The 56,693-nt window shown below is 59.6% G+C and carries 51 protein-coding genes, 1 pseudogene and 2 riboswitches (1 of these 54 running past the window's edge); of the genes and pseudogenes, 34 read left to right on the top strand and 18 right to left on the bottom strand.

The annotated features are described in order from the left end of the window. From A3C3_RS0126015 to A3C3_RS0125995, 4 genes are all read left to right on the top strand, one after another. On the top strand, nt 1–1,353 hold the 3' end of the coding sequence (locus tag A3C3_RS0126015; RefSeq protein ID WP_022717505.1) for a glycoside hydrolase family 94 protein. 7,164 nt of this gene lie to the left of the window's left edge; only the last 1,353 of its 8,517 coding nucleotides appear in the window; its start codon lies beyond the left edge, outside the window; the stop codon is at nt 1,351–1,353. 96 nt (nt 1,354–1,449) lie between these two features. Further along, complete coding sequence (locus A3C3_RS0126010; RefSeq protein ID WP_022717504.1) at nt 1,450–2,679, top strand: OpgC family protein; 1,230 nt, start codon at nt 1,450–1,452, stop codon at nt 2,677–2,679. A gap of 117 nt (nt 2,680–2,796) precedes the next feature. After that, complete coding sequence (locus A3C3_RS0126000) at nt 2,797–4,110, top strand: MFS transporter (RefSeq protein WP_022717502.1); 1,314 nt, start codon at nt 2,797–2,799, stop codon at nt 4,108–4,110. 154 nt (nt 4,111–4,264) lie between these two features. Continuing rightward, nucleotides 4,265–4,588, top strand: a complete 324-nt coding sequence (locus tag A3C3_RS0125995) for a DUF6074 family protein (protein WP_022717501.1) — start codon at nt 4,265–4,267, stop codon at nt 4,586–4,588. 280 nt (nt 4,589–4,868) lie between these two features. On the opposite strand, the gene A3C3_RS0125990 is transcribed toward A3C3_RS0125995, so the two are convergent. Continuing rightward, nucleotides 4,869–6,632, bottom strand: a complete 1,764-nt coding sequence (locus A3C3_RS0125990; RefSeq protein WP_022717500.1) for a glucan ABC transporter ATP-binding protein/ permease — start codon at nt 6,630–6,632, stop codon at nt 4,869–4,871. A 305-nt stretch (nt 6,633–6,937) separates the two neighbouring features. Here A3C3_RS0125990 and A3C3_RS0125985 point away from each other — a divergent pair, with 305 nt between their 5' ends. From A3C3_RS0125985 to A3C3_RS0125975, 3 genes are all read left to right on the top strand, one after another. Further along, nucleotides 6,938–7,678 (top strand): helix-turn-helix transcriptional regulator, encoded by a 741-nt coding sequence (locus A3C3_RS0125985; protein ID WP_022717499.1) that lies wholly within the window; start codon nt 6,938–6,940, stop codon nt 7,676–7,678. Between the two features lie 129 nt (nt 7,679–7,807). Then, a complete protein-coding gene (gene pyc, locus A3C3_RS0125980; RefSeq protein ID WP_022717498.1) occupies nt 7,808–11,272 on the top strand; it encodes a pyruvate carboxylase in 3,465 nt (1,154 codons plus the stop codon). A 67-nt stretch (nt 11,273–11,339) separates the two neighbouring features. Then, nucleotides 11,340–11,900 (top strand): NADPH-dependent FMN reductase, encoded by a 561-nt coding sequence (locus A3C3_RS0125975; RefSeq protein ID WP_022717497.1) that lies wholly within the window; start codon nt 11,340–11,342, stop codon nt 11,898–11,900. Between the two features lie 166 nt (nt 11,901–12,066). Here A3C3_RS0125975 and A3C3_RS41750 read toward each other — a convergent pair. The 3 genes and pseudogenes from A3C3_RS41750 to A3C3_RS0125955 all read right to left on the bottom strand — a co-directional run bounded on the left by A3C3_RS41750 (nt 12,067) and on the right by A3C3_RS0125955 (nt 14,981). Continuing rightward, nucleotides 12,067–12,864, bottom strand: a pseudogene (locus tag A3C3_RS41750) (class I SAM-dependent methyltransferase). 339 nt (nt 12,865–13,203) lie between these two features. After that, nucleotides 13,204–14,550: a GAF domain-containing protein gene (locus A3C3_RS0125960; RefSeq protein WP_022717495.1), complete on the bottom strand. Its 1,347-nt coding sequence runs from the start codon at nt 14,548–14,550 to the stop codon at nt 13,204–13,206. Next, nucleotides 14,547–14,981 carry a hypothetical protein gene (locus A3C3_RS0125955; protein WP_233450664.1) on the bottom strand — a complete coding sequence of 145 codons (435 nt, stop codon included), beginning with the start codon at nt 14,979–14,981 and terminating at the stop codon, nt 14,547–14,549. The genes A3C3_RS0125960 and A3C3_RS0125955 overlap by 4 nt, the downstream gene beginning before the upstream one ends. A gap of 208 nt (nt 14,982–15,189) precedes the next feature. Here A3C3_RS0125955 and A3C3_RS0125950 point away from each other — a divergent pair, with 208 nt between their 5' ends. Then, nucleotides 15,190–15,897 (top strand): hemerythrin domain-containing protein, encoded by a 708-nt coding sequence (locus A3C3_RS0125950; protein ID WP_022717493.1) that lies wholly within the window; start codon nt 15,190–15,192, stop codon nt 15,895–15,897. 406 nt (nt 15,898–16,303) lie between these two features. On the opposite strand, the gene A3C3_RS0125940 is transcribed toward A3C3_RS0125950, so the two are convergent. The 3 genes from A3C3_RS0125940 to A3C3_RS0125930 form a co-directional block, all read right to left on the bottom strand. Further along, nucleotides 16,304–17,065 (bottom strand): amino acid ABC transporter ATP-binding protein, encoded by a 762-nt coding sequence (locus A3C3_RS0125940; protein WP_022717491.1) that lies wholly within the window; start codon nt 17,063–17,065, stop codon nt 16,304–16,306. Beyond that, nucleotides 17,062–17,742 (bottom strand): amino acid ABC transporter permease, encoded by a 681-nt coding sequence (locus A3C3_RS0125935; RefSeq protein WP_022717490.1) that lies wholly within the window; start codon nt 17,740–17,742, stop codon nt 17,062–17,064. The genes A3C3_RS0125940 and A3C3_RS0125935 overlap by 4 nt, the downstream gene beginning before the upstream one ends. 103 nt (nt 17,743–17,845) lie before the next feature. After that, nucleotides 17,846–18,619 (bottom strand): amino acid ABC transporter substrate-binding protein, encoded by a 774-nt coding sequence (locus A3C3_RS0125930; protein WP_028740003.1) that lies wholly within the window; start codon nt 18,617–18,619, stop codon nt 17,846–17,848. Between the two features lie 242 nt (nt 18,620–18,861). Between A3C3_RS0125930 and A3C3_RS0125925 the strand changes: the two genes are divergently transcribed. From A3C3_RS0125925 to ispG, 3 genes are all read left to right on the top strand, one after another. After that, nucleotides 18,862–19,644 carry a DeoR/GlpR family DNA-binding transcription regulator gene (locus A3C3_RS0125925; RefSeq protein WP_022717488.1) on the top strand — a complete coding sequence of 261 codons (783 nt, stop codon included), beginning with the start codon at nt 18,862–18,864 and terminating at the stop codon, nt 19,642–19,644. Between the two features lie 55 nt (nt 19,645–19,699). Continuing rightward, nucleotides 19,700–20,893, top strand: a complete 1,194-nt coding sequence (locus tag A3C3_RS0125920) for an MFS transporter (protein WP_022717487.1) — start codon at nt 19,700–19,702, stop codon at nt 20,891–20,893. Nucleotides 20,894–20,986: 93 nt separating this feature from the next. Beyond that, nucleotides 20,987–22,237 (top strand): flavodoxin-dependent (E)-4-hydroxy-3-methylbut-2-enyl-diphosphate synthase, encoded by a 1,251-nt coding sequence (gene ispG / locus A3C3_RS0125915; protein ID WP_022717486.1) that lies wholly within the window; start codon nt 20,987–20,989, stop codon nt 22,235–22,237. A 46-nt stretch (nt 22,238–22,283) separates the two neighbouring features. On the opposite strand, the gene A3C3_RS0125910 is transcribed toward ispG, so the two are convergent. Beyond that, the gene (locus tag A3C3_RS0125910) at nt 22,284–23,198 is read right to left on the bottom strand and encodes a polyprenyl synthetase family protein (RefSeq protein WP_028740001.1); all 915 of its coding nucleotides are present in this window, start codon (nt 23,196–23,198) and stop codon (nt 22,284–22,286) included. Between the two features lie 136 nt (nt 23,199–23,334). Here A3C3_RS0125910 and mtgA point away from each other — a divergent pair, with 136 nt between their 5' ends. The 4 genes from mtgA to A3C3_RS0125890 all read left to right on the top strand — a co-directional run bounded on the left by mtgA (nt 23,335) and on the right by A3C3_RS0125890 (nt 25,701). Continuing rightward, complete coding sequence (gene mtgA, locus A3C3_RS0125905) at nt 23,335–24,081, top strand: monofunctional biosynthetic peptidoglycan transglycosylase (RefSeq protein WP_028740000.1); 747 nt, start codon at nt 23,335–23,337, stop codon at nt 24,079–24,081. Nucleotides 24,082–24,155: 74 nt separating this feature from the next. Next, nucleotides 24,156–24,803 (top strand): glutathione S-transferase family protein, encoded by a 648-nt coding sequence (locus A3C3_RS0125900; RefSeq protein ID WP_022717484.1) that lies wholly within the window; start codon nt 24,156–24,158, stop codon nt 24,801–24,803. Nucleotides 24,804–24,958: 155 nt separating this feature from the next. Then, the gene (rpmF, locus tag A3C3_RS0125895) at nt 24,959–25,144 is read left to right on the top strand and encodes a 50S ribosomal protein L32 (protein WP_003543812.1); all 186 of its coding nucleotides are present in this window, start codon (nt 24,959–24,961) and stop codon (nt 25,142–25,144) included. A gap of 149 nt (nt 25,145–25,293) precedes the next feature. Continuing rightward, on the top strand, nt 25,294–25,701 hold the full coding sequence (locus tag A3C3_RS0125890; protein ID WP_028739999.1) for a hypothetical protein: 408 nt from the start codon (nt 25,294–25,296) through the stop codon (nt 25,699–25,701). Nucleotides 25,702–25,704: 3 nt separating this feature from the next. On the opposite strand, the gene phaR is transcribed toward A3C3_RS0125890, so the two are convergent. Further along, nucleotides 25,705–26,277: a polyhydroxyalkanoate synthesis repressor PhaR gene (gene phaR, locus A3C3_RS0125885; protein ID WP_022717482.1), complete on the bottom strand. Its 573-nt coding sequence runs from the start codon at nt 26,275–26,277 to the stop codon at nt 25,705–25,707. Nucleotides 26,278–26,515: 238 nt separating this feature from the next. Here phaR and A3C3_RS0125880 point away from each other — a divergent pair, with 238 nt between their 5' ends. Together A3C3_RS0125880 and phbB are read left to right on the top strand one after the other, a co-directional pair. Then, the gene (locus A3C3_RS0125880; RefSeq protein WP_022717481.1) at nt 26,516–27,697 is read left to right on the top strand and encodes an acetyl-CoA C-acetyltransferase; all 1,182 of its coding nucleotides are present in this window, start codon (nt 26,516–26,518) and stop codon (nt 27,695–27,697) included. 65 nt (nt 27,698–27,762) lie between these two features. Beyond that, complete coding sequence (gene phbB / locus A3C3_RS0125875) at nt 27,763–28,488, top strand: acetoacetyl-CoA reductase (protein WP_022717480.1); 726 nt, start codon at nt 27,763–27,765, stop codon at nt 28,486–28,488. On the opposite strand, the gene A3C3_RS46220 is transcribed toward phbB, so the two are convergent. The 3 genes from A3C3_RS46220 to A3C3_RS43985 form a co-directional block, all read right to left on the bottom strand. Then, nucleotides 28,485–28,631, bottom strand: coding sequence for a hypothetical protein (locus tag A3C3_RS46220; RefSeq protein WP_022717479.1), 147 nt, complete (start codon nt 28,629–28,631; stop codon nt 28,485–28,487). The two genes, phbB and A3C3_RS46220, sit on opposite strands and share 4 nt — an antisense overlap. Before the next feature lie 178 nt (nt 28,632–28,809). Further along, the gene (locus A3C3_RS0125865) at nt 28,810–29,076 is read right to left on the bottom strand and encodes a YMGG-like glycine zipper-containing protein (protein WP_028739998.1); all 267 of its coding nucleotides are present in this window, start codon (nt 29,074–29,076) and stop codon (nt 28,810–28,812) included. A gap of 26 nt (nt 29,077–29,102) precedes the next feature. Beyond that, on the bottom strand, nt 29,103–29,258 hold the full coding sequence (locus tag A3C3_RS43985) for a DUF3309 family protein (RefSeq protein WP_022717477.1): 156 nt from the start codon (nt 29,256–29,258) through the stop codon (nt 29,103–29,105). Nucleotides 29,259–30,046: 788 nt separating this feature from the next. On the opposite strand from A3C3_RS43985, the gene A3C3_RS0125855 reads away from it, so the two are divergent. From A3C3_RS0125855 to A3C3_RS0125835, 5 genes are all read left to right on the top strand, one after another. Further along, nucleotides 30,047–33,121: a DEAD/DEAH box helicase gene (locus A3C3_RS0125855; protein ID WP_028739997.1), complete on the top strand. Its 3,075-nt coding sequence runs from the start codon at nt 30,047–30,049 to the stop codon at nt 33,119–33,121. Between the two features lie 3 nt (nt 33,122–33,124). Beyond that, nucleotides 33,125–33,529, top strand: coding sequence for an RNA-binding S4 domain-containing protein (locus A3C3_RS0125850; RefSeq protein ID WP_022717475.1), 405 nt, complete (start codon nt 33,125–33,127; stop codon nt 33,527–33,529). A 194-nt stretch (nt 33,530–33,723) separates the two neighbouring features. Then, nucleotides 33,724–34,062 (top strand): ferredoxin FdxA, encoded by a 339-nt coding sequence (fdxA, locus tag A3C3_RS0125845; protein ID WP_028739996.1) that lies wholly within the window; start codon nt 33,724–33,726, stop codon nt 34,060–34,062. 399 nt (nt 34,063–34,461) lie between these two features. Further along, nucleotides 34,462–35,034: a CarD family transcriptional regulator gene (locus A3C3_RS0125840; RefSeq protein WP_022717473.1), complete on the top strand. Its 573-nt coding sequence runs from the start codon at nt 34,462–34,464 to the stop codon at nt 35,032–35,034. A gap of 373 nt (nt 35,035–35,407) precedes the next feature. Then, nucleotides 35,408–36,271: an RNA polymerase factor sigma-32 gene (locus A3C3_RS0125835; protein ID WP_022717472.1), complete on the top strand. Its 864-nt coding sequence runs from the start codon at nt 35,408–35,410 to the stop codon at nt 36,269–36,271. A 49-nt stretch (nt 36,272–36,320) separates the two neighbouring features. Here A3C3_RS0125835 and A3C3_RS0125830 read toward each other — a convergent pair whose 3' ends face one another. The 4 genes from A3C3_RS0125830 to thiB form a co-directional block, all read right to left on the bottom strand. Next, a complete protein-coding gene (locus A3C3_RS0125830; protein WP_028739995.1) occupies nt 36,321–37,865 on the bottom strand; it encodes a M48 family metalloprotease in 1,545 nt (514 codons plus the stop codon). 252 nt (nt 37,866–38,117) lie between these two features. Next, the gene (locus tag A3C3_RS0125825) at nt 38,118–38,837 is read right to left on the bottom strand and encodes a thiamine ABC transporter ATP-binding protein (protein ID WP_022717470.1); all 720 of its coding nucleotides are present in this window, start codon (nt 38,835–38,837) and stop codon (nt 38,118–38,120) included. Continuing rightward, complete coding sequence (gene thiP, locus A3C3_RS0125820; protein WP_022717469.1) at nt 38,824–40,461, bottom strand: thiamine/thiamine pyrophosphate ABC transporter permease ThiP; 1,638 nt, start codon at nt 40,459–40,461, stop codon at nt 38,824–38,826. Before thiP ends, A3C3_RS0125825 begins: the two co-directional genes overlap by 14 nt. Continuing rightward, a complete protein-coding gene (gene thiB / locus A3C3_RS0125815) occupies nt 40,461–41,483 on the bottom strand; it encodes a thiamine ABC transporter substrate binding subunit (RefSeq protein ID WP_022717468.1) in 1,023 nt (340 codons plus the stop codon). Before thiB ends, thiP begins: the two co-directional genes overlap by 1 nt. A gap of 48 nt (nt 41,484–41,531) precedes the next feature. Further along, nucleotides 41,532–41,645: riboswitch (TPP riboswitch) on the bottom strand. 96 nt (nt 41,646–41,741) lie between these two features. On the opposite strand from thiB, the gene A3C3_RS0125810 reads away from it, so the two are divergent. Further along, nucleotides 41,742–42,392 carry a thiamine diphosphokinase gene (locus A3C3_RS0125810; RefSeq protein ID WP_022717467.1) on the top strand — a complete coding sequence of 217 codons (651 nt, stop codon included), beginning with the start codon at nt 41,742–41,744 and terminating at the stop codon, nt 42,390–42,392. Between the two features lie 3 nt (nt 42,393–42,395). After that, a complete protein-coding gene (locus A3C3_RS0125805; protein ID WP_028739993.1) occupies nt 42,396–44,222 on the top strand; it encodes an ABC-F family ATP-binding cassette domain-containing protein in 1,827 nt (608 codons plus the stop codon). 90 nt (nt 44,223–44,312) lie between these two features. On the opposite strand, the gene A3C3_RS39245 is transcribed toward A3C3_RS0125805, so the two are convergent. Continuing rightward, nucleotides 44,313–46,148 (bottom strand): ABC transporter ATP-binding protein/permease, encoded by a 1,836-nt coding sequence (locus A3C3_RS39245; protein ID WP_022717465.1) that lies wholly within the window; start codon nt 46,146–46,148, stop codon nt 44,313–44,315. Nucleotides 46,149–46,302: 154 nt separating this feature from the next. Next, nucleotides 46,303–46,380: riboswitch (SAM riboswitch) on the top strand. A gap of 62 nt (nt 46,381–46,442) precedes the next feature. Between A3C3_RS39245 and metA the strand changes: the two genes are divergently transcribed. The 6 genes from metA (at nt 46,443) to A3C3_RS0125770 (ending at nt 52,322) form a co-directional block, all read left to right on the top strand. Beyond that, nucleotides 46,443–47,366, top strand: coding sequence for a homoserine O-acetyltransferase MetA (gene metA, locus A3C3_RS0125795; protein WP_022717464.1), 924 nt, complete (start codon nt 46,443–46,445; stop codon nt 47,364–47,366). Between the two features lie 122 nt (nt 47,367–47,488). Further along, nucleotides 47,489–48,514, top strand: coding sequence for an aldose epimerase family protein (locus A3C3_RS0125790; RefSeq protein WP_022717463.1), 1,026 nt, complete (start codon nt 47,489–47,491; stop codon nt 48,512–48,514). Between the two features lie 111 nt (nt 48,515–48,625). Then, nucleotides 48,626–49,399: a GntR family transcriptional regulator gene (locus A3C3_RS0125785; protein ID WP_022717462.1), complete on the top strand. Its 774-nt coding sequence runs from the start codon at nt 48,626–48,628 to the stop codon at nt 49,397–49,399. Continuing rightward, nucleotides 49,396–50,427: an SIS domain-containing protein gene (locus A3C3_RS0125780; protein WP_022717461.1), complete on the top strand. Its 1,032-nt coding sequence runs from the start codon at nt 49,396–49,398 to the stop codon at nt 50,425–50,427. Before A3C3_RS0125785 ends, A3C3_RS0125780 begins: the two co-directional genes overlap by 4 nt. Further along, complete coding sequence (gene nagA, locus A3C3_RS0125775) at nt 50,427–51,578, top strand: N-acetylglucosamine-6-phosphate deacetylase (RefSeq protein ID WP_028739992.1); 1,152 nt, start codon at nt 50,427–50,429, stop codon at nt 51,576–51,578. Before A3C3_RS0125780 ends, nagA begins: the two co-directional genes overlap by 1 nt. 15 nt (nt 51,579–51,593) lie before the next feature. Continuing rightward, nucleotides 51,594–52,322: an SIS domain-containing protein gene (locus tag A3C3_RS0125770; protein WP_022717459.1), complete on the top strand. Its 729-nt coding sequence runs from the start codon at nt 51,594–51,596 to the stop codon at nt 52,320–52,322. Between the two features lie 55 nt (nt 52,323–52,377). Here A3C3_RS0125770 and efp read toward each other — a convergent pair whose 3' ends face one another. Next, nucleotides 52,378–52,947 carry an elongation factor P gene (gene efp, locus A3C3_RS0125765; protein WP_022717458.1) on the bottom strand — a complete coding sequence of 190 codons (570 nt, stop codon included), beginning with the start codon at nt 52,945–52,947 and terminating at the stop codon, nt 52,378–52,380. A 150-nt stretch (nt 52,948–53,097) separates the two neighbouring features. Here efp and epmA point away from each other — a divergent pair, with 150 nt between their 5' ends. From epmA to A3C3_RS0125745, 4 genes are all read left to right on the top strand, one after another. Next, a complete protein-coding gene (epmA, locus tag A3C3_RS0125760; RefSeq protein ID WP_022717457.1) occupies nt 53,098–54,159 on the top strand; it encodes an EF-P lysine aminoacylase EpmA in 1,062 nt (353 codons plus the stop codon). Next, nucleotides 54,159–55,211, top strand: a complete 1,053-nt coding sequence (locus tag A3C3_RS0125755; RefSeq protein ID WP_028739991.1) for a lysine-2,3-aminomutase-like protein — start codon at nt 54,159–54,161, stop codon at nt 55,209–55,211. The genes epmA and A3C3_RS0125755 overlap by 1 nt, the downstream gene beginning before the upstream one ends. A gap of 264 nt (nt 55,212–55,475) precedes the next feature. After that, nucleotides 55,476–55,727 (top strand): acyl carrier protein, encoded by a 252-nt coding sequence (locus A3C3_RS0125750; RefSeq protein WP_022717455.1) that lies wholly within the window; start codon nt 55,476–55,478, stop codon nt 55,725–55,727. Further along, the coding region (locus tag A3C3_RS0125745) for an acyl-CoA dehydrogenase family protein (RefSeq protein ID WP_022717454.1) at nt 55,727–56,693 on the top strand (967 nt) is incomplete at its 3' end. The genes A3C3_RS0125750 and A3C3_RS0125745, both read left to right, overlap by 1 nt.

The raw sequence follows: 56,693 nt of genomic DNA, 5'->3' as shown, positions 1-56,693 counted from the left end.
TTCTATCAGGCCAGTGGCGCCTTTGGCTTCCGCGATCAGTTGCAGGATACGCTGGCTTTCGTGCTTCAGGAGCCATCGCTCGCGCGCAACCAGATCGTCAACGCTGCCTCGAGGCAGTTCCGCGAGGGCGATGTCCAGCATTGGTGGCTGCCGGGAACCGGCGCGGGTGTCCGTACGTTGATTTCGGATGACGTGGTCTGGCTCGCCTATGCGATCCACCACTATTGCAGTGCAACGGGCGACAACAGCGTGCTTGACGAGGAATTGCCGTTCCTCGAGGGCCCGGCGTTGCTCGAAGGCCAGCACGACTCCTTCTATCGCCCGGAAGTCTCTGACGACAAGGCCAGCATCTATGAGCATGCCGCCTTGGCACTTGATCTCGCGATCAAGCGCAAGGGCTCAAACGGCCTGCCGCTGATCATGGGCGGCGACTGGAACGACGGGATGAACCGCGTCGGCATCCAAGGCCAGGGCACAAGCGTCTGGCTTGGCTGGTTCCTGGCAGGCGCGCTGCGGTCCTTCATTCCCTATGCGCAAGAGCGGGGCGATACTGCGCGCGTCGAGCGCTGGACGAAACATCTCGGTGAACTGAAGGCGGCGCTGGAAAGTGAAGGCTGGGATGGCGGCTATTATCGCCGAGGCACATTCGACGATGGCAGCCTGCTCGGTTCGAAGGAAAGCCTGGAATGCCAGATCGATTCGATCGCGCAATCCTGGAGCGTGCTTTCCGGCGAAGGCAATCCGGATCACGCGGTCAAGGCCATGGACGCGGTTTTGAACCGCCTTGTGGACAAAGAAGCGCGAATCATCCGCCTGTTTACCCCGCCTTTTGCCACGTCGGTCAGGGATCCGGGTTATATCAAGGCCTATCCTCCCGGTGTTCGCGAGAATGGCGGCCAGTACACGCATGCGGCCACCTGGGTGGTTATGGCGCTTGCTGAGCTCAACCGAGGCGATGATGCCCTGGCCTGCTTCGAACTCCTGAACCCGATCACCCATGCGCGCGACAAAGCCTCGGCCGAGCACTATCGAGTCGAGCCCTACACGGTGGCTGCCGACGTCTACGGCGAAGGTGCGCTCAAGGGCCGCGGCGGCTGGACGTGGTATACAGGTTCCGCGGGCTGGCTCTATCGTGCGGCAGTCGAAGGGATTCTCGGTATCCGTTTGAAAAACGGACGGATTTTTGTTCGTCCAGCACTGCCGAGCGGTTGGGACGGCTTTTCGGCGGAGATCGAACATTCAGGTGTGAAATATCGCATTTCGGTCTCAAAATCGTCCCATCCGGACGGCTACACTCTGGTCATCAACGGCAGCGAAGTCGCCAATCCCCATGAGGGATATTCGGTCGGATAGCAGCATTCGACGCTCACACTCCGGCGATTCGTTGCAGCCAAAAGGCGAAACTTTTTGGCTGCAACCGCGTTTGCAGATCGAAACAGGAGAAACATCATGGCGGCTACGCCGGAAAACGCCATCGGCGCTGAGCGCTTGCCTCAATCAGCAGTGCGACCGGCGCGCGATACGAGGCTTGATGTTCTGCGTGGCCTTGCTCTCATCACGATTTTCATCAATCACGTTCCCGGCCAGATATTCGAGTATGTGACGACGAAGAATTTCGGCTTCTCCGACGCTGCGGAAGCCTTCGTGCTGATCTCGGGCATTGCGGTCGGATTGGCCTATGGCGCCGGCTTCAAGGTCGGCAGGCGAGTGGACATGGCGAGGAAGGCGATCAAGCGCGCTTTCACGCTCTATCTCGCCCATATGATCACGACCTTCATAACGCTCGCGCTGTTCATTTGCGGCGCCTGGTTGTTCCACCGGCCGGGATTGCTGGTCGAAATCAATATCCTCGCCGTCTTGATGAACTTGACGGAGGGAATACCCGCACTGCTTCTGCTTGGCCACCAGATCGGCTACAACAACATATTGCCGATGTACGGCGCGCTGATGCTCATGGTACCGGTCATCTTGCTTCTTTACTCGGCCCATCCGCTTCTGGCGCTTGGTGTTTCGGGTGCTGTGTGGCTCATCGCGGGCATCTATCAGATCGCGCCGCACAACATGCTCATCGCCGACTACTGGTTCCTCAATCCGCTCTCGTGGCAGTTCTTGTTCACGATCGGCGCGGTCGGCATCATGCATGTCAAGCGTGGCGGCAAGCTGCCGGAGCACCCGATTTTGTTCGTGCTGGCTTCCGGCTACGTAGCGCTGTCCTTTGCTTGGGTTGTAGGTCACCTTTGGGACCTCGGCAATGTACTGGCAGCGTTTGGCTTGCCGCCTGTCCTTACCGGTTTCGACAAGACTTTCCTGTCACTGCCGCGGCTGCTGCACGTGTTGGCGCTCAGCTACCTCGTTATCAATATTCCCGTGTTGTCTCGTATCTTGCGCCGTCCGTCGGATCATCCGCTGACGATCATTGGCCGTCACTCGCTCAATATCTTCGTGGCAGGGACAATCCTTGCGATGGCGGGCCAGGTGCTGCTCTACATTACCAATCACGACCAGATGATCGGTGCGCTCTTTGTGGTCGCAGGCATCTCGGGTCAGTTCGCTTACGCCTACCACCTCGAGCGCAAACGCATCGACGGTACCGCGAAGGCCAGGTCGATGGGGCGTGGTGCTTCCGTTCCCGTCGCCGTCCGCGTCGGTGATGGCCGAAAGCTCTATAGCGACAAATAGCTCTCTCTTTTTGATTGATCGGTCTGGGCCTGCAGTTCGGGCACCGGCCGACAATTGATGATGGCAAGCTTGCCCTTCTGCACCTCGCCCAGATGCAATTGCCCGAAGGAGAAATTCATGGTCGACGAAAAGCAACTGATTGCCAAAATCACGTGGCGGCTCATGCCGTTCCTAGGCATTCTTTATCTCATCGCCTATATCGATCGCCAAAATGTCAGCTTCGCCAAGCTGGAAATGGTCGGCGCGCTTGGCATGAGCGAATATGCCTACGGCCTCGGCGCCTCGCTCTTCTTCATCGGTTATTTCCTGTTTGAAGTCCCCAGCAATCTGCTGCTTGAGCGGTACGGCGCCAGCAAATGGTTTGCGCGTATTTTGCTCTCGTGGGGCGCAGTTACGATCGCCTTGGCCTACACGCAGAATGCGACGATGTTCTACATTCTCCGCTTTCTTCTTGGCGCCTGCGAGGCCGGGTTCTTTCCAGGCGTCCTTTATCTGCTGACACTTTGGTATCCGTCCGCCTATCGCGGCACGATGGTCGGGCTGTTCATGATCTTCAGCGCTCTTGCCAATGCCGTCGGCGCGCCGCTGGGCGGCATGCTGCTCGATCTCGACGGGCTTTATGGCATAGCCGGCTGGCAATGGGTGTTCATCGCGACGGGTATTCCCGCCGTCATAGCAGGCGTGGTCACGTTGTTTTACCTCTCGGATCGCCCAGAGAATGCGAACTTCCTGAGCGATGCGGAGAAGAGCTGGCTCAAACGCAGGATTGAGGCGGAAAATGCAGACATGGACAAGAACGCGGAGAATGGGTTCAAGGCGCTCATCAATCCGAAGGTACTTCTCATGGCATTGTGCTACGTCGGCTTTCCTCTTGCAGCCTATGGTCTCAGCTATTGGCTCCCGACCATTGTCAAGGAATTCGGCGTCAGCAACACGGCCAACGGCTTTTTGAACATCATACCCTGGGTCCTCGTGGCGGTGGCGCTTTACATCGTCCCGTCGATGGCAGACAGGGCAGCTTCGAAGACGCCTTATATCGTCATTCCGGCACTGCTGGGCGCCATATGCCTTGTCCTTTCTGCTGTTATTCCGGACCATGGCGTCCAGTTCGCATTTCTCTGCATCGCTGCTGCGGGCATCTTCGCCGGCCAGCCGGTTTTCTGGAGCCTGCCGTCACGCTTTCTAAGAGGCGCTGGTGCGGCGGCCGGGCTCGCCGCAATCAACTCCGTCGGCAATCTCGGCGGCTTTGTCGCCCAGAACGTCGTGCCCTGGATCAAGGACAGTACCGGAAGCACGATTGCGCCGATGTTCTTTCTTGCCGCGTGCCTGGCTGCCGCCGCGCTGCTGGTGCTCGTGGTCGGACGCGTGATGTCGCGTACACAGATTCCCGCCGAAGAGAGCGGAACTGTGCAACAGCGCGCGCAATCCTAACAATGCCAAGCGCCAAAGTCCCAGCAGAAGTATCGGCTGCTGAGGCTTTGGCTTTAGGTCCATTCAGTCGGTCAGCAACGGCATTATTCCGCGAGAGAAGGTAAACGTTAACCAACACAAGCCTAACAGTCTGATGGAAACATGGATTGATTCGATGGCATCTTCTTTCGACACCCCTCTCGCCGCGCTGACCGCAAGCGAAATCGTGATATTTCCAAGCATCCCCCGGCCCGGCGATATCGAGCGCTGCGCCGCGACGCTTGATGATCTGCACGGAGAACCGGCGGTCGCGTTCTGGAAAGCCGAGTGCCGTTTGCTGGCGGACGAGCTTTCGCGATGTGGCTTGCGCGAGGAGAAGATCCGGGAGCGCGTCTTGTCCTTCCAGGCGGCGGTTCAGGCCGCTCTGGTAGAGCGACATCAGTTGCGCGCTTTATCCGAAAGTCGCGCGAGGCAAGGCAGAAGGCGCCGTCGCCTCTGACGCGATAAAACTGCCCGCTGCCACAGCTGTCACGGCATCAAGGCCTTGAGACCCCTCTGAGGTACTGTGCGTATCGATTTACAGTTCGTCAGCCGTCACTGAACACCCGAAAGCCATAGCGTTATCTGAGCATCGAATTCCACTTTGCGGCGGCTGAAGAAAGGGTGCTAGCGTACATTCCGGCAAAGATCTCACCTGCAGCGCGTACCGAGTTTCTAACCACGATAAAAAAGGCCGGTAGGTTTCCCCTCCGGCCTTTCATTTTCGCTTTCGAACCTGGTTAAGCAGCTTCGGTCGTATGGGCCTTGCGGACTTCCTCGTCCGTCAGGATACCGCTGGCGCGAAGCAGCGCTGCAAAGCGGCCGTTGCTATGGCTGAGTTCATCGAAACTACCCTGTTCGACGATCCGGCCGCTGTCGAGGAAGAGCACCTTGTCTGCTTCACGAACCGTCGAGAGGCGGTGCGCGATGATAAAGGTGGTGCGGTTCTGGCGAAGGTTGTCGATTGCAGCCTTCACGCGGTTCTCGGTCTCTACGTCCAGCGCGCTGGTCGCCTCATCGAGAACCAGGATCGGCGCATCCTTGAGGATGGCGCGGGCGATCGCCACACGCTGGCGCTCCCCGCCCGAGAGCCTGTTGCCCCGCTCGCCGACATGCGTGTCATACTGTTCCTCGCGCGTCTCGATGAAGTCCGCCGCGGCTGCCGCTTCGGCAGCACGGCGCATGTCTTCCTCGCTGGCGCCTTCGCGGCCAAGGCGGATATTGTCGCTGATCGAACGGTTCAGCAGACCCGCATCCTGGAACACGGTGGCGATATAACGGCGCAGCGACCTGCGGGTGACCTTGGTGATGTCGTGGCTATCCACCAGGATCTTGCCGCTGTCTGGATCGTAGACGCGCTGCAGCAGATTGACGAGCGTCGTCTTACCCGCACCTGTCGGGCCTACGATCGCGACTGTCTGGCCAGCCTTCACCGAGAAGGAGACATTGTGCAGGCCCTGCGACGAGTTGCCGAAGCCGAAGGAGACGTCGCGGAATTCGACTTCGCCCTTGACGTCCTTGATGTCGGCATTGCCCGCCGGTTCTTCGCGCTCGCGAACGGAGTCTTCGAGCGTATAGAAGTCTTCAAGCTTCGCGCGGGCTTCGAAAATCTGCGTAGCGAACTGGCGCATCTGGTCGAGGCGCGAGATCAAAAGGTTTGCAAAGCCGATGAAGGCGATGACGTCACCGATCCGCAGTTCGCCGGCCTGCACCAGAAGCGTGCCGATCACAAGGATGATCATCATGGCGATGGTCGACGCCATTCGGTTCAGAGCACCGGCAAGGGCCCACCAGTCGAGGACCGGGTACTGAGCCTGCAGCAGGCGGTCGGCAAAGCCCTTGAGCGCCTTGGTTTCAGCTTCGATGCGGTTGTAGCTGTGCAGCACCGAAACGTTGCTGATCGAGTCGCTCACATGCGAGAAAACGGTGTGATAGTGGTTCTCGACAGACGCCTGTCCGTCCTTCGTGCGGCTCATGACCAGACGGCCGATCAGCCAGTAGGCAAGACCAAGCACGACCAGCACGCCGGACAATCTCAGGTCCATGGCCATGGCGGTCGGCACCAGGAGCGCAATGGCCACGGCAGTCGAGAGGTGATTACGCATGAATTCGAGCCAGAGGCCGAAGAGCGTTTCGCAAGCGCGCAGCAGCGTATGCAACGCGTTCGACGTCCCGCGCTGGTGATGCCAGGAGAGCGGCATCGAGATGATGCGGCCAAATGCTTCCGTCAGCAAAGTCGCGCGCCGGCCATGGGCCAGCCTGTCCGCCTCGCGGGCGACGAGAACGAAGGCGATCGTATTGAAGACGGCAAATCCGGCCCACATGAACAGAATGGGCTTGACCTCGCCATTGCCTGAAATGGCGTCGATGATGCGACCGAACAGAACAGGCTCCGCAATCGTGATCGCAGCCAGAACAATGTTCGCAACGACCACCAGGGATACGCGGAGCTTGTAGGCGCCAAGGTAGCGCAAAGCTCTTGCATAGACCTTGAATAATGACACGGCGGTACCTCTTGTGTGCATCTGCAAAAAACGGGATGGCGCGATGCTATGAAAAAACACCTGAACCGACGATTAACGGCGCATTCAGGTGAGGTGTTTCTGCAGGATTCGACAGAATAATCGCAGCGCAAAGCTGCTCAACCGATCGGGAGTGCAACAATTTCCACTTGTATTTAAACCAAGCTTTAGCAATCCATAAACCTTATATGAAGCCAGCTTGTTAATCGAAGACCGTCGTTGCCACGTTCAGGTGGTCCGACCGACGGACTTCACCGATCGCCCATTGCCGGGCAAGGGGCTTTTTTGTGAATATCCATTCTTTAGTTCAATTGCTCGTCGTCATTGAGGAATGCACGAAGCCCGAAAACGTGGTTGAGGAACTCCGGCGAGCCGTTCATTCCTATGGCTTCGAATATTATGGATTGCTGCGTCACCTGAAGCAGAACCAAGATCCCTGGGGTCTCGTACTTGCCGGGCATTGGCCCGAGAAGTGGCCGCAAACATATGTTGCAAAAAAATACGTCCTCATAGATCCAACAGTGCGGTATCTGGCGCTGGCGCAAAGGCCATTTCGATGGAAGGAAAGCCTTGCCGCCTACCGTCGCGATCCGCATCAGCGGCGAATGGAACAGATGATGGCGGATGCCCATGCCCACGGCCTCCGCGACGGTTACATCTTCCCCATTCACGGCAAGAGCGGCGTGCTCGGAAACTTGAGCATCGGCGGTGGGCCCGTCGAATTGTCGCCGGTCGAGATGTCATTGTTCGAAACGGTTGCGCGCAAAGCGTTCTGGCGGCTGCTTGATCTCAAGGGCGAAGCGAAGGCACTCGAAAGCGCTTCATTGCTCAATATCCCGCTGACGCGCCGCGAGCTCGAAATCCTGCACTATTTGGCCGACGGCCTGACCTCGATGGAGATCAGCAAGGTGCTCAGCATCTCGAACCACACGGTCGATTGGTATATGAATGGGTTGCAGGACAAGCTGAAGGCCAAGAACCGCCAGCAGGCGGTGGCGCTGGCTTTCCGGCACGGGCTCGTTACCTAATTTGGCGCGCGACCTCTCGCATTTGGGAAATTCTATTTCGCAAGGGAAATTGAACTTTCTGTAACGGCGCGTTAAGAATTTTCTTCGCGGGTGCAGCATTGCCCGTTTCGATGCCGTGAGGAGAGCGCATTGCCCATATCCAAGATACTCGTTGCCAATCGTTCCGAAATTGCCATCCGCGTGTTCCGCGCGGCCAATGAGCTGGGGATAAAAACGGTCGCGATATGGGCGGAAGAGGACAAACTGGCGCTGCACCGCTTCAAGGCGGACGAAAGCTATCAGGTCGGCCGCGGGCCGCATCTTGACCGCGATCTCGGGCCGATCGAAAGCTACCTTTCGATCGATGAGGTGATCCGCGTTGCCAAGCTATCCGGCGCCGATGCCATCCATCCAGGTTATGGCCTGCTGTCGGAGAGCCCTGAATTCGTGGATGCCTGCAACAAGGCGGGCATCACCTTTATCGGCCCGAAGGCCGATACGATGCGCCAGCTTGGCAACAAGGTCGCCGCGCGCAATCTGGCGATCTCGGTCGGCGTGCCAGTGGTTCCGGCAACCGATCCGCTCCCGGACGACATGAAGGAAGTCGCCCGCATGGCCGAGGAGATCGGCTATCCGGTCATGCTGAAAGCTTCCTGGGGCGGCGGCGGGCGCGGCATGCGCGCCATTCGCGACCCGAAGGATCTTGCCCGTGAGGTGACTGAAGCCAAGCGCGAGGCGATGGCCGCCTTCGGCAAGGATGAAGTCTATCTCGAAAAGCTCGTCGAGCGCGCCCGCCACGTGGAAAGCCAGGTGCTTGGCGATACGCACGGCAATGTCGTGCACCTCTTCGAGCGCGACTGCTCGATCCAGCGCCGCAACCAGAAGGTCGTCGAGCGTGCGCCGGCACCGTATCTTTCGGAAGCGCAGCGCCAGGAGCTCGCCGCCTATTCGCTGAAGATCGCCAAGGCGACGAACTATATCGGCGCCGGCACCGTCGAATATCTGATGGATTCCGATACCGGAAAATTCTACTTCATCGAAGTCAATCCGCGCATCCAGGTCGAGCACACGGTCACCGAAGTCGTGACCGGCATCGATATCGTCAAGGCACAGATCCATATCCTCGATGGCTACGCGATCGGTACACCGGAATCGGGCGTTCCCAAGCAGCAGGATATCAAGCTCAATGGCCACGCGCTGCAGTGCCGTATCACGACGGAAGATCCGGAACATAACTTCATCCCGGACTACGGCCGCATCACTGCCTATCGCTCGGCCTCGGGTTTCGGCATCCGTCTTGATGGCGGCACGTCCTATTCGGGAGCGATCATTACCCGCTATTACGATCCGCTGCTCGTCAAGGTGACGGCCTGGGCGCCGAATCCGCTCGAGGCGATCTCTCGCATGGACCGGGCGCTGCGTGAATTCCGCATTCGCGGCGTGGCAACCAACCTCACCTTCCTTGAAGCGATCATTGGACACCCGAAGTTCAAGGACAACAGCTATACAACCCGGTTTATCGACTCGACGCCGGAGCTTTTCCAGCAGGTCAAGCGTCAGGACCGCGCGACGAAGCTTTTGACCTATCTTGCCGACGTGACCGTCAATGGCCATCCCGAAGCCAAGGACAGGCCGCGGCCGTTGGAAAACGCTGCAGAACCGGTCGTTCCCTATGCCAACGGCAGCAAGGTTAAGGACGGCACCAAGCAGCGTCTCGACAAGCTCGGCCCGAAGAAGTTCGGCGAGTGGATGCGAGGCGAAAAGCGCGTGCTGATAACCGATACGACGATGCGCGATGGCCATCAGTCGCTGCTCGCGACGCGCATGCGCACCTACGACATCGTCCGCGTCGCCGGGACCTATGCCCATGCGCTACCGAATCTGCTGTCGCTCGAATGCTGGGGTGGTGCGACTTTCGACGTTTCCATGCGCTTCCTGACGGAAGATCCATGGGAGCGTCTGGCGCTGATCCGCGAAGGCGCACCGAACCTGCTCCTGCAGATGCTGCTGCGCGGCGCCAACGGCGTCGGATACAAGAACTATCCGGACAATGTCGTCAAATATTTCGTCCGGCAGGCCGCAAAGGGCGGCATCGACCTCTTCCGCGTCTTCGACTGCCTGAACTGGGTCGAAAACATGCGCGTGTCGATGGATGCTGTCGCTGAAGAGAACAAGCTCTGCGAAGCGGCGATCTGCTATACCGGCGATATCCTGAACTCGGCGCGCCCGAAATATGATCTGAAATACTACACCGACCTTGCCGCTCAGCTCGAAAAGGCCGGAGCTCACATCATTGCACTGAAGGATATGGCCGGCCTGCTGAAGCCTGCTGCTGCAAAGGTGCTGTTCAAGGCGCTGCGCGACGCGACAAGCCTGCCGATCCATTTCCATACGCACGATACCTCCGGCATTGCCGCGGCGACCGTGCTTGCAGCCGTCGATGCCGGCGTCGACGCGGTCGATGCCGCCATGGATGCGCTTTCCGGCAACACCTCGCAGCCCTGTCTCGGTTCGATCGTCGAAGCGCTCTCCGGTTCCGAGCGCGATCCGGGGCTCGATCCGGAATGGATCCGCCGCATCTCCTTCTACTGGGAAGCGGTGCGCAACCAGTACGCAGCCTTCGAAAGCGATCTCAAGGGGCCGGCATCGGAGGTCTATCTGCATGAAATGCCGGGCGGCCAGTTCACCAATCTCAAGGAGCAGGCCCGTTCGCTTGGGCTGGAGACGAAGTGGCACAAGGTGGCGCAGGCCTATGCCGACGCCAACCAGATGTTCGGCGACATCGTCAAGGTGACGCCGTCTTCCAAGGTGGTCGGCGATATGGCGCTGATGATGGTTTCCCAGGACCTCACGGTTGCCGATGTCGTCAGTCCGGAGAAGGAGGTGTCGTTCCCGGAATCGGTCGTCTCGATGCTGAAGGGCGATCTCGGCCAGCCGCCGTCGGGCTGGCCGGAAGCGCTGCAGAAGAAGGCGCTGAAGGGTGATAAGCCCTATACCGTTCGTCCGGGCTCTCTGCTCGAAGAGGCGGATCTCGATGCCGAGCGCCGGGCGATCGAGACCAAACTCGAACGCACGGTGAATGATTTCGAATTTGCCTCCTACCTCATGTATCCCAAGGTCTTCACCGACTTTGCGTTTGCCTCCGATACCTATGGCCCGGTCTCCGTCCTGCCGACGCCCGCCTATTTCTACGGTTTGGCGGACGGCGAGGAACTCTTTGCCGATATCGAAAAGGGCAAGACGCTGGTCATCGTCAATCAGGCGATGAGCGGCACGGACAGCCAGGGTATGGTGACGGTCTTCTTCGAGCTCAACGGCCAGCCGCGCCGCATCAAGGTGCCGGATCGTGCGCATGGCGCTTCCGGTGCCGCTGCCCGCCGGAAGGCCGAGCCTGGAAACGCCGCCCATGTCGGCGCGCCGATGCCGGGCGTAATTTCTCGCGTCTTTGTTTCGCCGGGCCAGGCAGTCAGCGCCGGCGACGTGCTTGTCTCGATCGAGGCCATGAAGATGGAGACGGCCATCCACGCGGAGAAAGACGGCACGATCGCCGAAGTGCTCGTCAAGGCCGGCGACCAGATCGACGCCAAGGACCTGCTGGTTAGCTATGCCGGCTAACCGGAAGCCGAAAGGCTAGGGTGGCCCCCGGGCCGCCCTAGCGTGTAATGGACAGGAAAGGTCGAAAATGAACAACCTCAAGATTGCAGTTATCGTTGGAAGCACGCGCATCGGCCGCTTTGCGGATCGTCCGGCGAAGTGGATTGCCGAGATTGCCGCGCAGCGGCCGGATTTTGAGGTCGAGGTGCTCGATCTCCTCGACTACCCCATGGCTTTCTTCGGTGAAGCACGTGCGCTGGAAGCTGAGAGCGAGACGGCGGAGCGCTGGAAGAAGAAGCTGCGCGAGTTTGACGCATTTATCTTCACCGTTGCCGAATACAATCACGGCCCGACGGCCGTGCTCAAGAATGCGATCGACCTCGGCGAATTCATCCACAAACCAGTTGCCTTCGTTGGGTATGGCGGTGTCGGCGCTGCGCGTGCCGTCGAACAGCTTCGCATGATCTTCGTAGAAATGGGCGCGGCTTCGGTGAAAACGGGCGTCCATATTTCTCTGCCCGAATATATCGGCGTTGCCAGGGAAGGTAAAAACCTCAACGACTACCAGCACCTTATCGATGCCGCCGGCAAGCAGCTCGATCAGCTGGCCTGGTGGGGCAATGCGCTGAAAGCTGCGCGATCGAAGTAAACGAGAGCTCCGGCGCAGGGCCGAGTGGTGAAAATCTGACGCTTGAAACCGGTGCCGAAAAACCACTCAAGCGGACAAGCGTTTGAGCTGTCGGAGCTGGATTGCGCACGAAGTCCTATCTTTTCAACCCGGAAATGCGTCCCAAACCGGCAGCGCTTGTCTGGAGCTACGCGCGCCGGGCGGTATAGATTGCAGTTGTCATGTTGCGATCTACGCGGCCCGCAAACTGCCCTGTAACAATTTCGGCCAAGGAATTGAGCAGATTGGCCCGTTCTGTAGGCGGAAACATTAGAGTACGTGGCATAGAGGCTGCGCACGCCGGACGCATCAAGCCTCAATGTCCAGCGGATAAATTCAGGAGGATCGGGTACGAAGCCAGCATCCGTCATCTCCCGAATTCGTGCATCCGCATCAAGCGCGTAAGGAGGACTGTCGCGCCCACCCGCTGACAGGCTGGCACGATGGCCAACGAACAAATGCGCGGTGGCATCATGAAAGGGATCGGGCCGACTTTCATCGCCAAAGACGTTCCACCAAAGGGCGACGGCGCCGCAAGGTCGCAGCAATCCATGAATTCGTTTCAGAGCAGGCGCAGCGTCCAGCCAGTGAAAAGCCGTCGCACTTGTAACCAGGTCGAACGAGGCAGGCTCCAGATTTGCGTCTTCAAATGCAGCGCGAGCACCTGCAAGCAGTCAACCGCAATCGAGGTTCGCAGGAAGTCTGCCAGCCTCATGTCAGGCTCAACTGCTGCCAGCCGCCGCGGCTTGTGCGCCAGCAATTCTGCCGTTGCAAGCCCAGTACCAGCGCCGATCTCCAGAATATCAACGCCGGGTCCAAGGTCAGAACGCTCGCGCAGCAGCTCCCACGTTTCTTCAGGATAGCGCGGGCGGGCAGCATGATAGTTGGAGGGATCGGCCCCGAAAGCCACACGGCCAAACACACGATCCACTGTTGGAACTGCCATCGCGTCCTCCCAACGGCACAGACCACTCTCAGACCTTGTTTTTGTAGCCGGAAGCGCTCGCCTGCGACACCGCTCATCGGCGGATCGTCGTCATTGCCAGGAAGCCTGCAGAAGGGGCGGATCTCACAGATCGGCTCCGGCCCAAGCCTTCTCAAGCCCTGCGAGACCCACGGCAGAAAGACCTCAGCGTTGGGCGGAAAAGCGCAACTTCTCCCAGTCATGCCTGCCGAGGTGATGCTCATGGATGGCGAACAAAGCCTGTTTACGCACCTCCTTGCACCGATACTCAACAGCGGACGGCGAGGCCTTCGCGAGAACTAGGAGGGGAGCCCGCCGCGGTCAGTCTTCCACCAACTCAATCTCGGGACGGCCGGCAAGGGTGAGCCGCAGGCGGCCGCGGTCGGCGCGCTCGAGCATGATCGGGCCTGCCTTTTCCTCCAGTCGCCGGCGCAGCAAGATCAGCCGGGTCTCCAGATTGTCCTTGAAATCCGGCAGTTGCAGGCGCCGGTCGCGGCGTATCTCACGGTTCAGAAAGTCCCGCTTGCCGGTGCGCGCATAGTCTTCGAGGAAGTGCAGGAGCAGCCGCCCCGGCACGCCGCGGATGAGATAATCGTCGTCGACGAAGAGCGAGCCGTCGCGCGGATAGAAGCGCACGGCGATGCGCCGACCGGCGGGCAGCCTCACGGCCTCGTCGGCCGACGCCTCCGCCTTCTCGCGCCAGCCCGTCTCCGCCCGCTCGCGTTCCTCGGAAAGAAAGGAGAGCGCGGTGGCCAGATGCGCGGCGATCACGGTCAGCGCCTCCTCGTCGCGATGGCGGAAGGTGAACCGCTCCGCCGATTCCGAGAACAGCACGCCGACGAGCCTTCCCCGGGCGACTAGCGGCAGCGCGATCTGGCTGAGCGGCTTGTCGAGCGCCGGAAGCGGGATCGGCGCCGCATCCTCGACGCCCGCCATGGCCCGCACCGCCTGGATGTAGCGCTGACCGCGACTCAGGTCGGTGATCCGTACATTGCGCCGCCGCTCGGCCGCAACCCCGATAATGCCGCGCCCGGGCGGAACCTCGGCGCCAAAGCCGAACTGGTCGTAGCCGCGGCTGGCGATCGTCGTCAGCCCGCCGCGTTCGCCGTCCGGCACCAGCACCATGGAATGGTGGTAGCCGAACAACTCGCCGAGGCCCTCAAGCGTCACGTCGAGCAGCGTTTCCGGATCGCTGCAGTCCGACATCCGCGCCGTCAGCCTCGCCACCCTGCCCATCAGGTCGGGCAGCACGAGCGGCTCCGGCTCGACCAGCGGATTGGCGGCCGGCACAGCCCGACAGTCCTCCACCCGGTAGATGTCGACGGAGCGGAGCTTCATGATTCCGTTCATCCGGCTTTCCAGGATCGCCAGATGGATCGCCACCCGCTCGAAGGTCTCGCTCTCCGTCTCGGAGCGCTCGAACACTAGGTCGAGCACGTGCTGTTGGCCGCTATAGCCGTCGACCACCATCACGGTCGCGAGCCCGTTGCGCGCCACATTGGTGGCGGTCTTGGAGAAGAACTGGTTGGAGAGAGCGACATGCGTCTCGTCTACGTAATGCACGTGCGAGAGATAGGAGATATTGGGCATTCCGTCCGCATCGGTGGTGGCGATGACGGAGGGAATGACGCCCTCGAAACTGTCCCGCAGCCTTTCGAGCGCAATCATGCGACGGCTTCCGGCGTCAGCCTGCGTCCGGCGCCCGGCCCCGGCGTCTGCTCGAAGATCTCCTGCGGCTCGATCGTCAGGCAGACGAGCTCCTGGTCCGAGAGCGTGCTGGAAAGCTGCATCCGGGTGACCCCGAGCGCCAGCATCCGCGCGAGCTGTTCTGCGACATAGGCCTGGCCCAGTGCCCGGAAGGCGGCATCTGCCGGCCCAGCCTCCAGGACCCGGCCCTTGATCTGGCAGGCCTTGTAGTCGGCGGCCCGCACATAGGTCGTGGCAATCGGCCGGCCGGCCAGCGCCTCGCCCACGGCCTTCGGCCATTGGCAGTGGGAGGCGAGAAAGTGCAGATGCCCGCTCTGTCGGTCGAAGCGCACGCCGGAACCGCGGCCAATCATCGGCCGGCCGGCCTCGTCGCGCGTCGCGAACAGAATCATGACAGGACTTTCTATGAATTCCGCGAGTTCCGGCCCTAGCAATGCTTTTCCCCCGATATGCGGCGATGATAGTTAGTTAGGATATTCTTAGCAATCATCGCAATTGCTTAGGATGGTTTTAGGAAGCACCTCGGAAAGGCCTCGGTTATCTCTCGGCCATCAGCCCGGCGCACAGGAAGAGGCGCCGGCCAACGAGAGGAAAATTATCATGAGCCACGAGTTCTCGCTTACCAGCATTCCCGATCTCAACAGCCGCTACGACATCTACGGCGCGGTGCACAAGGGCTTGCGCAAGGCCGGCTGTGACCTGCTCGGACGCCTCGGCACGGCCGATTTCCAGAACGCTGAGGAGACGGGCTTCCTGATCGACGACCTGCGCAATTACCTGATGCTCGCCGCTTCCCACGTCAATCACGAGGACGACCACATCCACGTGGCGCTCGCCGCCAAGGGCGTCTCGACCGTCACGCTGGACGAGCAGCACGACGACCACCGCACCGCCTTCCATGAGTTGGAAGAACTGATCGCCGCCTGGGAAAGGGCCCAGCCGCTGCACAAGCCCGGCTGCGGCCGCAAGCTCTATCTTGCCTTCGCCGCCTACATCGCCAACGACTTCGCGCATATGCACGAGGAGGAGACGGTGACCGGCCCTCTGCTGTGGCGCAACTTCACCGACGACGAAATGCTCGGCATCGAGATGCGTATCATCGCCTCCCTGCCACCGGAAAAGAGCATGGCCTTCATGCGTATCATGATTCCGGCTATCAATCCGGCGGAGCGCAGGGCACTCTTGGGCGCCATGAAGAGGGACGCGCCGCCGGAAATCTTCCAGGCGGTCATCGACTTTGCCGTCCGTCCGGGCCTTTCGGCCAGAGACTTCGCCCAGCTTGCCGACGCGCTGAAGCTGGCGGCCTGAGAAGGCTGCTGCGGACGGAGGATCGAGGCTCCGCCCGCGGCATCGCCGAGAATTCCCGGAGAAGAACCATGTGCAAACCGAACGGCGAGGCCGGCATCCCGGCCGAGTGTCCGCGCCGGGGCGATTGTCGCGGCTGCCCTATGCTGCCTTCCGCCTTGGCGGGTGAGGGGATCGCCGCGCGTCTCGACGCGCCCGTCAAGGAAGAGCGCCCGCCGCCCGCGTCGGTCTCCCTGGAGACGTGCCTCAGATTGGGAATCCCATGCTGATTCCGAAAAAACAAGAACTGCTCTAGCCTGCACGGAGGCCGCAGCAATCCCAAGCCGCGAGGCGATTGCTCACCCGCTTGATGAAAGCACCGCCTCGATACCTGCATGTTCTGAGACGGGTCACCCGGTCCCAGGCGAGCCTAGATATCGTAGGTATGCGCGGCGTTGATCGTCGAGATGAAGCGTTTGGTGCGCTCGCGTTCCGGCGCCGTGAAGATGGACTTCGCCGTGCCGGTTTCGACGACGTTTCCTGCTTCCAGGAACACGACGTTATGGGCGATCTTCGAGGCGAGCCGTAGATCATGTGTCGCCATGACCATGGTCGTGCCTTCGCTGGCCAGCCGGCCGAGAACATCGACGACTTCCGCCGAAAGTTCGGGATCGAGTGCCGAAGTCGGCTCGTCGCAGAGAAGGACGCGCGGCGAAGGCGCCAGCGCGCGGGCGATCGCGACGCGCTGCTGCTGGCCGCCGGAAAGTGTCGAAGGCCAAGCATCCGCCTTATGTGCCATATCGACCTTTGTCAGCAGTTCCATGGCGCGGGTGTGTGCCCTTTCTTTCGGCCATTTCAGGACCGTCACCAGGCCTTCCATGACGTTTTCGATCGCTGTCTGATGTGGGAAGAGCTGGAAATTCTGGAAGACCATGCCCGTCTGGCGGCGGATCTTCTGGATCGCTTGCCAACCAACCCGCCTTCCCGGCACAAAATCCAGCGTCTCTTCGCCGATCCTGATCGAGCCAGCGGTCGGGATCTCAAGCAGGTTGATGCAGCGAAGCAGCGTGCTCTTGCCGCCGCCTGAGGGACCCACGAGAGCAGTGACGGTGCCTTCCGGGATGCGGATGCTGATATCTTTTAGGATGATGGCATCGTCGAAGCGCTTCTCGATATTGGAAAGCTCGATCATGCATTTGCCTCCAGCATGCCGCCGTAGCGCGCGAAGCGGCGCTCGAGCCGTACCTGCAGCGCTGAAAGAACGGAGCTCAAAACGAGGTAGATCAGCGCTGCCTCGATATAAAGGATCAGCGGCTCATAGGTTGTCGCAACGATGCGCTGTGCAGCCTGGAAAAGCTCCGGCACGGTGATTGCTGCCGCCAGCGATGTATCCTTGACCAATGAAATGAAGGTATTTGAGAGCGGCGGCACGGCGACACGACCGGCCTGCGGCAGGATCGTGCGGCTCATCGCCTGCCGCCAGTTCATGCCGATCGAATAGGCAGCTTCCCATTGTCCCTTCGAAACGGAGGAGATGACCGCCCGGATGATTTCGGAGCTGTAGGCGCCGATGTTCAGCGTGAAGCCGATCAGAGCCGCCGGAAAAGCGTCGAGCAGAATGCCGAGGCTCGGAAGGCCGTAGAAGATGACGAAAAGCTGCACGAGCAGCGGCGTGCCGCGGATGACCCAGACGTAGAACCGCGCGATTGAGGCGACGGGAGCCGGGCCGAAGAGGCGTGCTACGGCAGTCACCAGCCCGAGCGCCAGGCCGAAGACGAATGAGAGCAGGGTCAGCGGTATGGTGAAGATCAGTCCGGCCCACAAAAGCGTGGGGAGCGATTCCGCCATCAGTTGAAGCCAGTGCGGCACGGGTGTGTTCCTTAATGAAAGGGCGTCCAGCGGGTTTTCGCTGGACGCTCTTCAGCAGATATAGAGGATGTGCCGGCGGCAGGAAACCGCCCTTTCGAAGCGCTTACTTTGATACGTCCTGGCCGAAATACTTATCAGCGATCTTCTTGTAGGTGCCGTCTGCCTTGATGTCTGCCAGTGCCTTGTTGATCGCCTCGAGCAATTCCGGCTCTCCCTTGCGGATGATGATGCCGGAGTAGTCGGCGTTTTCCTGCTCTGCCGCGATCTTCACATTTGCGTCCGGCTTGTGCTTCTTGAAGTCCAGGAAAGAGAGGCTGTCATTGATCGTCGCATCGGCGCGGCCGGTCAGCACGAGCTGGATCGATTGGTCGAAGCCTTCGGTACCGACGAGCTCTGCGCCGGATTGCTCGGCGAGCTTGCCGAAGTTGCTCGTCAACGACTGGGCAGATTTCTTGCCCTTCAGGTCGGCGAAGCTCTTTATGCTGTCGTCGTCTGCACGGGCGATGAGCACTGCCTTGGAGGCGATATAGGGCTCGGAGAAGGCGTATTTCTGCTTGCGGGCTTCGGTGATGCCGACCTGGTTGATGACGGTGTCGTAGCGCTTGGCGTCGAGGCCGGCAATCAGGCCGTCCCACTTGCCTTCAACGAACTCGGCCTTGACGCCGAGTTTGGCGGCAACCGCTTCGCCAATCTCGACGTCGAAGCCCACGAGCTTGCCGCTTTCGTCATGATAGGTGAACGGCGCATAGGTGCCTTCCGTACCGATCTTGAAAACGCCGGCGGACTTGATGTCGTTGAGATTTTCGCCGGCCTGGGCAGCGACGAAGGCAGCGGCTGAGATAAAGGCCGCGGCAGCGATGGTCTTGAGCAGTTTCATGTTTTGCGGTCCATGTGGGAGGAATTCGATGACAGATAGATCGCAGAAAATAGGGCGTGGCGAAGCGTAGAAAACTGCAAAGAAATTGGGCAACTGCGAATATTTTTCTCATTTATCCGGCTTTTTGACGCGGCTTGTTTCAGAGCGTCAGAAAACGTGTGGCCAATGCCTATTGTGTGCACGTTCATATACGTTTATGCACGTTTCCAGAATATATAGCGCCAATGGTGAGCTAAACAGGCATGAATACGACAGAGATGTTGTTGAAGGAGCGGCAGAAAATCATATCCGGCAAGCTTCAGGCGAACGGCCGTGTGCTTGCGGCTGAACTCGCGCTGGAATTCGGAGTTTCCGAAGATACGATCCGTCGCGATCTGCGCGAAATGGCAGCTGCCGGCCTCTGTGAGCGGGTCTATGGCGGTGCGCTGCCGGTTTCGCCTGCCGGCGGGAGCCTCAAGCAGCGAATGGGCATTGCCCTCGATCGCAAACAACTGCTGGCCCAAGCCGCCGTCTCGCAGATTGCGCCCGGGTCGACGGTATTCTTTGATGCCGGAAGCACCAATCTGGGGATTGCCAAAGCCCTTCCATCAGACATGACGCTGACGGCTGCGACGAATGCTCCGGCAATTGCCGCAGCGCTGATAGACAACGGCGGCATCGATGTCATCCTGATCGGCGGAATGGTCGACCGGCAGGTGGGCGGCGCGCTCGGCGCCAAGGCGATGCGGGACATGGAGCAGATCTCGCCAGACCTTTGCATTCTCGGCGCCTGCGGCATCGATTTGGAAGCGGGCGTCACGACATTCGGTTTCGAGGACGCGGAGTTCAAGCGGTTCGCGACGTCGCGAAGCCGGAAGGTGCTGGTTGCGGTGACCTCGGATAAATTCGGTACAGCGGCGCCGCACAGCGTCCTGCCCGTCGCGCATTGCGAGTGCCTCGTCGTGGAGCACGACGCCGACGAGGCACTGCTTGCGGCCTATCGCGAGCGGGGTTGCCGCACTGTCAAGGCGCGCAAGGCGCGATGAATAATCTTTGAGTCGGATCCTCAAGGGGCCGACTGCAGGAGGAGACGGAAATACAATGGATAATCCGATGAAAGTCGCCCAGGGGGTCCGGCGTGGCTTCCTGCCGAAGAGCAGGGTTGCGGTGTCGCTGCTCTTCCTGATGAACGGCTTTGTCGTCGGTTGCTGGGCTCCGAAGATTCCGGATTTCGCGGAGCGTCTGGAACTGACGAAATTCCAGCTCGGGCTGATGATCCTGGTGTTCGGCCTTGGGTCGTTGACATTGATGCCGATTGCCGGCGCACAGATCGCCAGACATGGCTCGCACGTGGTGTCGCGGGTAACTGCGGCCTGCGTACTGCCAATTCTTCTGGCGCTGACGCTGGCGCCGAATATTGTGACCGGGGCAATCGCGCTCTTCCTGTTTGGCGGGTTCATCGGCGCAATGGACGTCGCGATGAACGCCAACGCGGTTGCCGTCGAAAAGTCGATGCGTCGCGCGATCATGTCGTCCTGCCATGCCTTCTGGAGCCTTGGCGGCCTGATCGGTTCGGGCCTTGGCGGCTTCGTCATCGCCAAGCTCGGTGTTCTTGGCCATGCGCAGCTCGCCACCGTGCTCACGTTGATTTTCCTCGTGATCGCCTGGCCGATGATCCTTGCCGATCCGCCGCATCCGGATGAGAAGAAAGAAAAGACACGCCTGCCGATGACGCCTCTGCCATGGTTGCTTGGGCTCATGGCGCTCTTTTCGATGGTTCCGGAAGGTGCTGTGCTCGACTGGGGTGCGCTCTATCTCCGCCAGGAAATGAATGCATCCGTGGCTCTTTCCGGTTTCGGGTTTGCGGCCTTCTCGCTGACGATGGCAATCATGCGTTTCGCCGGCGATCTGGTGCGCGACAAGCTCGGCGGCGTCAAGACGCTGCGCGTCTGCACCCTCTTTGCCATCGCCGGCATGCTGATCGCAGCCCTTGCGCCGAATGCCGAGCTTGCCATTGTCGGCTTTGCGTTCTGCGGCATCGGCATTTCGAACATGGTGCCCATCGCCTTTTCCGCGGCAGGCAATGTCCCTGGCCTGAAGGCCGGGATCGGCCTTTCGGTCGTCACGACCATGGGCTATTCCGGCATGCTGGTTGCACCTTCTGCAATCGGCTTTGCAGCCGAGCATGTCGGCTTTAGCGCCGTCTTCATGGCGCTGCCCGTCCTGCTGGTCGTGGTGCTGATCTTTTCGAAGCTTGCCCGCTACGCGGACGGCATCTCCGGCGGCGGCCACTAGGACACCAAGCAAAAGTGATGCTTTGGGCGTTGACAAGAAAGCGGGTATGATCCACCTGAAAGGCACGAATTCAAGGGTTCAAGAGCTCTGTCTATGTCTTCACCTACCGATTTTGATCCGAAACCGCGCCGCGCTTCCGTCGCGGTGGACGTGGGCGGCGTCGTCGTCGGCGGCGGTGCGCCGGTTGTCGTGCAGTCGATGACAAATACGGATACGGCGGATATCGATTCGACTGTTGCGCAGGTCGCAGCCCTCTTCAAGGCGGGCTCGGAGCTCGTGCGCATCACCGTCGATCGTGACGAAAGCGCTGCTGCCGTTCCGAAGATTCGCGAGCGGCTCTTGCGCCTCGGCATGGATGTGCCGCTAGTCGGCGATTTCCACTATATCGGCCACAAGCTGCTTGCTGATCATCCGGCCTGCGCCGAAGCATTGGCGAAATATCGCATCAATCCAGGCAATGTCGGTTTCAAGGACAAGAAGGACAAGCAGTTCGCCGAAATCATCGAGACAGCGGTCCGCTATGACAAGCCGGTGCGCATCGGCGTCAACTGGGGGTCGCTCGACCAGGACCTGCTGACAGCGCTGATGGACAAGAATGCCGAGGCGGGTTCGCCGCTTTCGGCACGTCAGGTGACGCGCGAGGCGATCGTGCAATCGGCGTTGATCTCGGCCACCCTTGCCGAAGAAATCGGCCTGCCGCGAAACCGCATCATCCTGTCGGCAAAGGTCAGCCAGGTCCAGGATCTGATTGCGGTCTATTCCATGCTTTCCGAGCGCTCGGACCATGCGCTGCATCTCGGACTCACCGAAGCAGGAATGGGCACCAAGGGCATCGTCGCTTCGTCGGCTGCCATGGGCTACGTACTGCAGCACGGCATCGGCGATACGATCCGCGTTTCGCTGACGCCGGAGCCGAATGGCGATCGCACACGCGAAGTGCAAGTGGCACAGGAACTGCTGCAGGTTATGGGTTTCCGACAGTTCGTGCCGGTGGTCGCCGCCTGCCCCGGCTGCGGCCGCACGACATCGACGGTTTTCCAGGAACTGGCGCAGAATATCCAAAACGATATCCGCAAGAACATGCCGGTCTGGCGGGAGAAATATCCGGGCGTGGAAGCCCTGAACGTCGCCGTGATGGGCTGCATCGTCAACGGGCCGGGCGAAAGCAAGCATGCCGATATCGGCATCTCCCTACCTGGCACCGGCGAGACGCCGGCCGCTCCCGTTTTCATTGATGGCAAGAAGGCGCTGACGTTGCGCGGGCCGAACATTGCTTCGGATTTCGAGGCGCTTGTCATCGACTACATCGAAAAGCGTTTCGGTCAGAAGACCGCTGCTGAATAAGCTCAGCCGCTGGATGCCAAGAGGTATCTCGCCCGCCGCTGCTGCGTCAACTTTTGCGAGCGGCAACAAAATGCGCGGTGGCGGCGAGCGTCGCAGCGGCATCGCCGTAAGGCGCCAACAGCTTTCTCGCATCCTCGACGTGCCGCCGAAGCTCGGCTTCGGCCCATCCGATACCACGCAGAGAGACGAGAGTGCCTTTGCCGCGGCCCACGTCCTTGCCGGTTGCCTTGCCCATGGTGGCGGCGTCTGATTTGACATCAAGAAGATCGTCGGCGAGCTGGAAGGCAAGGCCGATCTTTTCGCCGAAAGCGCGCAGGCGCTTGCGATCATCGCTCGAGGCGCCGGCGATCATTGCCCCTGCTTCGCAAGCAAAGCGGATTAGCGCTCCCGTCTTCATAGCCTGCAATGTAACGATGCCGCGTTCGTCCGGTGTGGTTTTTTCCGCAGCGAGATCGAGTGTCTGTCCGCCAGCCATTCCGCCCAGGCCAGCGCTGCGCGCAAGCGCAAGGATGAGCGCAACCTTGCTTTGCTCTGGAAGTCTCGTCTCGTCGGCGGCGATAATGTCGAAGGCGTAGGTCAGAAGGCTGTCGCCTGCAAGGATCGCGGTCGCCTCGTCGAAGGCTATGTGCGCCGTCGGTTTGCCGCGGCGTAGCTTGTCGTCGTCCATCGCTGGAAGATCGTCATGAACGAGCGAATAGCAGTGAATGCATTCAAGTGCTGCACCCACTCTCAAGGCCGCCTCTTTGTCTCCGCCAAGGAGCAGCGCGCTCTCCACGACGAGAAACGGGCGAAGCCGCTTGCCACCGTTGAGCACCGCATAGTGCATCGCCGCCCTCAGGCTTTCAGGGCGGGCTATCTCATCTTCTCGCGTGTCATCGGAAAGCAGCGCGTCCAGCAACGCCTCGATCTCTTGGGCGTTGGTCTTCAAACGGATATCGAAGGCTTCGGAGCTCGCGACCATGCGCGCTCTTTGGCATGAGCAGTGGCGCCGTTGCAACGGAATTGTCAATGATCACAGCAAGATTTCCTTTGCATCTGGCCTTCACGACCAGCAAACGCTATGAGAGCGGAGGGAACAGGTGTTGGGCTTACGCATATTGGACATATCGCCGGAAAGAGAGGACAGCATTGCGATGCCGGCTCATCGCCGTTTGTTCGCTTGGCTGCGCAGCCGGTCGATCATGACGCGCATCGTCCTTGCGACCGCCGGATTTTTGATCCTGCCTTATGTTCTGATCTTTGTTTATCTGATCCCTTTCATTCATCCCGTCTCGACGCTGATGCTGCGCGACATCGTGCTGCTGCGCGGCTACGACCGGCAATGGGTCTCTTTGGACGACATCTCGCCGGTTCTCGTTCAGTCCGTGATGATGTCCGAGGATGGTCAATACTGTTTTCACGGCGGCGTCGACTGGGGTGAAATGCAGGAGCTGGTCGCAGAGACCCTCGACGGCGAAGCGACCCGCGGCGGCAGCACAATCCCCATGCAGACCGCCAAGAACCTGTTTCTGTGGAATGGCCGCTCCTTTGTGCGCAAGGCACTTGAGCTGCCGCTGGCGGTCGCCTCTGACCTCGTCTGGACCAAACGCCGGCTGATGGAGATCTATCTCAACATCGCCGAGTGGGGACCGGGTATCTACGGCATCGAGGCGGCGGCGCGCTATCATTTCAAGGTACCGGCTTCCAAGCTCTCGCGACGCCAGGCAGCGCTTTTGGCCGTTTCGCTTCCAAACCCGATCGACCGTAACGCTGGAAAGCCCCGCCGCGGCCTTCGCTCGCTTGCCTCGGTCATCGAGCGCCGGGCTCAAGGTTCCGGCGATTACATCAGATGCCTTTATGATTGAGGCATGAATTATTCATTGGTCGCTTCGTCCTGGCGCCGCTAAATTCGGCGTCGAAATCAATTTGCGGATGCCTCATGGATAACCTTACCCTCTATATCGGAAACAAGAACTACTCCTCATGGTCGTTTCGGCCATGGATTGCGATGGAAGCAACGGGCATTCCGTTCGAAGAAATTCTGATCCCCTTTGATTTTCCCGCAGGCAATCCGCGCATCAGGGAAATCTCTCCCACGGGCAGGGTGCCGGTCCTGCTCCATGGCAGCCTGCGGGTATGGGAATCGCTGTCGATCATCGACTACGTCTCTGAGCTTTATCCCGAGGCGGGGCTTTGGCCGAGGGATCGCGCACAGCGCGCGGTGGCGCGTTCGGTCTCGATGGAGATGCTTTCGGGTTTCCGAGCGCTCAGAGGCGCGTGTCCGATGAATATCCGGCGTGAGCGAGGCAAGATCGCACTTGCCGATGGCGTGATGGCTGATGTGCTGCGGATCGAAACCATATTCCGCGAGTTGCGCGGCCGCTCGGGCGGACCGTTTCTCTTTGGCGGATTTTCGGCAGTCGACGCGATGTTTGCGCCGGTCGTCAGCCGCTTCGATACCTATGACCTTGTGACTGCCAGCGATACGTTGAGTTATATGTCGGCGCTAAAGGCACATCCTGCCTGGCTGAAGTGGGAAGCTGCGGCCCGGGCCGAACCCTGGATCGTGTCGGACGATGAGGTCTGAGCTTCAATTCGCGAGAATTGCAAAAAATCTGTTTGGGGACTGGTCAACCACCTTCAAGGCATGTATAAGCGCGCAAAATTTCCGAAATCGCGATACGTCCGTTTCGGCCGCCAGCTTGGCCGGGAATGTGTTGCTTGTGAATTGGAGTACGTAAAATGGCTGTACCGAAGAGAAAAACGAGCCCGTCCAAGCGCGGTATGCGCCGTTCTGCAGACGCACTGAAGGCTCCGACCTACGTGGAAGACAAGAATTCCGGCGAACTGCGCCGCCCGCACCATATCGATCTGAAGACCGGTATGTATCGTGGCCGCCAGGTTCTGACGCCGAAGGAAAGCGCATAAGTTTTAAAATTCTGGCACAGCCAGGATTGAAAAGGCCGGCTTCAAACGCCGGCCTTTTTTGCTTTTGAGCACTATTGTATCTCCGATGTCTTGAAGTGGTGCTGTGATCTGCTGCAGTATTCCCGTCGAAATAGGGGGACATGGCTCAAATGATCGCTGTAATGCCGCTGATGGTAATCCCGTTTCTTCTTTACAATATGACGATGGCCGGTTTGATGGGTGGCGGAGGCATTCCCGCGCTCCAGCATGACATCATCGTGCTTTCCATGATTTCCGGTGCGATCTGGAGCATGGCACTCGGCGATCTCTTCATCGTCGTGGCGCTGGTCATCCTGTTCTTCGAGATATTGAAGGCGACCCGCAATGGATCCGGCAGCCTTCTCAACCACATGCTGTCGATGCTGGTCTTCATCGCCTTCCTGGTCGAGTTCCTTCTCGTCCAGGACGCGGCAACACAGGTCTTCTTCATCTTGATGACGATTGCACTGATCGACGTAATCGGCGGGTTTGCAGTCTCGATCCGAAGTGCCGGGCGCGATGTTTCGATCGGGCTTTGAACCCTAGAGATTGTCGAGCTTGTTCTGCAGGGCGCGCAGCTGTTCCTTCAACTCGTCGATATCCTTCGCCTCGGCCTTCCTCGATTCCTTGGCGGGAGGGGTCATGAAGGGAGAGAACATCTGCATCGCCTTTTGAAACATCTCGGTGTTGCGGCGGACCTGGTCCTCGACCATCTGCATCGGCAGCTGCAGGTTCTTGCCGAGCGGTGATTCGCCGAAGGCGCGGTTCACCTGTTCGCGCATCTGCGCCTGCTGTTCGGTAAAGGCGCGCATGGAATGTTCGAGGAAGCTCGGAACGACCATCTGCATCTGATCGCCGTAATAGGTGATGAGCTGGCGCAGGAAGGAAATCGGCAGCAGCGTATTCCCGGTTTTAGATTCCTGCTCGAAAATGATCTGGGTCAATACGGAATGTGTAATGTCATCACCGCTCTTTGCGTCCTGTACCGTAAAATCCTCTCCCTTCTTCACCATCTCCGCCAGATCTTCCAGCGTCACATAAGTGCTGGTGCCTGTATTGTAGAGGCGGCGGTTGGCGTATTTCTTGATGACTATTTGACCCTCATTCTTCGCCATATCAGTCTCCTGAACCCCGTCTGATTGTCATGGATATTCCTCCGTAACAGACTGTAGACGCAAAAGAAGCCTGGTGACAATCTCTTTGTGCGATGCGGCAACCCCTTTGAGAAAAGGGATAATTCGCATATTCGCAAGCCGCAGAGAAAATTGCCGCGATCGCCTTCCCGTTTGACTTAGGGCTGAAGCTTTGCCAGTTTCGACCTATGTAAGCTGAAGGAAAAACGAGGAGGCCTTTATGAGCAGTTCATCCATCGTCATCGCCAGCGCGGCCCGTACAGCGGTCGGCTCTTTCAATGGTGCATTCGCCACGGTTCCAGCGCATGAGCTTGGGGCTGCCGCCCTCAAAGCTGCGCTCGAACGCGCTGGCGTCGACGCAGCCGAGGTCGACGAGGTTATCCTTGGCCAGGTGCTGCAAGCAGGCGAGGGTCAAAATCCAGCGCGCCAGGCGGCCATAAAAGCGGGCGTTCCGAACGAGGCTACCGCCTGGAGCGTCAACCAGCTTTGCGGTTCGGGCCTTCGGGCAGTCGCTCTCGGAATGCAGCAGATCGCGCTGGGGGATGCCAAGATCATCGTTGCCGGCGGCCAGGAATCCATGTCGATGGCTCCGCATGCCGCGCATCTGCGTGGCGGTACGAAGATGGGCGACATGAAGATGGTCGACACCATGATCAAGGACGGCCTGACAGACGCATTTTACGGCTACCACATGGGCATCACCGCCGAGAACGTCGCCCGCCAGTGGCAACTTTCCCGCGACGATCAGGATCAGTTTGCGGTTTCCTCTCAAAACAAGGCGGAAGCGGCCCAGAAGGAAGGCCGCTTCAAGGATGAGATCGTTCCCTTCGTCATCCAGACACGCAAGGGCGATGTGACGGTGGATGCGGACGAGTATATCCGTCACGGTGCAACACTCGATGCGATGGGCAAGCTTCGTCCGGCCTTCGACAAAGAGGGCACGGTGACGGCTGGCAACGCGTCGGGCCTCAATGACGGCGCGGCAGCCGCGATCCTGATGACGGAAGCGGAGGCCGCCAGGCGCGGCATCCAGCCGCTGGCGCGCATCGTTTCCTGGGCGACGGCTGGCGTGGATCCTCAAGTCATGGGTACTGGCCCGATCCCTGCCTCGCGCAGGGCGCTCGAGAAGGCTGGCTGGTCCGTCGGCGATCTCGACCTGGTCGAGGCGAACGAGGCCTTTGCCGCTCAAGCTTGCGCTGTGAACAAGGATCTTGGCTGGGATCCGGCGATCGTCAACGTCAATGGCGGGGCAATCGCGATCGGTCATCCGATCGGTGCGTCCGGAGCGCGGGTTCTCAACACGCTGCTTTTCGAAATGAAGCGGCGCGGGGCCAAGAAGGGTCTTGCGACACTTTGCATCGGTGGCGGCATGGGTGTCGCCATGTGCTTCGAGGCACTTTGAACAGCATGCGATTGATGATTCGAGAACGCCTGATCAAAGGCGAATGACCGAGAGGGGAGCGAAGCATGAGCAGAGTGGTTTTGGTCACCGGTGGCACGCGCGGCATCGGTGCCGCCATTTCGATGGCACTTAGGAATGCGGGCTATAAGGTCGCCGCCAATTATGCCGGCAACGACGAGAAGGCGAGGGCCTTCCATGACGTGACCGGCATCCCGGTCTTCAAGTGGGATGTGTCCGATTACGTCGCTTGCGGCGAAGGTGTGGCAAAGGTGGAGGCAGAACTCGGCGGCATCGAGGTGCTGGTCAATAATGCCGGCATTACCCGCGACGCAATGTTTCACAAGATGACGCCGCAGCAATGGCATGAGGTCATCAATACAAACCTTACCGGCCTCTTCAACATGACGCACCACGTCTGGGGCGGGATGCGCGACCGTAGCTTCGGACGCATCGTCAACATCTCATCCATCAATGGCCAAAAGGGTCAGATGGGGCAGGTGAACTATTCGGCTGCCAAGGCGGGTGATCTCGGCTTTACGAAAGCGCTTGCCCAGGAGGGGGCAGCGAAGAACATTACGGTGAACGCCGTGTGCCCTGGCTATATCGGCACGGAGATGGTCCTCGCCGTTCCGGAGAAAGTGCTCAACGAGCGCATCATTCCCCAGATTCCGGTCGGGCGCCTTGGTGAGCCGGAGGAAGTCGCGCGCTGCGTTGCCTTCCTCATCTCCGACGATGCCGGCTTTATCACCGGCTCGACGATTTCGGCGAACGGTGGGCAGTTCTTCGTTTAGTTGCGGCGCGGACGCCTGATATTTGCCCGGGCTGGTACGCTTTGCGGACGCCTGTCGCCGCCGCAAAGCGCAGCAGAGGCCGTCGTGAGAAACGCTGCCGCAACAAGAACGGCGACAGCGGCATTCAAGATGATCTGAACCATGGAAGCACTCCTTGCGTAATCGGCAATCGTTGCCGCGTTATGCAAGGAATATGCGCCTCATCCCTATAGGGGAGTAGATTTGACTTTCGCGACCAATCGTCAACAGGCTATTGACGACGCTCAACAAAAACGGGCGCCGACGCGCCCGTTTGCATTCATTTAAACGACAATAGTTAGTTTAGTAACGGCGCGGGCAGCGTGCTTCGTAGCGGCGGCCATAGCGGTCGCGATAGACGCAGTAGCCGCGGTGTTCCACAGACTGGCCGATAAGAGCACCAGCAAGGCCGCCAGCAACTGCACCGACTGCAGCGCCGCCCCAGCTGTCGCTGACAGCACCACCAATGATTGCGCCGGTACCAGCGCCAATGGCCGTCCCTTTTTCCGTCGGCGTGCAGGATGCAAGGGCACCTACAAGGGCGGCTACAATCGCAATGTTTTTCATCATGAGTTTCACTCCCAGTTACCTAGCCGTTAAATCCGGCCCATTAAGACAAGGATAATTATAATGATGAGAACTAGTCCCAAACCACCGGAAGGTCCATAGCCCCAACCGCGGCTGTATCCCCAATTCGGGAGGGCGCCAATCAAAAGCAGAATAAGGATAATGAGAAGTATCGTGCCGAGCATGTTGCGATTCCTTCAACTCATCGTGAGTCCGAATGGACAATAAACACGCATCCGCGATTTTTGTTCCCGGCTAAGCTCCCCAGTATGCAAACGGCGCCGGTTTTCTGCTTTGGACGGAAATCAAGAACGGTGATCGACAGAAGCGTCAATCGTTAACAGCCCTGTTGACCGCAGTGCCGAACGACCGACGCTTTGTGGGGGGTCTATGGTTAAAATTGGACTATAATACAACATGTTGCGGTGAACGAACCCGGAAAATCGCGATGTCGCCGATTCGTAAGCGATTCGTTCCGGATTTGATCGAAATGTTAATGCGATCGCGTGAAGGCGTTGGTTAAATAGGAATCCGGCTTCCGAAGCCGGAAGCAACCTTGCCTTTTGCGATTCGCCGCCGATCGTTCCGGCTTCGGTCGAAGCATCAATTCCCGGCAGTTTTCCCGGCTATTTTCTCGTTCATGCTCGCTCTTGGCAAGAACGTTAACTCGAGCAGCATTTGGAGCTTTGCAGTGCCTGATGCCGATTCAGCATCTAGTAGGAAAAACTGATTCAAAACCAATACTTAGCCGTGAACAAAAGCTGAATCACCGCGCGTCACCGATTCGTCGCTGATTCGTTCTCACGCTGTTCCGAATCTTAAAACAGTCACTTAGCGGCATTTCCTGAATCAAAGTTGCAGCTCATTTTAGAAGACAGGTCTTGCGTTTAGCCGGGCGGCTGTCCATGTGTTGTTTGCTTCGGTAACGGAGCGCACTTGACCCCGAGGCTCCCCCGCCTCACTTGCATGGACAATGACACTGACATCGCAGCCCATGATACTGAGCGGGCGCGGCGTGACCGCGGTGCTCGGCCCCACCAATACGGGCAAGACCCATTACGCCATCGAGCGCATGGTAGCCCACGGCACCGGTGTGATCGGCCTGCCGCTGCGTTTGCTGGCACGTGAAGTCTATACGCGTGTCGTCGAAAAGGTGGGAGTGCAGAATGTCGCCCTCGTGACCGGCGAGGAGAAGATCTCGCCGCCGACTGCGCGCTTTTCGGTTTGCACGGTTGAAGCCATGCCGCGCGAAACCAAGGCCGCTTTTGTCGCGATCGATGAGGTCCAGCTTGCAGGCGACCTTGAGCGCGGCCACATCTTCACCGACCGTATTTTACATTTGCGCGGCCGCGACGAAACGCTGCTTCTAGGCGCCGACACGATGCGGCCGATCCTGCAGCAACTCCTGCCGGGCATCACGGTCGTTGAGAGGCCGCGGCTTTCGCACCTCTTCTACGCGGGTCAAAAGAAGATCACCCGTCTTCCTCAACGCTCGGTGATCGTCGCCTTTTCGGCAGATGAGGTCTACGCAATTGCCGAATTGATCCGCCGCCAGCGAGGGGGTGCTGCGGTTGTTCTCGGCGCCCTCAGCCCCCGCACCCGAAATTCTCAAGTTGCGCTTTATCAGGCCGGCGATGTTGAATATCTCGTCGCAACCGATGCGATCGGCATGGGCCTCAATCTCGATGTCGATCACGTGGCGTTTGCGCAGGACCGCAAGTTCGACGGCTATCAGTTCCGCAATCTCAATCCTGCCGAACTCGGCCAGGTTGCCGGACGTGCCGGCCGTCACGTGCGTGACGGTACATTCGGGGTAACAGGCCAAGTACAACCGTTCGACGATGAATTGGCGCAGCGGATAGAAGCGCACGAATTCGACAATGTCAGGGTCTTGCAGTGGCGCACGAAAGAGCTTGATTTCTCGTCGATACAATCATTGCGGGCGAGTCTTGAACGTCCGCCGAGCGCTGAAGGTTTGACGCGGGCTTTGCCCGCCGTCGACCAGCAAGCGCTTGAACATCTGACGCGCTATCCGGAAATCATTGATCTGGCTACAAATCCGCAGCGCGTGGAGAAGCTTTGGGAAACTTGCGCGCTGCCTGATTATCGGCGTATCACCCCTGCACAGCATGCTGACCTGATCTCGACGCTCTTTTCCGATCTTGTGCGCTATGGCACGGTGAACGAGCAGTTTCTCGCGGAGCAGGTGCAGCGAGCCGATCGCACGGATGGCGAAATTGACACGCTTTCGGCGCGAATCGCGCAGATAAGAACATGGACTTATGTGTCGAATCGGCCCGGATGGCTTGCCGATCCGACACACTGGCAGGAAAAGACGCGGGAAATCGAGGATCGATTGTCCGATGCGTTACATGAAAGGTTGACGAAACGCTTTGTTGATCGCAGGACATCTGTGCTCATGAAGCGCCTGAGAGAGAATGCGATGCTGGAAGCTGAAATCAGTGTGAATGGCGATGTCTTTGTTGAAGGACATCATGTGGGGCAGTTGTCCGGGTTCCGGTTTACCCCAATTTCGGGTGCGGACGGATCGGACGCCAAGGCGATCCAAACGGCATCGCAAAAGGCGCTTGCCCTGGAGTTCGAGGCACGCGCCGCGCGCCTCCATGCTGCAGGCAACAGCGATCTGGCGATCAGCGCCGACGGCCTCATCCGGTGGATCGGCGATCCGGTTGCGCGCCTTGCGGGCAGCGAGCACGTCATGCGCCCTCGCGTCATCCTGCTGGCCGACGAACAGCTGACCGGTAACGCGCGCGAGCACGTTGCAGCCCGCGTCGAACGCTTCGTCAATCACCATATCAGCACGGTTTTGAAGCCGCTCGACGATCTTTCTCGTGCTGAAGACCTTCAGGGCCTTGCCAAGGGCCTCGCCTTCCAGCTCGTCGAAAATCTCGGCGTGCTCTTCCGCCGCGATGTGACGGAAGAGGTGAAGTCGCTGGATCAGGACGCGCGCGCTTCCATGCGCCGTTATGGTGTTCGTTTCGGCGCCTACCACATTTTCGTCCCTGCGCTTTTGAAGCCGGCACCGGCTGAACTCATCACGCTGCTCTGGGCCTTGAAAAATGACGGCCTCGAAAAACCGGGCTATGGCGACCTCATTCCGGTGCTGGCTGCCGGCCGCACGTCCGTCGTGACCGATCCGGGCTTCGAGCGCACGTTCTATAAGCTCGCCGGCTTCCGTTTTCTCGGCAAGCGTGCCGTTCGCATCGACATTCTCGAGCGGCTGGCCGATATCATCCGTCCGTTGCTGCAGTGGAAGCCGGGTCAGGCGAACCGGCCGGAAGGCGCTTATGATGGACGCCGCTTCACGACCACCACCGCGATGCTTTCGATCCTCGGCGCGACGCTGGAGGACATGGAAGAGATCCTCAAGGGCCTCGGCTATCGCGCCGATGCCGTGACGGCCGAGGACGCGGCAACTCATCTTGCTGCCCAGGATGCTTCCGCTGCCCCGGCAGCCGAAACCTCCGGGGAAGAGGCCGGCGAGAAAGCCGATCATGACGATGCCGACAGCACATCGGAAGAAGCTGCTTCCGTGGCGCTGGCTGCAGAAGAAAAACCTGCTGTCGAGCCCGCGACAAGCGAAGAAACCGCGGCTGATCCTGCCGAAGCCGCTGAACCTGTCGAACCGAAACCTGTCCTTTTGTGGCGTCTTGGCGGACGCAACGACAATCATCGCCAAGCACGCGGCCCCGGGGACCGCCGCGGCGGTGACCGTCAGCAGCAGGGCAACCGCCGTCACGGCGGCGGTGAAGGCGCAGAAGGCAATCGTGGCGAAGGCCGGGACGGCAAACGCCACGAACGCGGCCGCGACGGCGGCAAGCCGCACCAGGCCCGTGGCGATCGCAACGAGCAGCGGGGTGATCGTCAGGATCGCGGTGACCGCAAGGATCGCAACGACCGCAACAACAATCGCAACGGCTCGCAACCGTTGCGCTTCGAGGCAAAGCCGCCGCGCAAGGAAAAGCCGATCGATCCGGATTCTCCTTTCGCAAAGCTTGCTGCCTTGAAGGAGCAGATGAAGAAGTAGCCGATGAGCGGGGAGACACAGCCAGGAAGCGGTTCGCGTCAGCGCATCGACAAGTGGCTGTTTTTCTCGCGCATGGTGAAATCACGCTCGCTGGCGCAAGGCCACATCCAGTCAGGCCACGTTCGCATCAATGGCGAGCGCGTCCAGCAACCCAGCCAGACCGTGAAGGCGGGTGACCGTGTCGAGTTGACGTTGGATCGCCGGGATGTGGTTCTGATCGTAAAGGCATCAGGTGAGAGGCGCGGGCCTTTCGAAGAGGCAAAACTGCTTTACGAGGATCTGACGCCGCCCCAGGGTGAGACAAAACGTCTCACGCCCTACGAGCAAGCCATCCGTTCGACCGGCGCTGGCCGGCCGACGAAAAAGGAGCGGCGCGCAGTCGACAGGCTGATGTCGGACGAGGATTAGAAAACTCTGTCCATCAGGCCCTGATCGACAGATCGTTTATTCTTGAAATTCGACCACAAAGCCGATACGTGACAGTCAACTTGCCGGACAGTGTGCTTGCCTCCCAAGCCTGTCCACGCTGTCCTCCGGCCAGGGGAAAGGCGCGACGTTCCAGGTTGCCCGGCCCCGCTTGCGTGAAAATCCTGGAGTTCTTCATGACCTATGTCGTGACCGACAATTGCATTCGCTGCAAATATACCGACTGCGTGGAAGTCTGCCCTGTCGACTGCTTCTATGAGGGCGAAAATTTCCTCGTCATCCACCCGGATGAGTGCATCGACTGCGGTGTCTGCGAACCGGAATGTCCCGCCGAGGCCATCAAGCCGGATACCGAGCCTGGGCTCGACAAGTGGCTCAAGATCAATGCTGAATATGCCAGCAGCTGGCCCAACATCACCGTCAAGAAAGAACCAATGGCGGAAGCCAAGGAAATGGACGGAGAGGCCGGCAAGTTCGAGAAGTACTTCAGCGAAAAACCCGGTTCCGGCGATTGATGATTATTTTGCCGGCGCAGCCTCGAAATCGGAGCCGAAGCCGGGCGTAAACGTTTATAAAATGCGTTGCTCATATGGGTGCCATGTGTTGCCCACATGACTCACGTTAAGCAAATTATTGATTTCCTCATATTTTTATGATAGGTTTGCCACACTGATCCATTTGAGGCACGAAGCGTGCCCAAAACCATCACGAAAGCAAAAGAAATCCGTACGCGGTTCCCCGTGAGATATCAAAGCCTTGAGCTGTTCGATCATTGATCGCGCGCAAGGAGATCTTTTGCTTCTGTCTGGTGGGACCAGAGTGAAGTCACCCGACGGAGCTGATCCGTCTCATCCGGGCCTGACTGACCCGGCTCCGGCCGCTGCCGGACGCGTAACAGGGAGTTTTTGATTAGTATGACGACCCAGCAGAAAAAACCTTCAGCAGCACGCCATGGCTTCAAGACCGGTGAATCGATCGTATACCCCGCTCACGGCGTCGGTAACATCACGGCTATCGAAGAGCAAGAAGTCGCCGGCATGAAGCTTGAGCTTTTCGTTATCGATTTCGAGAAAGACAAGATGCGCCTGAAAGTTCCGGTTGCCAAGGCAATGAGCATCGGCATGCGCAAGCTTTCAGAAACCGATTTCGTCGAGCGCGCCCTGAAGGTCGTGCAGGGTAAGGCACGTGTCAAGCGTACCATGTGGTCCCGCCGTGCGCAGGAATATGATGCCAAGATCAATTCCGGTGACCTGATTTCAATCGCAGAAGTCGTTCGCGACCTCTATCGCGCCGAAAATCAGCCGGAGCAATCCTATTCCGAGCGTCAGCTCTATGAAGCGGCACTCGATCGCATGGCGCGCGAAATCGCCGCAGTGAACAAGATGTCGGAAACGGAAGCCGTCCGTCTCGTTGAGATGAATCTCAACAAGGGTCCGAAGCGCGGCAAGGCAATCGAAGAAGACGATTCGCAGGACGAAGCCGCTTAATAGTGCATTGTTTTCCTTAACAAAAAGCCCGGCCTGCGTGCCGGGTTTTTTTGTGGAACTTTTTCCGGTCAGCCGCGTTTAGACACTGTACGTGCGGATTGCATCGGGAAATATCTGCCTGATCGAACGTTCGCATTCCTGTCAACGTTCGATGAGGAGCGGATCATGCCTTCCACAACTTGCCAGGCCGGCAACTTGAAGAAACGGGTCCAACCTTACCTGCATATGACGAAGAGATAGGGCCTCCTCCTGAAAAATCCAGGAGCGGGGCCTTTATGCATTCACACGCTGGATTGATCCGGGCAGCTTTGGTCCGGGAGTAACCTGATTGTTTTCTTTCAAGGGCACGAGGCCTGATTTTTAGGAGACCGATATGAAGAACATGTCTGCAGACCGGCGCATGATCAAAATCGCCATGGCGGCTCCCTATCTTGCTCGCGAAGAAGAACATGACCTCGCTATTCGCTGGAAGGACAATGAGGATCGCGGCGCCCGCAACCAGATCGCGATGGCTCACATGCGTCTCGTCATTTCGATGGCGGGCAAGTTTCGCAATTTCGGTCTGCCGATGAGCGATCTTGTCCAGGAAGGTTATGTCGGCCTGCTGGAAGCGGCCGCCCGCTTTGAGCCGGAGCGCGAGGTGCGCTTCTCTACCTACGCAAGCTGGTGGATTCGCGCGTCGATCCAGGATTACATCCTGCGCAACTGGTCGATTGTCCGCGGCGGCACGAGCTCCGCCCAGAAGGCTCTCTTCTTCAATCTGCGTCGCCTGCGCGCCAAACTTGCCAGAGGCGACTCGCATCTCACCCTTCAATCCATCCATCAGGAGATCGCGGCTGCCCTAGGTGTCAGCCTTGCCGACGTCCAGACGATGGATGCGCGCCTTTCCGGCAATGACGCCTCGCTGCAGGCGCCCTCGGTTTCCGGCGATGCCGACAGCGCGGAGAAGATGGATTTCCTTGTCAGCGACGATCCGTTGCCGGACGAGCAGGTTTCCAACATGATTGATGGCGAACGTCGCCGTATCTGGCTGACATCGGCGCTGAAACATCTCAATGAGCGCGAGATGAAGATCATTGCCGCACGCCGCCTTGCCGAAGAAGGCGCGACGCTCGAGGAGCTCGGCGCCGATCTCGGAATTTCGAAGGAACGCGTTCGCCAGATCGAAAGCCGCGCCATGGAAAAATTGCGCAGCGCGCTTGTCAGTGCGGATCCCCATATGGCGGCTCACGCCTAAAACTCTTACTTCCAGCAGCACAAACTGGCCCGGCGAAAGCCGGGTTTTTTTATTCGGAAATGATCTTCACGCGGTCGCCGGGCGAGACCGTGCCGCCAGTTGGCAGGGCATTGATCAGTTTGAAGAGGTCGAGCTTACGATCCGTGCCCAGCATTCGGGCCGCCAGCGTTGCAACGTTTTCGCCGGGACGGACGCTGATGACGCGGATTCTCAGAGGCTTCAGCGTCGCCGCCTCCTGCGGTGTCATGCGGCGGAAGCTGGCGCGCAAAACGTCTGCTGTCTGCTGCAGGACGGCACTGCCCTTTGGAACGGCGGTCAGGAAGCGGAAGATCTGCGAATTGTTGCGCACCACGGTCACGTCGAAATCCCATCGATCCGCGGTTGCACGGGCCGTTGCCGCTTCCATGCCGTTGACAGTGATCGGCCGGATCGTCGAAGGATCGAGGCCGGTGACCCAGCCGCTCGATATGTAGTTCGTCAAGCTTTGGTTGTCGTTGTCGGCAACCCCGTCGAAGCGGATCGCCACGTCTCCCGGACCGGTCGCCATGACGGCTTCGACTTTATTGTCGATGCTGAAATCCGGCGGCACGTCGAAGCGAATGCCGAGACCACCGTGCAGGAAGGTCTGGCCACGAACGTAGCCTTCCTCCGGACTGTCGCCATACAGAAGACCGTCGATGCCATCGAGATAATAGCCCCGGCCCTTGTCACCGACCGTCCCTTCCTGGCCGAAGGCGCGGGCGTGATCGCGCGCAAGCTCGATACGCTGCACCGAGTTCGGGTGGCTCGAAAGGAAGTCCAGGCTTTGGTCGGCCTCAGGATCGGCGGACATGAAGCGGCTATAGGCCGCCATGGAATCGAGGAAGCGGGTGGCCGCGTAAGGATCGTAGCCCGCTTCGCCAAGCATGCGGACGCCGATCACATCGGCCTGCAGTTCCTGCTGGCGCGAGAAGGCGGCGAGACGCAGCTTGCCGCGGGCAAGCGCCTGCTTGCCGGCGATGTCGCTCGACAAGACCTCGGCGACCACGCGGCTCGCAATGACCTCCGCCTCTTCGCGCTTCTGGCGTTCGATGCCGTGATTGGCCGTAACATGACCCATTTCATGCGACAGCACAGCCGCGACTTCAGAAGCGTCGTTGGCAAGCGCCAGCAGACCACGGGTCACATAGAGATAGCCGCCCGGCAGCGCGAAAGCGTTGATTGCCGGCGAATTCAAAATCGTGATTCGGTAGGACTGGCTCGGATTCTCCGACACCGCCGTTAGCGCACCGGCAATGCGCGCAACGAGGCGTTCAGTCTTGGCGTCCTTGTATTCGCCGCCGTAGCTCGCAACGATACGCGGATGTTCGCGCGCGCCCATGGCGGCACGCGGATCGTTCTTTTGCACTTCATCGACGATCTGCGGGCTGGCAGAGGGCGAGACCGTCGGCTGATAGGATTGCTCGAGAATAGACTGGCAGCCATTGAGCGCGACTGTGGCTGCAGACACCAGCAACGCATGGCGGCTCCACCGGTATGGCGCAGAAAGCACGTTACTGGAGGGCGCGGGGCGTTTCCACGTCGTCATGCTGTCCAGTCTGGCTCTCCGAGTCATCTTGCTTTTCGGCCGGTTTGCCGCTTGTCCGATCCGGCCGCTTCCAACGGGGTTCAACAGTCGTCCATCCCGGTTCTCGCACTGCACAGCGGGAAGACACAAGCCATTGCTGTAACTGATTTCCGCATCGGTTGCATAGCGAGACTCTGTTTAATTGTAGCGCCGTTGTATTTTAGCAAGCGTGGCGTCGTTAGGGCGATCTTTCGCTCGGATGAAAATGTGGCGAAAGTGCCATCGCAAGTATGAGATTCGTCAACCGTGCAGAAATCGCCTTAGCGCGGGCATATCTTCCCGCGCGAGATACTCGTTGAGCGGCGCGGCAAGACAGATCGTGCCTTTATCGATAAAGACACCGTAATCGGCGATGCGGCGCACCTCGTCGGGATCATGCGAAACGATGATCACCGTGTTTTCGGTTTCCATGTGCAAACCAAGCAGCAGTTCGGCCATGCCCGCGCGCAAGCCGGGGTCAAGTGCTGCAAAAGGTTCATCGAGCAGCAGAACGGCGCGCTTTCGCACGAGCGCCCGTGCAAATGCGGCGCGCTGCCGCTCTCCACCGGAAAGCGTTGCGGGCAGACGCCGTTCGAAATTGGCAAGGCCGACCTTCTCAAGTGCTTGGGAAATTTTTTTCCGGTCTTCGGCGGCAAGCTTCAACGCCGGATCGATCCCCAGGCCGACATTGGTGAAGATATCAAGATGGGCAAAGAGATTGTTGTCCTGGAAGACGACAGAGACCGGGCGTTCCGCCGGATAGGCGGCCGTCACATCGGCGCCGTGCATCAGAATGCGGCCGCTGTCAGGTCTTTCAAAACCGGCAAGCAGATTGAGAAAGGTTGACTTCCCGGCGCCGGAAGGGCCGCTCACCGCGACAATCCGGCCGGCCGGCAGACGGCAATCGAAATGGAACGCGTGCGTGCCGAGCATCAAGCGCACGTCCTGCATGTCGATCTCGTATCGATCAGCGATCGCCATCGCCATTCTCCCGTCTCGGCCGGCCCGCTGTTCCGGCGATTGTCAGCAGCAGGCAAATGATGCCGAGAATCAGCGCAAGGCCGTCGGCATCGTTCGTCCGGTAGCTGCCCATGCGGCTGTAGACGAGCCAGGGCAATGTGACAAAACCCTCAGAGCCGAAAAGAGCGACGGCACCGAGATCGCCGAGCGAGAGCGCCATGGCGAACGACAAGGCGGTGAGCAGCGGCTTCTTCAAGGCCGGCCAATCGATGAGCCTCAATCGAGCCGCGGTCGCAATACCCAGGCTTGCGGCGAGTTTCTGCGTCCGGCGCTGATGCACGACATAGGCCGGCTCCAGTACGCGCATGACAAAGGGAAGTGCCATCAGCATGTTGATGAGAACGACGAGCACGGCTGCAAAGCGCGTCGCATCGCCGACAGGCCGCAGTGCCATGAACCACCCCGTTGCGAGCACGATTGGCGGCACGAGAAGGACCATCGACGAAGCACCGCCCATGGCTGTGAAAAAGGACCTGTCGGTAACGCCGCGCCGCCGCTTCGATAAGATTGCATGCCGGGCACGAATCATCGCCATCGACAGGACGATCGAGAGCAGAGCGGCCGAAAGCGAGATCGCCAAGCTCATCCCGGCCGACTGCCAGAAGATCGCCTCCTGCAGCAGCTTTATGAGATCGGCGTGCAACCCGGCGGTGATGATCGACACAAGCGGAAAGCCGAGGAAAAGCACGGCGATCAGCAAGAGCAGACTGTCGGCCATTCTGGCACATGGCCCTTTGCCATCAAGCCGCTTGATGTCTCTGCCTTCGGTCAGGCCCTCATCTGCGGCAGGCGGAAAAAGTGCCATCGCGCCGAGGATCCCCGCCGTCAGCGCGATCTGCAGGAGCGACAAGGCGATTGCGCGGCCGGGGTCGAAATCGAAACGGAGCGACTGGTAGATCGCGACCTCGATCGTGGTTGCTGCCGGGCCGCCACCGAGGGTTAGCACCAACGTGAAGCTGGTGGCGCAGAGCATGAAGATCAATCCGGCTATCCCGGGAATGAGCGGGCGGATCGCCGGCCATTCAATGAAGCGGAAGACCGAGCGGGGCCGCATGCCGAGGCCGCTTGCCATCAGCCAGTATTCGGCGGGCACGCGTTCGAGACCTGCAAGCATCAGGCGGCAGGCAAGCGGCAGGTTGAAGAAGACATGGGCGAGAAGGATGCCGGTTAGCCCATAGATGCTCACCGGTTCGTCAAGCCCGACCTTCATCATAAGCGAGTTCAACAACCCCTGCCTGCCCCATATCCCGATCAAGCCGAGTGCGCCGATCAGTACCGGCAGCCCCATAGGAACGGCCATCAGGCGGATGATCCAGATGCGCCCTAAAAAATGCGGCTGGCGGGCGAGCGCGCGTGCAACCGGAATCGCGAAGGCGATCGAAAGTGCGGTCGAAAGCAGCGCCTGCAGCAGCGTGAAGCGCAGCACACGCAGAATATAAGGATCGAAAAGAATGCCGACGATGGCCGCGCCGCCTCCGGCAAAAAGCAAGGAGAACGCTGCAAGGCCGACAAACAACGTGACGGCGGCGAGGCTGATCGCTCCGCCGGTCAATGCACGCTGTCGTTCGGCTGCGGTCTGCAGCATCAGTTCATGCTCATCGCCGCCAGCCACTCGTCGATCCAGGCCTTGCGGCTCCTGGCGACGTCGTTGGGGCTCATCAGGAAGGTCTTGGCCGGATTGACGAGCTTGCTAAAGGCATCCGGCAGCGGCTTGGAGGTTGCGGAAACCGGCATCATCCAGTTGTTCGTCGGGATGGTATCCTGGAAGCCGGGTGTCATCATGAATTTCAGGAAGTCGCGGGCGAGATCCTTGTTCGGCGCATTCTTCAAAAGGCCCGCGACTTCGATCTGGATATAATGGCCTTCCGAGAAGGCTGCGGCCTGGTAGCGATCGGTATTCTCAGTCACCATGTGATAGGCAGGGGATGTGGTATAAGACAGCACCATCGGCGCCTCGCCCTTGGTGAACAGGCCATAGGCCTCGGACCAGCCGGGCGTGACCGTCAGGATGCGGTTCTTGAGTTTGACCCAGGCTTCCGGCGCCTTGTCGCCATAAATGGATTTGACCCAGAGCACCAGGCCGAGGCCCGGCGTCGAGGTTCGCGGATCTTCGATGACGATCTTCTGCGAAGGATCACCTTCGACCAGATCCTTCATGCTCTGGGGCGGGTCCTTGATCGTTTGCGTATCGTAGACGATCGCGAAGTGACCGTAGTCGTAGGGAACGAAGACATCGTCCACGAAGCCACCCGGCACCTTCAGCGCGCCGACATCGACGCCGCTTGCGTCGAATAGGCCTGTCTCCTTGGCTTCGGTGACGAGGTTCGTGTCGATGCCGAGGACGACGTCAGCCCTGGTGGAAGCTCCCTCGAGCTTCAAGCGCGAAAGCAGTGCGACGCCATCGGCGACGCTGACGAAATTGACCGTACAGCCGCATGTCTTCTCAAAAGCGTCCTTGACCTTCGGCCCCGGTCCCCATTCGGACGTGAAGCTTTCGTAAGTGTATATGGTGAGCGACTTTTCCGCGGCGTGCGCGGCAGACAAGCCGAGCGTCGCGGCGAAAAATGCTGCGGTCAGCGAAGAGATAATCGATGTGCGGCCGGACATGGCGTGCCTCCTCCTTGAGTTTCTTTTGAAGGGGAAAAGGGCGTTGCCGAATGTCACGCGTCTAATCCCTCCGCCGGTGTTAACCGGATCAGGTTCCGCGGGTTGGCTCGATGCCTCTCAGCCGGTATCCTTGCGGACATCCAGGCACCCCGTTAGAGCGTCGGCAGATGTATCGCCATGAAGGCTTTATGACAAGGGCGAAGCGCGCTGACCGTAGCCCCTTTCCCTTGGCCCCTGCTTTGCGCTATGGGCAATGCCATGAGCCAATCCACTTTCACGATCCTGCTCGGCGGCGAACTCAGCTTGACCGAGCGCCTGCGTTCTGCCGTTTCTGGCAGCCGCTTCATCGCCGCCGACGGCGGTATGCGGCATGCAGCAGCGCTTGGTGTGGTGCCGGAGCTTTGGGTCGGGGATTTCGACTCGACGCCGCCGGATCTTAAGGGCGCATTTCCGCATGTCCCGAAACAGCCCTACCCGGCTGCCAAGGCCGCAACGGATGGTGAAATCGCCGTGTCGGAGGCGATTGCGCGCGGCGCACGGCGACTTGTCCTTGCCGGTGCGCTCAGTGGCGAGCGCTCGGACCACGCGCTGCAGCTGCTGCTTTACGCCGTCAGCCTTGCCGAACAGGGTTTCGACATTCTGTTGACCTCCGGAACGGAGGAGGCCGTGCCGCTTCTCGCTGGCAAAATTACGCTCGATTTGCCGAGGAACAGTCTGTTTTCGGTATCCGGCTTCAGCGAATTGCATGGTCTTTTCATCGAGAATGCCCGCTATCCGCTCATCGATTTTCATTTGCCCTTCGGCTCCTCACGTACCATTTCCAACGTCGCGGAAGGCAAGGTTCGTTTTACGCTCGGCAGCGGCCGGGCGATCGTCCTTGCCCGCCCTTATGATTTTTCCGGAGTCTGATTTTTGGCCCCTCCTATCCTGAAACTCGACGGTATCTTCCTAAGCTTCGGTGGAACGCCACTCTTGGCCGGCGCGAACCTGCAGGTCGAGCCGGGCGATAAGATCTGTCTGGTCGGCCGTAACGGGTCGGGCAAATCGACTCTTTTGAAGATTGCGGCCGGGATCGTTGAAGCGCAATCAGGCGAGGTTTTCCGCCATCCGTCCTCGACGGCGCGCTATTTGGAGCAGGCTCCGGATTTTGCCGCTTTCAAGACGGTGCAGGCTTATGCGGAATCCGGTCTTGGGCCGGGCGATGACCCTTATCGCGTGACCTACCTCCTCTCGCATCTCGGCCTGACTGGCGAAGAGGACCCGAAAAACCTCTCCGGCGGCGAAGCCCGACGCGCCGCGCTTGCCCGCGTGATGGCGCCCGAACCGGATATTCTCCTGCTTGATGAGCCGACGAACCATCTCGACCTTCCGACCATTGAATGGCTGGAAGGCGAACTCCAGAAGAGCCGCAGGGCGCTGGTCCTGATTTCCCACGACCGCCGTTTCCTCGAAAAGGTCTCGACGGCGACCGTCTGGCTCGACCGGGGTATGTCGCGGCGGCTCGACCGTGGCTTTGCCCATTTCGAAGCCTGGCGCGATCAGGTGCTCGAGGCGGAAGAACTGGAGCAGCACAAGCTCGGCAAGGCGATCGAACGCGAGGAGCACTGGCTGCGCTATGGCGTAACCGCTCGGCGCAAGCGCAATATGCGCCGCCTCGGCGAGTTGCAGACCATGCGCTCGCAGCATCGTGGCCACAAGGGGCCGCAAGGGACCGTGCAGGCTGCGGTCTCCGATGCGCAGGAATCCGGCAAGCTGGTGATCGAAGCAGAAAAGATCACCAAGACTTTCGGTGACCGTCAAATTGTTGCGCCGTTCTCAATCCGCGTCCATCGCGGCGATTGCATCGGTCTCGTCGGACCAAACGGCGCGGGCAAGACGACGCTTCTGAAGATGCTGACGGGACAGCTTTCGCCGGACAGCGGCACGGTGAAGCTCGGGACCAATCTCGAGATCGCAACGCTCGACCAGAAGCGCGAAGATCTCAATCTGGAGGATACGCTCGCGCACTACCTGACCGACGGGCGCGGCGAGAATCTGCTGGTGAACGGGGAGCAACGGCACGTCACCGGCTACATGAAGGAGTTCCTCTTCCAGCCGGAGCAGGCGCGCACGCCGATCAAGAACCTGTCAGGCGGTGAGCGCGCGCGGCTGATGCTGGCGCGCATCCTCGCGCGCCCGACCAACCTTCTGATCCTCGATGAACCGACCAACGACCTCGATCTGGAGACGCTGGACCTGCTGCAGGAAATCGTCGCCGGCTTCCCGGGTACGGTTATCCTCGTGAGCCACGACCGCGACTTCCTCGACCGCACGGTGACCTCGACAATCGCGCCCGCCGTCCCCGACGCGCCTGATGGACGCTGGATCGAATATGCCGGCGGCTATTCCGATATGCTTGCCCAGCGCAAGGGCGCGATGGAGGAGCGGAAGAAGAACGAAAAGGCTGCGGAGAAACCGAAAGCTGAGTCGGCTGCATCCGTGGCAGATGCGTCTAAGGGCAAAGGCAAGCTCTCCTACAAGCAGAAATTCGCGCTCGAAACCCTGCCCAAGGAAATGGCCAAGGCAGAAGCTGAAATCGCCAGGCGCGAAGAAAAGATGGCCGATCCCGATCTCTTCAGCAAAGATACTGCCACCTTCAACCGGCTTGCGGCGGAGATGGAAAAGCTGCGCGACAGCCTGATGAAGATGGAAGAAGAATGGTTGGAGCTGGAAATGCTGCGCGAAGAGCTGGAGGGCTAGGTACCGTCCTGACGAGGAAAACGTCCTGCCCTTTGTCAGATTGCGCAGGTCTTGTCTGTCCTTGGTTCGAACGCGTGGTACCGCGACTGTTCAAATGACCCGTGCATGTGCGTGTGCCGTGCCAGTTCCTGCTGTCGGGGAGGCCGACTGCTCGATCTTCGCCGCCAGTGGATGCAAATGCAATGTGCGCGGATTGAAGGTTTCGACGTAGGCCTCGGACCGTCCGATATAAATCATCGTGGAATCGGATAGCGTCGTCAGCAGCGCCATCAGCGTTGACTGCCATTCAGGCTCAAGGCCTTCCAGCACTTCGTCGAAGATGATCCAGCGCGGCCTGGCCAGCAGCAAGCGGGCAAAGCCGATCGCCTTCTGCTCATCGGAGTCGAGCATCTTATCCCAGCGGGCCCGTGTATCGAGGCGCGCAATGAGGTGGCTAAGGCCGGCTTTCTGAAGCGCTGCTTCGACGTCCTCGCTCTTGTAGGTGTCTACCGGTTCCGGGAAGGACAGCGCTTCGCGCAATGTGCCGCCGGGCACATAGGCCACTTCCGGAACGAAAAGCACGCCGTCGGCGGGCGGCAGCCCTATCTTGCCGCTGCCGCAGGGCCAGAGGCCCGCAAGCGCCTGGAAGAGCAGCTTGCGGTTCACATTGTGATCGCCGTTGATCATGACCTTCTCGCCGGCTCTGATCGTGACATCCGTCTCGCGGACGGCAAAGCCGCCGCACAGATCGACCTCTTCGCCGAGCTTGGCGGCGATCATCAGATCCTTGAGGGTCAGCGTATCCGCGTTATCCTCGTAGGTGATCGCATTCTTCGGATTGATGGGTTCGTCCATGCCGTGCAGGGCATGGCGGAAATCGGTCACGCGCATCAGCGTGGCGCGCCACTCGGCGATCGCGGCGAAATTGGCAACATACCAGCGCAGGGCCGTATTCACCTGGTTGAAGGCGCCGACGGACATCATGAGTTCGCCGAAGGTCAGGCTGCCCGAGAAATAGGCAGGAGCCGCGACGATGATCGGGACGACGATGACCAGCCAGCCGTAACCCGCCGAAACCCAGGTGAGGTTGGTGCTGGCCATGGTCAGTCGCTTCAGGATGGCAAGTACCGAAGTGATGTCCTCATTGATCCGTCGGCGTTCGTTTTCCTCGCCGCGGGCCACGGTAATCGCCGGCATGTTCTCGTTGGCATGCATCAGCGAAAAGCGAAGCTCCGCTTCCTTGGAGAAGCGGTCGGCATTCAATATCACCAGCTTGCGGCCGACGATCTGGCTGAGGATCGAGGCGGATGCGGCATAGAAGATCGCGGCCCAGACCATATAGCCCGGAATGGCAAAGGCGTAGGTGCGAAAATGGAAGACGAAGCCGCTCGAAAGCTCCCAGAGAACGCCGATGAAACTGACGAGCAGGATTGTCGACTGGATGAGGCCGAGCGTGAGGCCGGTCGTGCTTTCTGCAAGATTGCGGGCGTCCTCGTGTAGCCGCTGATCCGGGTTGACCCCGATCAGGCCGGTTGAGGCGAGACGCAGCGCACGCTTGCGCTTCAGCCAGTGATCCACGAGGTCACGGGTAAGTCCCTCGCGCATATAAAGCGCGGTCATCAGGTTGAGCCACGCCTGGCCGACGTTCATGAGCAATAGCGAACCTGCAATCAACGCGAAGACCTGGAGCTGATGGAAGAATTCGCCGACGTCGCGGCGCTGCAGGGAATCGTAGAACGGCGCGTTCCAGCGGTTCAGAATGACCTGGCCATAGGCCGTCGCCAGGATCACCGCGAGCAAGATCGCGGCGAGAAGCAGGATCTTTCCGCGGACCTTGGAATCCCAGAATGCGGCGAACATCAGTTTCAGGCGGTATCCGAGGCTCAGATCGTAACCTACTCTATCCTGCCCTTGAATGCTCGGTCTGCCTTCGACGACGTCTGCCATTATGTGCTTCCATGCGGACCATGATGATGCTTGATTAACATGGTGACGCGCCCTGTCCATCAACAGATTCTACCAGTCATTAACGCGTGAGTTACCCTGGTTCAACGCGCCCCTTCAGAATTGCGATTGATTCGCGTGGGCTCCGGCGCTATTTAGTGTTCTCCGTGGTGATTTGGCCGGCCGGCTTGCAGCCACGTTAAATAAGTCGCTAAAGGGCCGCGTGCGGACCGGTAGCGATTCTTTCGCCGCCGGTTTTTTATTTGCCGGTACCTTTGTTTGGATTGAGTGACCGCAATGCCCATCAAGATCCCCGATACTCTGCCCGCTTTCGAGACCCTCGTTCATGAGGGTGTGCGGGTGATGACCGAAACGGCGGCGATCCGTCAGGATATCCGCCCTTTGCAGATCGGGCTTCTCAATCTCATGCCGAACAAGGTCAAGACGGAGTTGCAGATGGCGCGCCTTGTGGGCGCCTCGCCGCTCCAGGTGGAGCTCTCGCTGATCCGCATTGGCAACCATAGGGCCAAGAACACATCCGAAGACCACCTGCTTGCTTTCTACCAGACTTGGGAGGAGGTAAGGGATCGCAAATTCGACGGCTTCATCATTACTGGCGCACCGATCGAAACTCTGCCTTACGAGGACGTGACCTATTGGACGGAGATGAAGAAGATCCTCGATTGGACCGAGACGAACGTTCATTCGAGCATGAATGTCTGCTGGGGCGCAATGGCGGCGATCTACCATTTCCACAAGGTTCCGAAATACGAGCTGAAGGAAAAGGCGTTCGGCGTCTATCGCCATAAGAACCTCAAGCCTTCATCCGTCTACCTCAACGGCTTTTCCGATAATTTCGAAGTGCCGGTCTCGCGCTGGACCGAGGTCCGGCGCGCCGATATCGACAAATCCTCAAGCCTCGAAATCCTCATGGAATCCGATGAGATGGGCGTGTGTCTCGTGCATGAGAAAAAAGGCAAGCGGCTCTACATGTTCAATCATGTGGAATACGATTCCACATCGCTTTCCGACGAATATTTCCGCGACGTGAATGCCGGCGTGCCGATCAAGATGCCGCATAATTATTTCCCGCATAACGATCCGTCGCTTGCACCGCAGAACCGCTGGCGCAGCCATGCGCATCTGCTCTTCGGCAATTGGATCAACGAAATCTACCAGACGACGCCCTATAATCTCGACGAAATCGGTACAAAAACCTGAACCGCAGCCGCCGCTGACCTTGTTGCGGCGGCGTCTCTTTTTTGTGTTTGATGGTTGCGGTCCTTTGCAAATGGAGGCAGGTTCGCGGGCCTGAAACCAACACAGATTTGGGATGGCGAACGATGTCGGAAAAGCTCGAACGGGAAGTTTTCGGAACGACGAAAGACGGCGAAACCGTCTATCGCGTCGAGATCAAGGGCGGCGGCCTTACAGCCAAGATCATGACTTGGGGGGCAGTCATCCAGGATCTCCGGCTCGACGGCCATGATGCGCCTCTCACGCTCGGCTTCGACGACTTTGCCAACTATCCCTCCCATTCCTCCTATTTTGGTGCAACGCCCGGCCGCTGCGCCAACCGCATCGGCGGCGGCAAGTTTACCCTCGACGGCAAGGCCTATCAGCTCGAGCTCAATGAAAAGGGCGTTTCGCATCTGCACGGCGGCAGCGACAATATCGCCAAGCGCAACTGGACGATTGTCGAGCACGATGCAGACAGTGTCGTCTTGAAGATCGTCGACCCGGACGGTCGCGCAGGCTATCCAGGCACCTGCACCGTCCAGGCGACTTACCGTGTGCATGGCAATGGCGAATTCTCGGTCGTCTACGAGACGACTACCGACCAGCCGACGCTCGCCAATCTCTGCCAGCACGCCTATTTCAATCTCGACGGTCGCGAAGATGCGCTCGGCCACGATATCATGATCGCTGCCGATCATTATCTACCGACTGACGAGAAACAAATCCCAACCGGCGAGGTCCGACAGGTCGAAGGCACGGTTTTCGACTTCCGCGAAATGGCCCCGATGAAAAGGTTCGATCGCGGTGGCGAGCAGGCGCTTTACGACCACAATTTCTGCCTTTCGACCGAACGCACGGCCAAGCGGACCGTCGTACTGGCACGCAGCGTCAACTCCGGTGTGTCGCTGGAGGTTAGGACCACCGAACCGGGCATACAGTTCTATGCCGGTTTCAAGCTCAACGTTGCGGTCGCGGGCATCGGCGGCCGGAAATACGGGCCCTTCGCCGGCTTCTGCCTCGAAACGCAGGTCTGGCCGGATGCGATCAATCATGAGGGCTTTCCGAATGCGGTGCTACGCCCAGGCGAGGTACTGCGGCAGGAAACGGATTACATCTTCACGAAAAGCTGATCTTCGCGGACATTCCATCACTCATGACCCTTCGTGGCGTCACGACGGTTTTATCTTCGCGTTATAGATTCGACTTGAAAAGTGGTTCTAAATAGGTTCTATGGTTAATCCATGGATAGAACCAGTCTGATAGCGGAGCTCAACGCCCGCGGTCTGCGCGACGAAACGATGACGGGACCGCTCTACAAGCGGCTGGCACTGGCGTTGATCGGCCTCATTCAGGAAGGCCTTCTCAAGCCGGGTGCGGCCCTCCCCGGAGAGCGCGATCTCGCCGAAGCTCTGAAGCTCGGTCGCGTGACGGTGCGAACCGCCTATCGTGATCTGATGAGCTCTGGCGCATTGGAATCGCGTCACGGCAGCGGTACCTTCGTTTCCAGTAAGGTGGAGCGCATGGAGCAGCCGCTCTGGCGTCTTTCGTCTTTCTCGGCCGATATGCGCTCACGCGGCCGTTCGCCGGCGGCAAGAATATTGTCCCGCACGATCAATTCGCCATCGCCGGAAGAATCCTTCCTTCTCGGACTTGGGCAGGATGAGGCCGTTCTGCGCCTGGATCGTCTGCGCCTCGCGGATGGTCTGCCGCTGGCGATCGAGCGGGCGGTTGTGCCGGTCAAGTTCCTCGGCAACAATGCCGGCGGCGAGGGATCGCTTTATGATGCGCTGGCCGCAAACGGCCACAAGCCGGTGCGTGCTCTGCAGCGGCTGACGGCCGTGACGCTCGATCCTTCATCAGCCTCGATGCTGAATGTAAAGACCGGTGCGCCGGCGCTGTTGATCGAACGGATTTCGCGCCTGGAAGACCAGCGCGTCGTTGAATACACCCGTTCGCACTACCGCGGCGATGCCTACGATTTCGTAGCCGAACTGAAAATTGGAGATGACCTATGAGTGAGAACCAGTCGCTGATGCTGCAGGAGGCGGGCCAGTCGCCGGACGTGGTCGCGACGCTCCTTCAAAATGAGAAGCCGGTTTTCGCCGAAATCGCCAAGCTGTTTTCCTCGGTTCGCCCGAGCGTGGTGACGACGGCAGCGCGCGGCTCTTCGGACCATGCTGCAACCTTCTTCAAATATCTCTTCGAGATCACTGCCGGTATTCCCGTGGCGTCCATCGGCCCATCGATCGCTTCCGTCTATGGCGCGGCTTTGCAGTTGAAGGGCGGTGTTCACTTCACGGTTTCGCAATCCGGCGCCAGCCCAGATATCGTTGCCCTTCAGGATGCTGCCAAGCGTGGCGGCGCGACCACGATCGCCGTTGTGAACGTCACCGACAGCCCGCTTGCAAAGCAGGCAGATATCGTTCTGGACCTCAATGCGGGCGCGGAAAAGAGTGTTGCCGCGACCAAGTCCTTCATCGCCTCGGTTGCCGCGCTCGCCGGCGTGACGGCTGCCATTGGCGCTACGGCCGATCTGCAAGCCTCGTTGGAGAGGTTGCCGGAGGCTCTATCGGCGACTGCTGGTATCGATACGGCTGCCGCAGAAGACGTGCTCTTCAATGCAACCTCGCTTTATACGGCAGGCCGCGGCCCAGCTTTTGCGATCGCGCTCGAGGCCGCGCTGAAAGCCAAGGAAACGTCCGGCCTTCACGCGGAAGCCTTTTCGCTGGCAGAGCTGATGCATGGCCCGATGCGCCTCGTGCAGCCGGGTTTCCCGATCGTCGCCTTCATGCCCGATGATGCGGCCTATGCCAACAATGTTCAGGCACTCGAGCGATTACAAAAGCTCGGCGCAACGACGGTACCGTTCTCAGCGCAGCCGCTTTCCGGCGTCAATCTGCTCGTGCCGACGACGGGCAACGGCCTCCTCGATCCGCTCGTGTCGCTTCTCGTCTACTATCGGCTGATCGAGTCAGTTACGCGCCGCAAGGGTTTCGATCCAGACAAGCCGGCGAACCTGCTCAAAGTCACGGAGACGATATGATAGCCCGCAAGATTTTCACCGGTGCCCGGATCTTCGACGGCGAGAGGTTCCACGACGAAAAAGCGCTGATCGTTACCAATGGCCGGGTCGAGGCGATTGTCTCGTGCAACGGGTTGCCCGAAGGCGAGACGATCTCGCTAGCCGGCGGTGTGCTTTCGGCAGGTTTCGTCGATGCGCAGGTGAATGGCGGCGGCGGGCGTATGCTGAACGATGAGCCGTCGGCAGCTTCGATGTATATCATTGCTGACGGTCACCGCCGCTTTGGCACGTCGGCGCTGCTTCCGACGCTGATCACCGATACGGCGGACGCGACGGCGGCTGCGATCGAGGCCGCGAAGGATGCGGTTAAAACCAATCGCGGCGTAGCCGGTCTTCATCTCGAAGGCCCACATCTGGCGCCTGCCCGCAAAGGCGCGCATCTGGCCGAACTGATGCGCCCGGTCGAAGACAAGGATGTCAAAGCTTTCATCCGCGCCCGTGAGGCGATCGGTACGCTGCTCGTGACGATGGCGGCCGAACAGGTGACGGTTGCTCAAGTTCGCGAACTGAGCGAGGCTGGCATCATCATCAGCATCGGTCATTCGGATTGTTCGAGCGAAGCTGCAGAAGAACGTTTCGATGCTGGAGTACGCGGCGTCACCCATCTTTTCAACGCCATGAGCCAGATGGGCCACCGCGCACCCGGTCTGGTTGGCGCGGCAATCGACCATCCGTCGACGTGGTGCGGCATAATCGCCGACGGCCATCATGTCGATCCAAAAGTGCTGCGCACTGCACTTCGCGCCAAGCGCGGGCAAGGCAAGCTCTTCTTCGTGACGGATGCCATGTCGCTGGTGGGCTCCGAGAAGGATAGCTTCATGCTGAACGGCCGCACCGTGCGGCGTGAGAAGGGGGGCTTCTGCTCGAAGCTGGTGCTTTCGGACGGCACACTTGCCGGATCGGATGTCGATATGGCGTCGACCATCCGCTATGGCGTCACCTATCTTGATCTGACGCTTGCCGAGGCGCTGCGCATGGCAACGCTCTATCCGGCCCGGTTTCTTCGGCTCGACGGTTATGGCCATCTTTCGCCGGGAGCGCGCGCCGACCTCGTGCATTTGACGGATGCGATCGAAGTCACGGCCACTTGGATCGACGGCGAAGCGGCCTGAAGCAAAGGAAATGCCATGACGGCGGTTACGGATGCCTATTTCTCCAATCTGATCGGCCGTCTTGAGGCTTTGAAGAAAAGCCTTGCCGAACCCATGGCGAAGGCCGCAGCAGTCATCCTCGATGCGGCGCGTCATGACAAGCGCGTTTACGTCTTCGGCACGGGCCATTCGCATATGCTGGCCGAGGAGGTGCATTATCGCGCCGGCGGTCTTGCGTTCACCGTGCCGGTTCTCATCGGCTCCGCGATGCTGCATGAGGGAGCGGTCATCAGCTCGGTCTATGAACGCACGCAAGGCCTCGTTCGGCCGGTGCTGGAGCGCTACGGCATGCAGCCAGGCGACGTTATCATCATTGCTTCGAACTCGGGCGTGAATGCCGCACCAATCGAGGCTGCGGATTATGGCCGCGAGATCGGCGCCAAGGTGATCGCTGTTACCTCGGTTGCCTATTCGAGCGCGATTGCCAATGGCCGCCGCCGGCTTGCGGATATCGCCGATGTCGTGCTGGATAACGGCTTGCCGCCCGGCGATGCCGTGCTCGATCTGGCTGGAAGCGGTCTCAAGGTAGGCCCGGTGTCGACAGCTGTCGGAGCAACCGTGCTGAACGCAATCTTCGCTGAAGTTGCCTCAGCGCTTTCGAAGTCCGGCGACGCACCAGTCTATCTCAGCGCCAACATGCCGGGCGCTGCGGAAGTCAATCAGCGGCTGGTGAAAAAATACCGGCCGCGCAACCCGCATCTGTAATCAAAACAGAAAGACCGGCGTCGGGCCGGCCTTTCTGTCTGATATGTCCGAAGGATCAATCCTTGGCGCGTTCGACGTAGGAGTTGTCTTCCGTTGCGATAACGACGCGCGTGCCCGCGTTGATATGCGGCGGCACCAGGGTGCGCACGCCGTTCGAAAGCATCGCCGGCTTATAGGAGGAAGACGCCGTCTGGCCCTTGACGACCGGTTCCGTCTCGGTGATCTCGAGCGTGACGTGACGCGGCAGCTCGAGTGCCAGCGGAATGCCTTCATGGATCGACAGAATGCAGGTCATGCCTTCCTGGAGGTAGGCCTTCTGGTCGCCCATTGTTTCGTTGTCGACGACAACCTGATCGTAGGTCGCCGGGTTCATGAAGTGGAAACCTTCGCCGTCTTCATAGAGATACTGGAAGTTCACATCCTCAACGAAGGCGCGCTCGACCTGCTCGGTCGTGCGCCAGCGCTCGGAAACCTTCACGCCGTCGACGATGCGGCGCATGTCGACCTGGGTGACCGGCGTACCCTTGCCGGGGTGAAAGTTCTGCGCAGTGAGAACGACGTAGAGTTTGCCGTCGACGTCGAGAACGTTGCCCTTGCGGACCGAAGAGGCGATGACCTTGACCATAAGACTTCCTTGTAACTCGGCTTTTGGCGTCGTAGAGGGACTGTCTGGATGGTCCCCATGACGCAAATTGTTTTCGTTGGGGCGCAACTAACCTAAAATCCGGCAAAACGCCAGCCCTCGCGTTGGCCGGCCTGGTGAAGAAAGCTGAGAATGAACCTTACCGGCGCCAAAGCGTCCCCTTGGTGGACCCCCAGCGTCCACGCGGATCGCCGCCCCTTCCTGATTGGACGGAACGCGATCCAGGCGGCGCTGCGTGGCTACTTCGCGCGCGAGGATTTCATCGAGGTAGATACGGCGGCGCTGCAGGTTTCGCCCGGCAACGAGGCGCATCTGCACGCGTTTGCAACCGAGGCGCTGACGACGGACGGGCAGGCGACATCCTTCTACCTGCACACCTCGCCGGAATTTGCCTGCAAGAAGCTGCTCGCGGCCGGTGAGCAGCGCATCGCCTGCTTCGCACATGTCTATCGCAACCGCGAACGCGGCCCATTCCATCATCCCGAGTTCACGATGCTGGAATGGTATCGCGCCGGCGAAAGCTATGAAACGCTGATGATGGACTGCGTGCGGATACTCGCGCTGGCCGCCGAAACCGTGAAGACGCCGAAGCTGACCTATCGGGGCGCCGAAACCGACCCCTTCGCCGGACCTGAACGCATCAGCGTCGCAGAGGCGTTCGAGCGCTATGCGAGCATCGACCTCCTGGCGTCGGTCGTCGCCGATGGTTCGACGGATCGAGAATATCTGGCTTCCGAACTGCGCCGGAATGGCATGCGCGTTTCGGCCGACGACGGTTGGGCGGACCTCTTCAGCCGCGTTCTGGTTGAAAAGATAGAACCGCGCCTCGGTTTCGGCCGCGTGACCATTCTGGATGAATACCCGGTTTGCGAGGCGGCGCTCGCCCGTCCCTCGGCACGCGATCTGCGGGTTGCGGAGCGTTTCGAGCTCTATGCCTGCGGCGTTGAACTGGCGAACGGCTTCGGCGAACTCACCAATGTGGCAGAACAACGCCGCCGCTTTGAGCTCGAGATGGCAGAAAAAGCGCGCGTTTATGGCGAACGCTATCCGATCGACGAGGATTTCCTCGATGCGCTTTCGATCATGCCGGAGGCAAGCGGCATCGCGCTCGGCTTCGACCGGCTGGTCATGCTGGCGACAGGAGCCTCGCGCATCGACCAGGTGCTCTGGGCGCCGGTTGCGGAGTATCGATGATGAATATCGTCCGGCCGATCAAAAGCGTCAATGACCTGTCGAAAGCCGGGTTATTAGCCGATCGCGACCGGCTGGCTCTGGAAGAGGTTGCTGCACGATATGCGATCGCCCTGACGCCGGCCGTCGCCAAGCTGATCGATCGAGCCGACGTCGACGATCCGATCGCGCGTCAGTTCGTGCCGGATGCGGCCGAGCTGGTCGTAACACCTGAAGAGCGCGCCGACCCGATCGGTGATCATGCGCACAGCCCGGTTGAAGGGATTGTGCATCGCTATCCGGATCGCGTGCTGCTGAAGGCCGTGCATGTCTGTCCGGTTTATTGCCGCTTCTGCTTCCGGCGGGAGATGGTCGGTCCTCAAGGTCTCGGTACGCTCGATCCGGCGGCGATGATGGCTGCTTTCGACTATATCCGCAACCATCCGGAGATCTGGGAGGTGATCCTTACGGGCGGCGATCCGCTCGTCCTTTCGCCGCGGCGGCTTGAAGAGATGATGCGGGAGCTTGCGGCCATCGATCACGTGAAGATCGTCCGCTTCCATACACGCGTGCCTGTTGTCGATCCGCAGAGGATCGATGCGACGCTGATCGCCGCGTTGAAAGCGAGCGGCAAGACGACTTATGTCGCGCTCCATGCCAACCATCCGCGCGAAATGACGATCGAAGCCCGTGCAGCCTGTGGCCGGCTCATCGATGCCGGGATCGTCATGGTCAGTCAGTCCGTGCTCTTGAAGGGCGTCAACGACGATGCCGGCGTTCTGGCGGACCTGATGAAGACCTTCGTCGAGACGCGCATCAAGCCTTACTACTTGCATCATCCCGATCTGGCGCCCGGCACCAGCCATTTCCGGCTGACGATCGAAGAGGGTCAGAAGATCGTTTCTTCGCTGCGCGGCCGCATCTCAGGCCTTTGTCAGCCGGCCTATATCCTTGATATTCCGGGTGGCTACGGAAAGGCAGTGATTGGCGAAAATTCTGTCCGGAAGACGGCGGATGGTTGTTTTTCCGTGTTGGATTACCATGGCGCCGAGCATTCCTACCCGCCTTCCGAGTGACGTGAAGACTCCTGGCGTATCATTTCTGCACTTTCAGCCTGGACACCAATCTTGGCGCTTGAGGCAGGAGTAACGCCTAAGTGACTGTCAAGAAAAAGATAAAGGCCATCGAGGCAAGGTACTCTCTAAAATTTTAACTGCGAGTCTTCCTCATATTTAACCAGACGAGTTAGCGGAATGTTTTGTTTTCCGGCCTAAAAGAACGCTCATGATGAAGGCGATAATCGCCACTCGGGATCATGACAATCTTGGAGGTTGCTAAGGATGAACAAGACTATCCGCGAACTGCTCGCCAAATTCGGCAAGCTTCCTGTTTCGATCGATCAGCTAGCCGACGATGCCGATCTCTATGCGGCCGGTCTGACATCCTTTGCTTCCGTGCAGCTCATGCTTGGCATCGAAGAAGCCTTCGATATCGAATTCCCAGACAATCTCCTCAATCGCAAGTCCTTTGCCAGCATCTCCGCGATCGAAAAGACTGTCGATATCATCAAGGACAACCGGAAGGTCGCGTGATGAACTTTCCGGTCAAGATCACGGAACAGAGTTTTACCGTCAGAACGGCGCGCGTTGCCGAGATCGCCGCGAAATATGCCGACGCTGTCGACGCCGAAGGCCGCTTCCCAAGCGAGGCCGTCGATACGATGAAAGCCGAGCGCCTGCTCGGCATTCAAGTGCCGCGCCACCTTGGTGGCGAGGGGGCTTCGACGACCGAAGTCGCCGAACTCTGCTCCGTTCTTGGCCAGGCTTGCGCCGCAAGTGCGATGGTATTCGCCATGCACCACATCAAGCTTTCAAGCCTGGTCGAGCACGGCACCGAAAGTGAATGGCATGCAGGCTTCATGCGGCGCATCGCCGCCGAGCAGCTTTTGATCGCATCGGCGACGACCGAAGGCGGGATCGGCGGCAATCTGCGCAACAGCATCTGCGCCATCGAGGTCGGTGGCGACAGCTGTCGTCTCGAAAAGGACGCGACCGTGATCTCCTATGGTTCGCATGCCGATGCGATCCTCATAACCTCTCGCAGTCATCCGGACGCAGCACCCTCGGATCAGGTCCTGACGGCGTTTCTCAAGGATCAGTACACACTTGAGCGCACGCACATCTGGAACACGCTGGGGATGCGCGGCACCTGCTCCGACGGCTTCCTCTTCAAGGGGAAAGCGCCTGCCGTTCAGATCCTGCCGAAGCCTTTCGCAGAAATCGCCGCACAGTCGATGCTCGCTTCGTCGCATCTGCTCTGGAGCGGCGTCTGGTATGGCATTGCAGTCGACGCCGTCTCCCGCGCGCAGGCTTTCGTGCGTGCCGCCGCCCGTAAATCTCCTGGGGTTCCGCCCCCCGGTGCGCTGCGGCTCGCCGAAGTCTCCACCCTGCTGCAGATGGTGAAGTCGAACGTCGTGGCGGGTCTCAAGGCTTACGAAGATGCCAAGTCCGATCCGGACAAGCTTTCCTCGATGGGCTTTGCGGTGGCCATGAACAACG

The organism is Rhizobium mongolense USDA 1844, from assembly GCF_000419765.1.
Taxonomy (GTDB): domain Bacteria; phylum Pseudomonadota; class Alphaproteobacteria; order Rhizobiales; family Rhizobiaceae; genus Rhizobium; species Rhizobium mongolense.
The sequence above is the reverse complement of the archived record's forward strand: the minus strand, read 5'-3'. Positions and strand labels throughout refer to the sequence as shown.

Excerpts from the sequence above, each read along its gene's own strand:
- A3C3_RS0126010 (WP_022717504.1), top strand. The coding sequence starts at position 1,450 with ATGGCGGCTACGCCGGAAAACGCCATCGGCGCTGAGCGCTTGCCTCAA.
- A3C3_RS0126000 (WP_022717502.1), top strand. The coding sequence starts at position 2,797 with ATGGTCGACGAAAAGCAACTGATTGCCAAAATCACGTGGCGGCTCATG.
- A3C3_RS0125995 (WP_022717501.1), top strand. The coding sequence starts at position 4,265 with ATGGCATCTTCTTTCGACACCCCTCTCGCCGCGCTGACCGCAAGCGAA.
- A3C3_RS0125975 (WP_022717497.1), top strand. The coding sequence starts at position 11,340 with ATGAACAACCTCAAGATTGCAGTTATCGTTGGAAGCACGCGCATCGGC.
- A3C3_RS0125960 (WP_022717495.1), bottom strand. The coding sequence starts at position 14,550 with ATGATTGCGCTCGAAAGGCTGCGGGACAGTTTCGAGGGCGTCATTCCC.
- A3C3_RS0125955 (WP_233450664.1), bottom strand. The coding sequence starts at position 14,981 with ATGATTCTGTTCGCGACGCGCGACGAGGCCGGCCGGCCGATGATTGGC.
- A3C3_RS0125950 (WP_022717493.1), top strand. The coding sequence starts at position 15,190 with ATGAGCCACGAGTTCTCGCTTACCAGCATTCCCGATCTCAACAGCCGC.
- A3C3_RS0125940 (WP_022717491.1), bottom strand. The coding sequence starts at position 17,065 with ATGATCGAGCTTTCCAATATCGAGAAGCGCTTCGACGATGCCATCATC.
- A3C3_RS0125930 (WP_028740003.1), bottom strand. The coding sequence starts at position 18,619 with ATGAAACTGCTCAAGACCATCGCTGCCGCGGCCTTTATCTCAGCCGCT.
- A3C3_RS0125925 (WP_022717488.1), top strand. The coding sequence starts at position 18,862 with ATGAATACGACAGAGATGTTGTTGAAGGAGCGGCAGAAAATCATATCC.
- A3C3_RS0125920 (WP_022717487.1), top strand. The coding sequence starts at position 19,700 with ATGGATAATCCGATGAAAGTCGCCCAGGGGGTCCGGCGTGGCTTCCTG.
- ispG (WP_022717486.1), top strand. The coding sequence starts at position 20,987 with ATGTCTTCACCTACCGATTTTGATCCGAAACCGCGCCGCGCTTCCGTC.
- A3C3_RS0125910 (WP_028740001.1), bottom strand. The coding sequence starts at position 23,198 with ATGGTCGCGAGCTCCGAAGCCTTCGATATCCGTTTGAAGACCAACGCC.
- A3C3_RS0125900 (WP_022717484.1), top strand. The coding sequence starts at position 24,156 with ATGGATAACCTTACCCTCTATATCGGAAACAAGAACTACTCCTCATGG.
- rpmF (WP_003543812.1), top strand. The coding sequence starts at position 24,959 with ATGGCTGTACCGAAGAGAAAAACGAGCCCGTCCAAGCGCGGTATGCGC.
- A3C3_RS0125890 (WP_028739999.1), top strand. The coding sequence starts at position 25,294 with ATGATCGCTGTAATGCCGCTGATGGTAATCCCGTTTCTTCTTTACAAT.
- phaR (WP_022717482.1), bottom strand. The coding sequence starts at position 26,277 with ATGGCGAAGAATGAGGGTCAAATAGTCATCAAGAAATACGCCAACCGC.
- A3C3_RS0125880 (WP_022717481.1), top strand. The coding sequence starts at position 26,516 with ATGAGCAGTTCATCCATCGTCATCGCCAGCGCGGCCCGTACAGCGGTC.
- phbB (WP_022717480.1), top strand. The coding sequence starts at position 27,763 with ATGAGCAGAGTGGTTTTGGTCACCGGTGGCACGCGCGGCATCGGTGCC.
- A3C3_RS46220 (WP_022717479.1), bottom strand. The coding sequence starts at position 28,631 with ATGGTTCAGATCATCTTGAATGCCGCTGTCGCCGTTCTTGTTGCGGCA.
- A3C3_RS0125865 (WP_028739998.1), bottom strand. The coding sequence starts at position 29,076 with ATGATGAAAAACATTGCGATTGTAGCCGCCCTTGTAGGTGCCCTTGCA.
- A3C3_RS43985 (WP_022717477.1), bottom strand. The coding sequence starts at position 29,258 with ATGCTCGGCACGATACTTCTCATTATCCTTATTCTGCTTTTGATTGGC.
- A3C3_RS0125855 (WP_028739997.1), top strand. The coding sequence starts at position 30,047 with ATGACACTGACATCGCAGCCCATGATACTGAGCGGGCGCGGCGTGACC.
- A3C3_RS0125850 (WP_022717475.1), top strand. The coding sequence starts at position 33,125 with ATGAGCGGGGAGACACAGCCAGGAAGCGGTTCGCGTCAGCGCATCGAC.
- fdxA (WP_028739996.1), top strand. The coding sequence starts at position 33,724 with ATGACCTATGTCGTGACCGACAATTGCATTCGCTGCAAATATACCGAC.
- A3C3_RS0125840 (WP_022717473.1), top strand. The coding sequence starts at position 34,462 with ATGACGACCCAGCAGAAAAAACCTTCAGCAGCACGCCATGGCTTCAAG.
- A3C3_RS0125835 (WP_022717472.1), top strand. The coding sequence starts at position 35,408 with ATGAAGAACATGTCTGCAGACCGGCGCATGATCAAAATCGCCATGGCG.
- A3C3_RS0125830 (WP_028739995.1), bottom strand. The coding sequence starts at position 37,865 with ATGACTCGGAGAGCCAGACTGGACAGCATGACGACGTGGAAACGCCCC.
- A3C3_RS0125825 (WP_022717470.1), bottom strand. The coding sequence starts at position 38,837 with ATGGCGATCGCTGATCGATACGAGATCGACATGCAGGACGTGCGCTTG.
- thiP (WP_022717469.1), bottom strand. The coding sequence starts at position 40,461 with ATGCTGCAGACCGCAGCCGAACGACAGCGTGCATTGACCGGCGGAGCG.
- thiB (WP_022717468.1), bottom strand. The coding sequence starts at position 41,483 with ATGTCCGGCCGCACATCGATTATCTCTTCGCTGACCGCAGCATTTTTC.
- A3C3_RS0125810 (WP_022717467.1), top strand. The coding sequence starts at position 41,742 with ATGAGCCAATCCACTTTCACGATCCTGCTCGGCGGCGAACTCAGCTTG.
- A3C3_RS39245 (WP_022717465.1), bottom strand. The coding sequence starts at position 46,148 with ATGGCAGACGTCGTCGAAGGCAGACCGAGCATTCAAGGGCAGGATAGA.
- metA (WP_022717464.1), top strand. The coding sequence starts at position 46,443 with ATGCCCATCAAGATCCCCGATACTCTGCCCGCTTTCGAGACCCTCGTT.
- A3C3_RS0125790 (WP_022717463.1), top strand. The coding sequence starts at position 47,489 with ATGTCGGAAAAGCTCGAACGGGAAGTTTTCGGAACGACGAAAGACGGC.
- A3C3_RS0125785 (WP_022717462.1), top strand. The coding sequence starts at position 48,626 with ATGGATAGAACCAGTCTGATAGCGGAGCTCAACGCCCGCGGTCTGCGC.
- A3C3_RS0125780 (WP_022717461.1), top strand. The coding sequence starts at position 49,396 with ATGAGTGAGAACCAGTCGCTGATGCTGCAGGAGGCGGGCCAGTCGCCG.
- A3C3_RS0125770 (WP_022717459.1), top strand. The coding sequence starts at position 51,594 with ATGACGGCGGTTACGGATGCCTATTTCTCCAATCTGATCGGCCGTCTT.
- efp (WP_022717458.1), bottom strand. The coding sequence starts at position 52,947 with ATGGTCAAGGTCATCGCCTCTTCGGTCCGCAAGGGCAACGTTCTCGAC.
- epmA (WP_022717457.1), top strand. The coding sequence starts at position 53,098 with ATGAACCTTACCGGCGCCAAAGCGTCCCCTTGGTGGACCCCCAGCGTC.
- A3C3_RS0125755 (WP_028739991.1), top strand. The coding sequence starts at position 54,159 with ATGAATATCGTCCGGCCGATCAAAAGCGTCAATGACCTGTCGAAAGCC.
- A3C3_RS0125750 (WP_022717455.1), top strand. The coding sequence starts at position 55,476 with ATGAACAAGACTATCCGCGAACTGCTCGCCAAATTCGGCAAGCTTCCT.